Annotated in this window: 51 protein-coding genes (2 of these 51 running past the window's edge); 15 read left to right on the top strand and 36 right to left on the bottom strand. The window is 40.2% G+C overall.

All coding sequences use genetic code 11. The annotated features are described in order from the left end of the window. Positions 1-887 carry the 3' portion of a 1,4-dihydroxy-2-naphthoate polyprenyltransferase gene (locus tag R7F64_RS07445; RefSeq protein WP_005383178.1) on the top strand. 31 nt of this gene lie to the left of the window's left edge, so 887 of the gene's 918 nt are visible here — the last part of the coding sequence; its start codon lies off the left edge, out of view; its stop codon occupies positions 885-887. Positions 888-963: 76 nt separating this feature from the next. Next, on the top strand, positions 964-1,470 hold the full coding sequence (rraA, locus tag R7F64_RS07440) for a ribonuclease E activity regulator RraA (RefSeq protein WP_005379537.1): 507 nt from the start codon (positions 964-966) through the stop codon (positions 1,468-1,470). A gap of 135 nt (positions 1,471-1,605) precedes the next feature. Here the strand turns inward: rraA and zapB are convergent, their stop codons facing one another. Beyond that, on the bottom strand, positions 1,606-1,848 hold the full coding sequence (gene zapB / locus R7F64_RS07435; RefSeq protein WP_005379536.1) for a cell division protein ZapB: 243 nt from the start codon (positions 1,846-1,848) through the stop codon (positions 1,606-1,608). Positions 1,849-2,196: 348 nt separating this feature from the next. Between zapB and glpX the strand changes: the two genes are divergently transcribed. The 3 genes from glpX (at position 2,197) to R7F64_RS07420 (ending at position 5,053) form a co-directional block, all read left to right on the top strand. Beyond that, a complete protein-coding gene (glpX, locus tag R7F64_RS07430; RefSeq protein ID WP_047101877.1) occupies positions 2,197-3,204 on the top strand; it encodes a class II fructose-bisphosphatase in 1,008 nt (335 codons plus the stop codon). 717 nt (positions 3,205-3,921) lie between these two features. Further along, on the top strand, positions 3,922-4,542 hold the full coding sequence (locus tag R7F64_RS07425) for a helix-turn-helix transcriptional regulator (protein ID WP_005379532.1): 621 nt from the start codon (positions 3,922-3,924) through the stop codon (positions 4,540-4,542). A gap of 160 nt (positions 4,543-4,702) precedes the next feature. Then, complete coding sequence (locus R7F64_RS07420) at positions 4,703-5,053, top strand: DUF3135 domain-containing protein (RefSeq protein WP_042522458.1); 351 nt, start codon at positions 4,703-4,705, stop codon at positions 5,051-5,053. A gap of 71 nt (positions 5,054-5,124) precedes the next feature. Here the strand turns inward: R7F64_RS07420 and R7F64_RS24505 are convergent, their stop codons facing one another. From R7F64_RS24505 to R7F64_RS07405, 3 genes are all read right to left on the bottom strand, one after another. After that, the gene (locus R7F64_RS24505; protein WP_412034462.1) at positions 5,125-5,313 is read right to left on the bottom strand and encodes a GIY-YIG nuclease family protein; all 189 of its coding nucleotides are present in this window, start codon (positions 5,311-5,313) and stop codon (positions 5,125-5,127) included. Between the two features lie 920 nt (positions 5,314-6,233). Then, a complete protein-coding gene (locus R7F64_RS07410) occupies positions 6,234-6,656 on the bottom strand; it encodes a DUF805 domain-containing protein (protein ID WP_005384868.1) in 423 nt (140 codons plus the stop codon). A gap of 162 nt (positions 6,657-6,818) precedes the next feature. Then, entirely contained in the window at positions 6,819-7,166 is a 348-nt protein-coding gene (locus R7F64_RS07405; protein ID WP_017820736.1) for a 5-carboxymethyl-2-hydroxymuconate Delta-isomerase, read from the bottom strand. Positions 7,167-7,435: 269 nt separating this feature from the next. Here R7F64_RS07405 and tpiA point away from each other — a divergent pair, with 269 nt between their 5' ends. After that, complete coding sequence (gene tpiA / locus R7F64_RS07400) at positions 7,436-8,206, top strand: triose-phosphate isomerase (RefSeq protein WP_005384863.1); 771 nt, start codon at positions 7,436-7,438, stop codon at positions 8,204-8,206. 95 nt (positions 8,207-8,301) lie between these two features. Here tpiA and R7F64_RS07395 read toward each other — a convergent pair whose 3' ends face one another. From R7F64_RS07395 to wecB (R7F64_RS07325), 15 genes are all read right to left on the bottom strand, one after another. Further along, positions 8,302-9,468: a nucleotide sugar dehydrogenase gene (locus tag R7F64_RS07395; protein WP_047101868.1), complete on the bottom strand. Its 1,167-nt coding sequence runs from the start codon at positions 9,466-9,468 to the stop codon at positions 8,302-8,304. A 151-nt stretch (positions 9,469-9,619) separates the two neighbouring features. Then, positions 9,620-11,719 carry a YjbH domain-containing protein gene (locus tag R7F64_RS07390; protein ID WP_318071573.1) on the bottom strand — a complete coding sequence of 700 codons (2,100 nt, stop codon included), beginning with the start codon at positions 11,717-11,719 and terminating at the stop codon, positions 9,620-9,622. A gap of 168 nt (positions 11,720-11,887) precedes the next feature. Further along, positions 11,888-13,876 carry a nucleoside-diphosphate sugar epimerase/dehydratase gene (locus R7F64_RS07385; RefSeq protein WP_318071572.1) on the bottom strand — a complete coding sequence of 663 codons (1,989 nt, stop codon included), beginning with the start codon at positions 13,874-13,876 and terminating at the stop codon, positions 11,888-11,890. 275 nt (positions 13,877-14,151) lie between these two features. Then, positions 14,152-15,327: a DegT/DnrJ/EryC1/StrS family aminotransferase gene (locus R7F64_RS07380; RefSeq protein WP_047103864.1), complete on the bottom strand. Its 1,176-nt coding sequence runs from the start codon at positions 15,325-15,327 to the stop codon at positions 14,152-14,154. 33 nt (positions 15,328-15,360) lie between these two features. After that, the gene (locus R7F64_RS07375) at positions 15,361-15,990 is read right to left on the bottom strand and encodes an acetyltransferase (protein WP_047103861.1); all 630 of its coding nucleotides are present in this window, start codon (positions 15,988-15,990) and stop codon (positions 15,361-15,363) included. After that, complete coding sequence (locus tag R7F64_RS07370) at positions 15,983-16,594, bottom strand: sugar transferase (protein ID WP_047103859.1); 612 nt, start codon at positions 16,592-16,594, stop codon at positions 15,983-15,985. The genes R7F64_RS07375 and R7F64_RS07370 overlap by 8 nt, the downstream gene beginning before the upstream one ends. After that, entirely contained in the window at positions 16,578-17,837 is a 1,260-nt protein-coding gene (locus tag R7F64_RS07365; RefSeq protein WP_047103857.1) for a glycosyltransferase family 4 protein, read from the bottom strand. The genes R7F64_RS07370 and R7F64_RS07365 overlap by 17 nt, the downstream gene beginning before the upstream one ends. Next, complete coding sequence (locus R7F64_RS07360; protein ID WP_213903668.1) at positions 17,837-19,645, bottom strand: heparinase II/III-family protein; 1,809 nt, start codon at positions 19,643-19,645, stop codon at positions 17,837-17,839. Before R7F64_RS07360 ends, R7F64_RS07365 begins: the two co-directional genes overlap by 1 nt. Positions 19,646-19,649: 4 nt before the next feature. Then, positions 19,650-20,756: a glycosyltransferase gene (locus R7F64_RS07355; RefSeq protein WP_213903669.1), complete on the bottom strand. Its 1,107-nt coding sequence runs from the start codon at positions 20,754-20,756 to the stop codon at positions 19,650-19,652. Then, complete coding sequence (locus tag R7F64_RS07350; RefSeq protein ID WP_318071570.1) at positions 20,753-21,892, bottom strand: hypothetical protein; 1,140 nt, start codon at positions 21,890-21,892, stop codon at positions 20,753-20,755. The genes R7F64_RS07355 and R7F64_RS07350 overlap by 4 nt, the downstream gene beginning before the upstream one ends. After that, positions 21,864-23,006: a hypothetical protein gene (locus tag R7F64_RS07345; RefSeq protein WP_213903671.1), complete on the bottom strand. Its 1,143-nt coding sequence runs from the start codon at positions 23,004-23,006 to the stop codon at positions 21,864-21,866. The genes R7F64_RS07350 and R7F64_RS07345 overlap by 29 nt, the downstream gene beginning before the upstream one ends. Next, entirely contained in the window at positions 22,999-24,087 is a 1,089-nt protein-coding gene (locus R7F64_RS07340) for a polysaccharide pyruvyl transferase family protein (protein WP_213903672.1), read from the bottom strand. Before R7F64_RS07340 ends, R7F64_RS07345 begins: the two co-directional genes overlap by 8 nt. Then, complete coding sequence (locus tag R7F64_RS07335; RefSeq protein ID WP_213903673.1) at positions 24,084-25,424, bottom strand: oligosaccharide flippase family protein; 1,341 nt, start codon at positions 25,422-25,424, stop codon at positions 24,084-24,086. The genes R7F64_RS07340 and R7F64_RS07335 overlap by 4 nt, the downstream gene beginning before the upstream one ends. Continuing rightward, a complete protein-coding gene (gene wecC, locus R7F64_RS07330) occupies positions 25,424-26,689 on the bottom strand; it encodes a UDP-N-acetyl-D-mannosamine dehydrogenase (protein ID WP_213903674.1) in 1,266 nt (421 codons plus the stop codon). The genes R7F64_RS07335 and wecC (R7F64_RS07330) overlap by 1 nt, the downstream gene beginning before the upstream one ends. Before the next feature lie 21 nt (positions 26,690-26,710). Next, positions 26,711-27,835 (bottom strand): non-hydrolyzing UDP-N-acetylglucosamine 2-epimerase, encoded by a 1,125-nt coding sequence (wecB, locus tag R7F64_RS07325; RefSeq protein WP_047103843.1) that lies wholly within the window; start codon positions 27,833-27,835, stop codon positions 26,711-26,713. Between the two features lie 867 nt (positions 27,836-28,702). Between wecB (R7F64_RS07325) and R7F64_RS07320 the strand changes: the two genes are divergently transcribed. Both R7F64_RS07320 and wecA read left to right on the top strand, forming a co-directional pair. Further along, on the top strand, positions 28,703-30,028 hold the full coding sequence (locus R7F64_RS07320) for an MBL fold metallo-hydrolase RNA specificity domain-containing protein (RefSeq protein ID WP_054574222.1): 1,326 nt from the start codon (positions 28,703-28,705) through the stop codon (positions 30,026-30,028). 137 nt (positions 30,029-30,165) lie between these two features. After that, on the top strand, positions 30,166-31,239 hold the full coding sequence (gene wecA, locus R7F64_RS07315; protein WP_047103840.1) for a UDP-N-acetylglucosamine--undecaprenyl-phosphate N-acetylglucosaminephosphotransferase: 1,074 nt from the start codon (positions 30,166-30,168) through the stop codon (positions 31,237-31,239). Positions 31,240-31,276: 37 nt separating this feature from the next. On the opposite strand, the gene R7F64_RS07310 is transcribed toward wecA, so the two are convergent. From R7F64_RS07310 to R7F64_RS07230, 17 genes are all read right to left on the bottom strand, one after another. Beyond that, positions 31,277-31,999 (bottom strand): WecB/TagA/CpsF family glycosyltransferase, encoded by a 723-nt coding sequence (locus tag R7F64_RS07310; RefSeq protein WP_047103838.1) that lies wholly within the window; start codon positions 31,997-31,999, stop codon positions 31,277-31,279. Then, positions 31,980-33,017: a glycosyltransferase family 4 protein gene (locus tag R7F64_RS07305; protein ID WP_047103836.1), complete on the bottom strand. Its 1,038-nt coding sequence runs from the start codon at positions 33,015-33,017 to the stop codon at positions 31,980-31,982. The genes R7F64_RS07310 and R7F64_RS07305 overlap by 20 nt, the downstream gene beginning before the upstream one ends. Positions 33,018-33,035: 18 nt before the next feature. Beyond that, the gene (locus R7F64_RS07300; protein ID WP_047103834.1) at positions 33,036-34,163 is read right to left on the bottom strand and encodes an EpsG family protein; all 1,128 of its coding nucleotides are present in this window, start codon (positions 34,161-34,163) and stop codon (positions 33,036-33,038) included. A 2-nt stretch (positions 34,164-34,165) separates the two neighbouring features. Next, positions 34,166-35,179 (bottom strand): hypothetical protein, encoded by a 1,014-nt coding sequence (locus R7F64_RS07295; protein WP_047103832.1) that lies wholly within the window; start codon positions 35,177-35,179, stop codon positions 34,166-34,168. Beyond that, positions 35,169-36,881, bottom strand: a complete 1,713-nt coding sequence (locus tag R7F64_RS07290) for a hypothetical protein (protein WP_052767714.1) — start codon at positions 36,879-36,881, stop codon at positions 35,169-35,171. The genes R7F64_RS07295 and R7F64_RS07290 overlap by 11 nt, the downstream gene beginning before the upstream one ends. Before the next feature lies 1 nt (position 36,882). Continuing rightward, the gene (locus R7F64_RS07285; protein ID WP_047103830.1) at positions 36,883-38,316 is read right to left on the bottom strand and encodes an MOP flippase family protein; all 1,434 of its coding nucleotides are present in this window, start codon (positions 38,314-38,316) and stop codon (positions 36,883-36,885) included. Beyond that, the gene (gene rffA, locus R7F64_RS07280; RefSeq protein WP_047103892.1) at positions 38,313-39,437 is read right to left on the bottom strand and encodes a dTDP-4-amino-4,6-dideoxygalactose transaminase; all 1,125 of its coding nucleotides are present in this window, start codon (positions 39,435-39,437) and stop codon (positions 38,313-38,315) included. The genes R7F64_RS07285 and rffA overlap by 4 nt, the downstream gene beginning before the upstream one ends. Positions 39,438-39,444: 7 nt before the next feature. Further along, entirely contained in the window at positions 39,445-40,140 is a 696-nt protein-coding gene (locus R7F64_RS07275) for a WbqC family protein (protein ID WP_318071569.1), read from the bottom strand. 10 nt (positions 40,141-40,150) lie between these two features. Then, a complete protein-coding gene (locus R7F64_RS07270) occupies positions 40,151-40,819 on the bottom strand; it encodes a hypothetical protein (RefSeq protein WP_256900472.1) in 669 nt (222 codons plus the stop codon). Further along, positions 40,812-41,858: a TDP-N-acetylfucosamine:lipid II N-acetylfucosaminyltransferase gene (locus tag R7F64_RS07265; RefSeq protein WP_256900473.1), complete on the bottom strand. Its 1,047-nt coding sequence runs from the start codon at positions 41,856-41,858 to the stop codon at positions 40,812-40,814. The genes R7F64_RS07270 and R7F64_RS07265 overlap by 8 nt, the downstream gene beginning before the upstream one ends. Before the next feature lie 3 nt (positions 41,859-41,861). Beyond that, positions 41,862-42,725, bottom strand: a complete 864-nt coding sequence (rfbA, locus tag R7F64_RS07260) for a glucose-1-phosphate thymidylyltransferase RfbA (RefSeq protein ID WP_256900474.1) — start codon at positions 42,723-42,725, stop codon at positions 41,862-41,864. Beyond that, complete coding sequence (gene rfbB, locus R7F64_RS07255; protein ID WP_256900475.1) at positions 42,722-43,789, bottom strand: dTDP-glucose 4,6-dehydratase; 1,068 nt, start codon at positions 43,787-43,789, stop codon at positions 42,722-42,724. Before rfbB ends, rfbA begins: the two co-directional genes overlap by 4 nt. Continuing rightward, a complete protein-coding gene (gene wecC, locus R7F64_RS07250) occupies positions 43,789-45,054 on the bottom strand; it encodes a UDP-N-acetyl-D-mannosamine dehydrogenase (protein WP_171344428.1) in 1,266 nt (421 codons plus the stop codon). Before wecC (R7F64_RS07250) ends, rfbB begins: the two co-directional genes overlap by 1 nt. Positions 45,055-45,076: 22 nt before the next feature. Then, positions 45,077-46,198 carry a non-hydrolyzing UDP-N-acetylglucosamine 2-epimerase gene (gene wecB / locus R7F64_RS07245; RefSeq protein ID WP_256900476.1) on the bottom strand — a complete coding sequence of 374 codons (1,122 nt, stop codon included), beginning with the start codon at positions 46,196-46,198 and terminating at the stop codon, positions 45,077-45,079. A gap of 41 nt (positions 46,199-46,239) precedes the next feature. Beyond that, positions 46,240-47,193: a Wzz/FepE/Etk N-terminal domain-containing protein gene (locus R7F64_RS07240; protein WP_256900477.1), complete on the bottom strand. Its 954-nt coding sequence runs from the start codon at positions 47,191-47,193 to the stop codon at positions 46,240-46,242. Between the two features lie 35 nt (positions 47,194-47,228). Continuing rightward, complete coding sequence (locus R7F64_RS07235) at positions 47,229-49,931, bottom strand: SLBB domain-containing protein (protein WP_256900478.1); 2,703 nt, start codon at positions 49,929-49,931, stop codon at positions 47,229-47,231. Positions 49,932-49,995: 64 nt separating this feature from the next. Next, positions 49,996-50,514 (bottom strand): outer membrane beta-barrel protein, encoded by a 519-nt coding sequence (locus R7F64_RS07230; RefSeq protein ID WP_047103814.1) that lies wholly within the window; start codon positions 50,512-50,514, stop codon positions 49,996-49,998. A 405-nt stretch (positions 50,515-50,919) separates the two neighbouring features. Between R7F64_RS07230 and R7F64_RS07225 the strand changes: the two genes are divergently transcribed. The 7 genes from R7F64_RS07225 to waaF form a co-directional block, all read left to right on the top strand. Next, positions 50,920-51,147 carry a hypothetical protein gene (locus tag R7F64_RS07225; RefSeq protein WP_025499292.1) on the top strand — a complete coding sequence of 76 codons (228 nt, stop codon included), beginning with the start codon at positions 50,920-50,922 and terminating at the stop codon, positions 51,145-51,147. A 68-nt stretch (positions 51,148-51,215) separates the two neighbouring features. Next, complete coding sequence (locus R7F64_RS07220) at positions 51,216-51,896, top strand: YjbF family lipoprotein (RefSeq protein WP_047103810.1); 681 nt, start codon at positions 51,216-51,218, stop codon at positions 51,894-51,896. Further along, positions 51,893-52,651, top strand: a complete 759-nt coding sequence (locus tag R7F64_RS07215; RefSeq protein ID WP_318071568.1) for a YjbG polysaccharide synthesis-related protein — start codon at positions 51,893-51,895, stop codon at positions 52,649-52,651. The genes R7F64_RS07220 and R7F64_RS07215 overlap by 4 nt, the downstream gene beginning before the upstream one ends. Then, positions 52,648-54,843 (top strand): YjbH domain-containing protein, encoded by a 2,196-nt coding sequence (locus R7F64_RS07210; protein WP_318071567.1) that lies wholly within the window; start codon positions 52,648-52,650, stop codon positions 54,841-54,843. Before R7F64_RS07215 ends, R7F64_RS07210 begins: the two co-directional genes overlap by 4 nt. Before the next feature lie 148 nt (positions 54,844-54,991). Then, positions 54,992-55,933, top strand: a complete 942-nt coding sequence (gene rfaD / locus R7F64_RS07205; protein WP_318071566.1) for an ADP-glyceromanno-heptose 6-epimerase — start codon at positions 54,992-54,994, stop codon at positions 55,931-55,933. 126 nt (positions 55,934-56,059) lie between these two features. Further along, complete coding sequence (gene lpxM, locus R7F64_RS07200) at positions 56,060-57,049, top strand: lauroyl-Kdo(2)-lipid IV(A) myristoyltransferase (protein ID WP_318071565.1); 990 nt, start codon at positions 56,060-56,062, stop codon at positions 57,047-57,049. Then, positions 57,046-57,671 carry the 5' portion of a lipopolysaccharide heptosyltransferase II gene (gene waaF, locus R7F64_RS07195; protein ID WP_047103801.1) on the top strand. Its footprint extends 433 nt past the window's final position, so the window shows 626 of its 1,059 coding nt (coding positions 1-626); its start codon is at positions 57,046-57,048; its stop codon lies off the right edge, out of view. Before lpxM ends, waaF begins: the two co-directional genes overlap by 4 nt.

Below are 57,671 nucleotides of genomic sequence, written 5' to 3'. Positions count from 1 at the left end.
CCGCTCGCCCAAAAACATTACCTCTGGCATTGGTCTCTATCTTAACAGGTAGCGTACTCGCCTACTCGGCGGGTCATTTCTCACTGACGATTGCCATCATGGCTTTCGTAACCGCGACATTGCTGCAAATTCTGTCCAACCTGGCAAACGACTATGGCGATGCCGTTCAAGGTACAGATAACGACAAACGCCTCGGCCCATTACGAGCGATGCAGTCTGGCGCGGTAAGTGCTAAACAGATGAAACAAGCGATTATCTTTAACATCGTTCTGACCGCCATTTCAGGCTTGGTGTTAGTTTTCTATTCACTAAGTTCACTGGAAAGCATTGTCACTTTTATCGGGCTGGGAATTTTGGCCATTCTCGCCGCCATTGCTTATACCATGGGTAGCAAACCATACGGTTACGTGGGGCTTGGCGATATATCAGTGTTCTTGTTTTTTGGTTTACTCGGCGTATCCGGTACCTACTTCTTGCATACCGGTCACGTAGACACCACGCTATTCTTACCTGCTTTAGGCTGCGGTTTACTCGCCGTTGCAGTCCTCAACATCAACAATATGCGTGATATAGAGAACGACCGAGAGTGTGGTAAACGTACGGTGGCGGTACGCTTAGGTCAACGTAAAGCCAAACAGTACCACTTTATTTTACTTGGCGGAGCTATCCTTGCCTTTGCGGCTTACTTGTTAATTCAAGACAAACCCGTTTGGATTAGCTTGCCATTCTTACTTAGTATTTATTTCGTGGCCGATCATGGTAAAGCGGTTTGGCATACACAAAAGCCCGCTCAGATAGCACCAATGATGCCAGTCATTGTGAAATGTTCTCTAGTCACCAACGTTTTGTTTGCAACAATTGTGGTAGCTCAAACTCTAGTAAGTTAAAAAAGGATTGTCATTGCATTGACTTAATGCCTAGATATACTCAAAGACAACCAATTTCTGTTTAGAAAGGCACGCTATGGAATACAATACCTCAGCACTCTGTGATATCTACCTCGATCAGGTAGATGTGGTTGAACCAATGTTCAGTAACTTTGGAGGTCGCGCTTCATTTGCCGGGCAAATCACCACCATCAAGTGTTTTGAAGATAATTCGTTGATCCGCGAGACATTAGAGCAAGATGGACTTGGTCGCGTTTTGTTAATTGACGGTGGCGGTTCCCTACGTAAAGCCCTTATCGATGCAGAAATCGCAACCATTGCGGAAGAAAACGAGTGGGAAGGCATTGTCGTTTACGGTTGTGTCCGTGAAGTAGATGAACTTGAAGACATGAACCTCGGCATTCAAGCTTTGGCATCGATTCCTGTTGGCGCGACCAGCCAGGGTATTGGCGAATTGGATGTACCAGTCAACTTTGGCGGCGTCAGCTTCTTACCTGAAGATTATATTTATGCCGATAGCACCGGAATTATCCTGTCGCCTGAACCATTGAATATTGATTTAGAGTTGGATGAAGAAGCATAGCGAGTCTTAGACGCCTAAGTTATAGGGCCTTCTCCTAGCTCTTAGCGCCTAGCCTTGTCTCAACATTATCTACTTCCCTAAAACACAAACACCCGCTTAACGCGGGTGTTTTTAATTTGGAATGAAGAAGCCGAATTATTCCACTTCGTCCATTTTGCCAAGTAGTGCACGAATGCGCTCTTGCCATTGTGCGTGCTCTTGCTGTGCTTGTTGTGCTTTTTGCTCTAGCTCTTCACGTTGAGAGCGAAGCTCGTTCGCTTCTTCCGCAAGTTTAGCTTTATCTTCTTTCAGCTCTTCGACTTCCATCTGAAGAAGAGTGATTGTGTCAACTGCAGTTTGAATTTTAGATTCTAGTTGTTCTAGTACTTCAAAAGACATCTTGGCCTACCTATGTTATTCCGTTGGGACGATGTGCGAGATTGATGCACACCTAACCTATATAAGGTTCATTCTACTCAGCGTCGCGATGAGAAACACTCACTATATTCGATATTTTGCATCATTCGGTCAAAAAATCAGCGCAATCTCACTAAACGCTGACTTTTCTTGTCGCCGAAGCATTTTTGAGCAAGGATTTTGCGTCCCGCTACGCTGAAAATCGCCCTAAGTATTGATCAAATTCAAGTTAGATAAAGTAAAAGCCTCGCAAAAAGGCAAACGTTTACTCGACCTTGTGATAGAATCGCCGCGCAAATTCTTCTTCCCTCTTGCTTACTTGGAGACATCATGAAACGCGATTTAGCAATGGCATTTTCCCGTGTGACTGAAGGTGCAGCTCTGGCTGGTTACAAATGGCTTGGCCGTGGCGATAAAAACGCAGCCGATGGCGCTGCTGTTGAAGTTATGCGCACGCTACTGAACAAAACAGATATCAGTGGTGAAATTGTCATTGGTGAGGGTGAAATCGATGATGCGCCAATGCTGTACATTGGTGAGCAAGTGGGTATTGGTGGTGATGAAGTAGATATTGCAGTCGACCCGATTGAAGGAACGCGTATGACGGCAATGGGACAATCGAACGCACTAGCCGTACTTGCCGCAGGTGAGAAAGGCAGCTTTCTTAAAGCGCCAGATATGTACATGGAAAAACTGGTTGTTGGCCCTGGTGCAAAAGGCGTAATTGACTTAGAAAAGCCGTTAAAAGAAAACCTAGAGAACGTAGCAAAAGCCCTGAACAAGCCACTTGATACCCTAGTCGTTATTACCCTTGCGAAACCTCGCCACGATAACGTTATTGCAGAAATGCAAGCAATGGGCGTACGTGTCTTTGCGGTGCCTGATGGTGACGTCGCTGCCTCTATTCTAACTTGTATGCCAGACAGTGAAGTGGACATGATGTACTGTATTGGCGGTGCGCCAGAAGGGGTTGTATCAGCAGCGGTAATTCGAGCGCTAGACGGTGACATGCACGGTCGCCTGCTTCCTCGTCATGAGGTAAAAGGCGATACTGAAGAAAACCGCATTTACGGTGCAGATGAACTAAAACGCTGCGATGAAATGGGCGTAAAAGCGAATGTTGTCCTCAAAATGGAAGACATGGCTCGTAGCGACAATGTGGTATTTTCAGCTACAGGCATCACTAAAGGTGACTTGCTGGAAGGTATCTCTCGTCAAGGCAATATTGCAACCACAGAAACGCTGCTCGTGCGCGGTCGATGCCGAACTATTCGCCGCATTAAGTCGACTCACTACCTAGATCGTAAAGATCCAGAAGTACGCGATATTATTCTTTAAGCATTTCTCGAGGCTCTCGCTCAGTCTGAGCTTGAGCCTTTCTTTCCGCACAACGGGCAATAGATTCTGAATCACACTCGTTCCTCGTTGTTCAGAATGACGGTGACTTTAATAAGCTCTAAATCGAAAGAACTCGTCATTCTAGCGAGCCCCAGCGAGACTAAGAATCTAGTAGTAACAAGCTCCTATTCTTTCCTGGTCACCTTAACCACTGCTCAACCAGAAGATGGATTCTGAATCACCTCGTTCCTCGTTGTTCAGAATGACGGCTACCATAGCAAGCTCTAAATCGAAAAAACTCGTCATTCTAGCGAGCTCCAGCGAGACTAAGAATCTGGTAACAGCAAACTCCGCTTCTTTCCCGCTCAACTTAGCCACTGCACAGCCGGACAGTAGGTTCTGAATTACACTCGTTCCTCGTTGTTCAGAATTACGGTGACTTTAATAAGCTCTAAATCAAAAGAACTCGTCATTCTAGCCAGTTCCAGCGAGACTAAGAATCTAGTGGTAACAAGCTCCTATTCTTTCCTGGTCACCTTAACCACTGCTCAACCAGAAGATGGATTCTGAATCACCTCGTTCCTCGTTGTTCAGAATGACGACATATCTTGGCTCATATGAACATAGCCCCTGTAAATCCACACTCAAATTAAGTCAACACTTTTCTTTACTAACCCTATCGCGCATAATATGTACTGACGTATAAATGGTGGGTATATGAAGACCGTAGATAGGATATTGCAAATCGTTAAGCGTGATGGCTCCGTCACTGCAAAACAACTCTCTTCTGAGCTAGGTATGACAACCATGGGGGCTCGTCAGCACCTACAAAGTTTAGAAGATGATGGCATTCTTTCTATCCATGACGTAAAAGTGAAAGTTGGTCGCCCTGCTCGTCATTGGTCTCTCACTCAAAAAGGTCATGAGCAATTTGCTGACCGTCACGGTGAGTTGACCATTCAGTTTATAGAAGCTGTCGAACATATCTTTGGCAAAGATGGACTGGAAAAAGTCACATCAGAAAGGGAAAAACTCACGTTACAAAGTTATCGTCAGCATCTTGAGCAATGCGACTCTCTGCAAAGCAAACTAGAAACACTTGTCACATTAAGAGAGCAAGAAGGCTATATGGCCGAGCTCGAGAAAGATGAGAACGGATTCATCTTGATCGAAAATCACTGTCCGATTTGTAAAGCCGCAACTCGCTGCCCAAGCTTGTGCCAATCAGAATTAAGTGTCTTTCAGTCTTTACTTGGACGTGACACCAAAGTAGAGCGCACCGAACACATCATTAGTGGCCAAAGACGCTGCGTTTACCGCATCCAACAACTGCAGTAACCACCACAACCAAACATCGACATACCGCACTTATTCAATCTCAAGCTTGAAAGCTTCTCTTATAAGTGAGACGGCTGAAGAATTCATCCTCTCTCCTCTTTCTAGTGGTATAGGCTTTTAGTAACTAAAGGCAATTTCCATAAGGATTTGGAGAGCATCGATGTCTACTCTACGTCATATTCCATCCCAAACGCTTCCTCCATTCGATGAAATGGTTCAAATGGCAGAGCGAGACCCAGAAGCTTTTGAGCAATTTCGTCATGAGATGGCGAAAGAGATGATCGAAAGCGCATCAGAAGATATGAAAGAAAGATTGTGGGCTCAACAAAGCCACATTGATAGAGTCATCAGCACGTGTAAAAACCCTCATCACACCAATGTGGTATTGATGAACGAGTTGCGAAAACAGGTCGTAAAGTTCAAAGCAGCGCTAGAAGGGGAAGCGGCACCGACACAAAAAGCGGATGTGGTTAGCTTAAATGCGTTTAAAGATAGGGATGATTTTTACTGATACTCAATAGATAGATCGAGAAAGTTAGGGTTCGTTTCTCTTACCAAGGCTAACTTCCACTCACGCTTCCACTACTTGAGCTGCTTTTCTCGGTTTATAGCATTAGCCATATCGTCGAATAACTCAAAGTAAACGAGCTTATGAACGTTGTATTTCTTGGTAAACCCTTCCACTACTCCATTTTTATGTTGCCATATTCTTTGGGGCAGCTGCCTGGTAACACCTATGTAGAGAACGGCGTTGTTATTTGACGTTAGGATATAAACGCAAGGTGTCTTATCGATGATTCATTCTCCTTCATTATTCGCTGTTACTTTTCCATTGTAATTCGCGAGCTCAGTCAGTTTATTTCAAACTCGGAGCACTCTGTGCGTAGATTCTGAATCACCCTCGTCCCTCGCTGTTCAGAATGACAGTGACTTTAACAGCCTTTAAACCAGAGAAGTTCGTCATTCTAGCGAGCCTCGGCAAGGCTAAGAACCTGCCAACAGTAAACTCCTATTCTCTCCCGATCACCTTGGCCACTGCTCAACCGGATGATAGATTCTGAATCACGCTCGTCCCTCGCTGTTCAGAATGACGGTGACTTTAATAATCTCTAAACCAAAGGGGAGCGTCATTCTAGCGAGCCCTAGCGAGACTAAAAATCTCGTAACAGCAAGCTCCTATTCTTTCCCGCTCAGCTTAACCACTGCTCAACCGGACGATAGATTCTGAATCACGCTCGTTCCTCGTTGTTCAGAATGACGGTGACTTTAATAAGCTTTATGTCAAAAGAGTTCGTCATTCTAGCGAGCCTTAGCGAGACTAAGAATCTGGTATCAGCAAGCTCCTACTCTTTCACACTCAGCTTAACCACTGCTCAACCGGACGATAGATTCTGGATCACGCTCATTCCTCGCAGCTCAGAATGATGATGGCTTTAACAGTCTCTATATCAAAAGAGTTCGTCATTCTAGCGAGCCTCAGCGAGACTAAGAATCTAGTAACAGCAAGCTCCTATTCTTTCCCGCTCAGCTTAAACACTGCTCAAGCGGACGATAGATTCTGAATCACGCTCGTCCCTCGCAGTTCAGAATGACGGTGAGTTTAACAGCCTCTAAATCAAAAGAATTCGTCATTCTAGCGAGCCTTAGCGAGACTAAGAATCTACTTTCAGCACGCACGATACTTGAAGCAATTACTCCGGCTCAGGGCCATATTGGTTTGGTCCTGATGTTCCCTTTAAGAAACCACATTCAATTAGAATCCATAAACCACAAATCAGAGAAATGGAAGCGACGAACATCTGTGGGGTCGACGGCTCTTGCGCGGCAGGGCTGGTCATTGGCGTGGCAATTCGTCCGATAATCAGCGGAATATTCAGTGCTAGCCAATAGATCGATTTGTTGCGGTCGTGCCAACGTTTGGTGGTGATCGCCAAATCAGGGATCAGCAGAACCACCAAGAAAATAGGAAGAAGCACATAGGAGAGAGTAGGAAGCAGCTGGCTGATACCGGCACCAAAGCCTAGAATGGACACATAGTAAATGACGTTCCAAATCCAGTAGGTTTTACGGTTTATACGTCCTTGAAAAGAAAACAGTAACTCTTTAGTCGACATCAAATTTTACCCCAAAATAGAAAGGTTATAGATTAGCCGAGTCAATATAGTTTGGAAAGGACACCGATAGCTTGGGTGCCCACAACGCCCATATAACAAGCAGAGCCAGGCTGAGAATTCGTAACAATAACCCCTCGCTATTCTCGGGCAATCCAGCACCACCTAGTTCACTACCTTTTGGAAGCTATCTATATCCATGTCTCGGATATTGACCGTTAAACTGTGCACGTGACTAGCTTGCTCTTGAAGAGTCGCCATCAAGGCTCGTGACAGTTCTCGCTTTTGTTCTTGGGAGCGACCAGATAACAAATCAAAGTTGATATGGATAAAATCGAGGCTATCTCCCTCCTCTCCTATTAACCAATTGTGGCACCGGAGCGTTCTAGATTTCACTGACGCGAGTTCAAAAAGGCCACTTTCTAACGCCGTTTTATGTAAATCCTCCAGCAACCCCTGAACATTGACGCGTTCTTCCACCGAGTTTGAATACTCTAAAACGAGATTTGGCATTTTGATTCCTTTCTACAACAATTAATTCCAGCGCGTAGTAATACCAATCTCAGCAGCAATTTCCGAGGAATGAACTATCATTCTGTCTACGCGATCACCAATCGGTTGCTTTTGACAAAAATAACAGGATCGATGCTTGGTCGAATCAACAAAGAAAGCCGGACAAGACATGACGCCAATCATGATCTGTTCACATTATTCTGTTATATTCCTACGTAGATTTTTTACATTAATTGACTATTTACATTAAAGATAAGGGAGATATTCCTATGCGTCGTCCTGTAGTGATGGGTAACTGGAAACTAAACGGCAGCAAAGCAATGGTAACTGAGCTGCTAACTGGTCTTAACGCTGAACTTGAAGGCGTTGAAGGTGTTGACGTAGCAGTCGCTCCACCAGCACTTTACATCGACCTAGCAGAGCGCGTAATCGCTGAAGGCGGTAACAAGATCATCCTGGGTGCTCAAAACACTGACCTAAACAACAGCGGTGCGTTCACTGGCGATATGTCTCCAGAAATGCTGAAAGATTTCGGTGCTACTCACATCATCATCGGTCACTCAGAGCGTCGTGAATACCACAACGAATCTGACGAGTTCATCGCTAAGAAATTCAATTTCCTAAAAGAAAACGGCCTAACACCTGTTTTCTGTATCGGTGAATCTGAAGCGCAAAACGAAGCTGGCGAAACTGAAGCAGTATGTGCACGTCAAATCAACGCAGTTATCGACACTTACGGTGTTGAAGCTCTAAACGGCGCAATCATCGCTTACGAACCAATCTGGGCTATCGGTACTGGTAAAGCAGCAACAGCTGAAGATGCACAACGCATCCACGCTTCTATCCGCGCACTAATCGCAGCGAAAGACGAAGCAGTTGCAGCACAAGTAATCATCCAATACGGCGGTTCTGTTAAGCCAGAAAACGCTGAAGCTTACTTCTCACAACCAGACATCGACGGCGCTCTTGTTGGCGGCGCTTCTCTAGACGCGAAAAGCTTCGCAGCAATCGCTAAAGCAGCGGCTAAAGCAAAAGCTTAATCTCGTTTTTACTGAGAGTAGAAATAACAAAGGGATGCATCATGCATCCCTTTTTGTTTGTGTATTAAATTACACACGATCATCGTAACTAAAGTCTAATCACTACCAAATAGGTCTCGCGTGTACACCTTATCAGCCACATCAGTAAGTTCTTCAACCATACGGTTAGAGACAATCACATCAGCGCTTTGTTTAAACTCATTCAGGTCGTTGATTACACGTGAGTTAAAGAACTCGTCTTCCTGAAGTACTGGTTCATACACCACCACTTCAATACCCTTTGCCTTGATACGCTTCATAATACCTTGAATAGACGAAGCGCGGAAATTATCTGAGCCAGCTTTCATTATCAAACGGTATATCCCAACCACTTTAGGTTCTCGTTTGAGAATAGACTCAGCAATAAAGTCTTTACGAGTTCGATTGGCTTCCACTATGGCCCCAATAATACTGTTTGGGACATCTTGATAGTTTGCACGAAGTTGCTTGGTATCTTTTGGTAAACAATAACCACCATATCCAAATGAAGGATTGTTGTAGTGGTTACCAATACGGGGGTCCAAACCAACACCTTCGATAATTTGGCGAGAATCAAGATTATGCGCCTCAGCGTAAGAATCTAACTCATTGAAATAAGCTACGCGCATTGCAAGGTAAGTATTTGAGAACAACTTAACCGCTTCAGCTTCTGTAGAATCAGTAAACAAAACTGGGATGTCTTCTTTTACCGCCCCTTCAACTAGAAGATTGGCGAATGTCTCAGCACGTGCACTGCGCTCACCAACAATGATGCGAGATGGGTGAAGGTTATCGTAAAGTGCTTTGCCTTCGCGAAGAAACTCTGGCGAGAAAATAATATTTTCACAACCTAACTCTTGCTTAATGCGTGCAGTATAACCCACAGGCACTGTAGACTTAATTACCATTACAGCATTTGGATTAATCGCCATTACATCTTTTATCACCGCTTCGACGGAAGCCGTATTAAAGTAATTGGTTTGTGGGTCATAATCCGTTGGCGTTGCTATAACAACAAAATCAGCACCTTTGTAGGCGAGCTCTTTGTCCGTGGTAGCAGTAAAGTCTAGTTCTCGATTAGACAGAAAATCTTCAATTTCTTTATCTACAATGGGTGAACACTTGTTGTTAAGCAACTCAACTTTTTTTTCTACAATATCAAGTGCAACAACTTGGTGGTTTTGGGCTAACAACATCGCATTAGAGAGCCCGACATACCCCGTACCGGCAACCGCTATTTTCATTCCAATACCCTAATCTTTAGTTCTTATATCAGAATATCAATAGTTTTAATTTTTGGATAGTGAAACAATATTGTGCAACCTAAGCTTCATACATTAGAAAATAAAAAAGCGGCACATTGGCCGCTTTTATACATCGTACTGTTCTATGGGTTTAGTCTAACTGAGTTGATAAGTAACGCAGGTAGGCGTTACGTAAGCGAATCTTATTCTCTTCAAAGTAATCGCTACCATAACGACCACGGTTGAAGTAACGACGTAGCATGCTGTTGTCCATGATAAGCTCATCACCTTGTCCATCACTTAAGAAATTGACGTCATTGCCTACTCGCGTCATCACATTAAAGTCATAAGCTTCGTTACCTCGAACCTGCAATAAGCCAGGAGACATATCACGCCAAGGTGTTAGTGGTAGCTTGACTGACACAGCGACAAACTGCTCTTCATCAGTATCTTTGTACTTAGTAACCTGATAAGTAGCAGAAACCTCAATATCCTCAAACCAATGCGATGTTGTTAGCTTAGCGCCAACATCGCCCCGCCAAAACTCACCCGCTGTCGCGTTAAACTGCCAATCCCATTCGGGCATTGAAAAAGTATAGCGAGCTAGCGAAGTTTGACGATCGAGAGTTTCATAGCCATTTTCATCTTTCTCATCGACGTGCTGGAAGTAGCTCATTTCCAAACTCAAAGCGTGCGCACCAGACTGAGAAAACCATGTAGACTCACTTCTCGCGCCAATATAATCTGTTTTCGCTAAACCGATGGATACTTGGTTCGCAATATCGACATAAGGTAAACGGAAGAATTGGTGCAGCATTGCGCGTTCGATATCATTTTCGTAAGCACTATCCTCAAAGTATCCCCATTTTTCATAATCGTCAGTTTCCGCTAACGGCAAAATATGGCGAACATCGACAGCCGCGCCAGACCAAAGGTAGGTATATAAGTTGCTCGACATCGCAAAAGAGTAGTCATAAACACCGAACTCGGTCGCAACGGCATGGCGAACCATTGGTGAAAAGACAATTTGAGAGTCTAGTGCGCCGCTATTTACGCGCTCTGTTTTCCAGTTAACCAACTCAAGTTTTTCGGCTAAATCTCGTGTCGTGAACTTAATATCCTCGCACGCAGCAGAATCATTGATAAAACTCTGATAGCACGTTGAATTCGCTTGCACACTAACAACGGGCTTTTGGTTTACGAGCATAAATAGCTCAATTCGCTCTGAATCACCACCCACTTCTGATACCGCGTTTTGACCTAGGTGGCTAGAGATGATCCCCATAGCAACACCTAAACCATCTACTTGGTTATGGTTATAACGACGGTTTTCTAGCGCCACTACTGTTGTTTGATTCAGCAAACCGATTTGAATATTCACAAAGCCTTCATTACGAAGCGCGCTCACTAAAGCAGAGATAGAAGCCTCTTTAGCTTTATTCTGCTCCAAAGACAGCTTTTCCATTAACGTGAGATTATTGCGCGAGTAATCGCGAGAACGTGTATACCCAGTAACTAGAGGTACTGAAAGTGCCGCGTTCCAAATATTTTGTTCATCAGTATTGTGGCCAGAGTAAAGCTGATAACTGAGCGAGGCTGTCACATCATAAGGCAATGTGCCTTGTGGGGTAAAAAGCTTGACCGAGGAGTTAAACTCCACAGCATCGTATTCTCCGCTAACCTGCAAAAAGCTCAATGGTTGATATTCAATACCACCGAACGGGCCATCCATCACACCCAATCCGATATCAGAAAGCCCATAACCTGCAGAAATGCGAACCGGAGCAAAGTCGAACGAGTAATCTGCAACCGCATATTTCGTACTGAACTGATTGGCTGAGCCACCTAAGTCCTGAATACCTAGAGCAAAGTCGAGATTCTCCGATCCCCAAAAGTTAGGGACCTGATACTTGAAAGACATAGATAAATCACGGGTATCACCACAATCGTAAAAACAATTTGAGGTATAGTCATCCGTTACAATTCTTCCGTGAGCTTCCAAGCCATCAAACATACCGAACGAGAATTTTAGAGAATCTAAATCTTGAACTGCCGTCCTAAATGGTAAGCCTTGAGCGTACGTAAAAGAAAAATCGCCGTAATTTAAAGACTGTGCATTGGGCGTAAAAGTCAATCCGGTAAAGCTTTGGTTCGAAGGTAGCGTCGCCAACTCCTGAGCGGTAAGAGAAGTACTTACCAATAGCGGCAGCGATAATGCTGCTATCCCTGTTTTTATCGTTTTCTGTGCCATCAGTTTTAGCCACTGTTAATGTATTGAATACAGAAAAAGGCACTCAGAAGTGCCTTTTTGAGATTACGACATGTTCACGTTACGCTCGTAGTAAACAAACCACCACTGCGAGCACCAAGACAACATATCTTATTAATTTTTCTATTATTTACCAACCAGACAAAAGCATCAAGTTTCACTTGCATTACTTTGCTTTGGTTCAAAAGTATATAACTCCGCAGTGCGAGTATTTTGCTTCCATACGAGATCTTCAATGCCGTCCACCGGATTAAAGCCTGTAGGAGCATCGAGTAACAAGCGACGAATCACTTCGTGTTGGAAGTTGTGACAGGCGACATCGAGCTTGTCGATTAAGATTTCATACTCTTTTAGTGGTAGGTAACTTTCTTGCGCTGTCATAATACGTGCGTGTGCCGTTTCGGAAACATTGTCATCTCCAATCAACAGCTCTTCATATAACTTCTCTCCCGGTCTCAAACCTGTGAAGAGAATCTCTATATCGCCATGAGGATTGTTTTCATCTTTAACTTCAAGCCCTGACAGGTAAACCAAGTTCTTCGCTAGATCGATAATCTTAACGGGCTCCCCCATATCGAGAACAAATACATCGCCACCTTTACCCATCGCCCCAGCTTGAATAACCAACTGGGCAGCTTCTGGAATTGTCATAAAGTATCGAGTAATGTCTTTGTGGGTGACCGTAATAGGTTCTCGCTTCTCAATCTGTTTTTTGAATACAGGAATTACCGAGCCAGACGAACCCAAAACATTACCAAAGCGCACCATACAGAAACGCGTACCCAGATTAGGGTTGCTCTCACGAATTCGGTTTTGTTGCTCCGCCAACGCCTGTAGCCCTAACTCAGCCATACGTTTAGTCGCACCCATCACGTTCGTTGGTCTAACAGCCTTATCAGTAGAAATAAGAACAAAATTCTTCACACCTGCATCAATCGCCGCTTGCGCTGTATAGTAAGTGCCAAACACATTGTTTCTTACACCTTCAACAACGTTGTACTCCACCAGCGGAACATGTTTGTACGCCGCAGCATGGTAAACCGTGTCCACTTCAAAGGCTTTCATGGTAGTTTCTAAGCGATTTTGTCTCTGCACAGAGCCAACCAATGGAACGACGACAATGCTCAGATTGTTAGCTTTAATGATTTGACTCAATTCACTGTGCACCTGATACAACGCAAATTCAGACAGTTCAAATAAGATCAATGATTTTGGCGAGTAGTTTAAAATCTGACGACATAACTCAGAGCCAATTGAACCACCAGCTCCCGTCACCATCACCACTTGATTCTTGATGTTCGCTTCCATTAATACTTGTTGCGGCTGAACAGGGTCTCGACCTAACAAATCACCAATCGGAACCTCTTTCAGTTCATCAATTTTCGCCTTACCCGTAAGGATATCTTTCATATCTGGAACGGTTTGGATTTCAACAGGCAGTTTAGAAATTCTATCTAAGACTTCCTTACGGCGTTTGTTTGAAGCGCTAGGAATAGCAAGTAAGATTTTTTTTACTTCATACTTTCTAATCGCCTTCATCGCGTTATCCGCTGTATAGACTCGGTAACCCATTAGCATTGTGTTTTGAAGCGTTTTGTCTTCGTCGACAAAGCCAATAACTCGGTAGGTTTCTGATTGTCGCAGCGCAAACGCAAGCTCACGACCGGCACTACCAGCACCATAAATAAGAACTGGCGCTCCGGCTTTGTGTACCGATTGAGCAACCAAACTCCTTACCAGCAGACGGCTAGTCCCTACACCGATCGCAAGAAAAGCGGCATAAATAAAAGGAATCGAGCGTGGTAGTTGGGCATCAAATGCGAAAGCAAAGCTGGCCACACAAAGCGCAGATAGAATCGTACCCAACCCGACGACTGCCAGAACATGAAAGCCTAAATAGCGTAGCACCGCTCGGTAGAGGCCAAACGAGACAAAAACAGCAAGAGTACAGACAATGGTTGCCAACAATACATAGTTACTGCTTATATCTGGAAGTGGGCGGAATTCACCAATGCGAGACCAATAAGCAAACATAAAAGCAGCAGAGATAATAAAGAAATCCACTCCGATACTAATAAGGCGCTTTTGATATCTCGGTAAAGACCAAATGACGTTAAGTTTGGAATTATTTTCAATCATGACAGTATGTAAGCCTCATTACCCCAAGTTTATTTTTAGAGTTTGGTGGTAATGCTAGTTAATATTATGAGATAGCCTGAGCAAAGATTATACAACCTGATGATTATGTATAGAACCATTAATTGCATATTCTCTCACTGCATCGCATCTTTTAAGCAATCTGCGTAGCAGACATTTTACATTTTCATCAAGTGGTGGGACGCTGTTACAGGAAAACATAAATAACGACATATTAAAGCACTATTATTTATGCGTCCCACTTAGACTGAACTGGTTTACTTCTGCGCTTCTAACAACACTTCACGGATCACACCGCACGTTTTAGCGACTTCTTCTGACGATAATGTTGGATGAACCAAAAACATTAAACTGGTTTCACCTAACTGCACTGCATTCGGCAAACGTTTTTCTGGTCGCCATGGCGTATTATCAAATGCTTTTTCTAAATACACCTCAGAGCAGCTACCTTGATAAGCCGGAACACCACGTTCCACAATGGTTTCAACAATGCGATCTCTCGTCCAGCCCTCTGCCAAATGTTTAGGCTCAACAAAAAGGTAATGTTTGTATTCAGCGTGCTGCGAATGCTCAGGCACGTGAACGCGTCGAACGATATTGAGATCTGCAACAGCCTCATCGATTTGTGCCGCATTAGCTTGGCGTTTTGCCGTCCACTCTGACATGCGAGTCAATTGAATACGACCAACCACAGCTTGTAGCTCAGTCATACGCCAGTTGGTTCCAAAGCTGTCGTGCAACCAGCGAAAGCCTGGTGGATGCTGACGGTTATAAATCGCGTCATAGTTTTTACCATGATCTTTGTAAGACCACATTTTTGACCACAAATCTTTATCATTCGTGGTCACCATGCCGCCTTCACCACCTGTCGTCATGATCTTATCTTGACAGAATGACCAAGCACCAATGTGACCAATTGTGCCGACACTGCGGCCTTTATATTTCGCGCCATGTGCTTGAGCACAATCTTCAATAACATAAAAACCATGTCTTTCTGCAAGCGCCATAATGGCATCCATTTCTGCCGGCATACCAGCCAAATGAACAACGATGACCGCTTTAGTCTTAGGAGTTAGGACCGCTTCAATCGACGCTGCCGTAATGGCTTGGCTATTGAGGTCTACATCCGCAAAAACAGGATTAGCACCAGCCGTAACAATAGAGGACGCAGAAGCAAGAAACGTTCTAGGCGTCGTAATAACCTCATCCCCTTCACCAATCGCTAACGCTTTAAGCGCGACATCGAGTGCAAGGGTACCATTGCTTAGTGCAACAGCATGATCACATCCAACCCAAGCTGCGAATTCTTTTTCGAACTCACGGCACTCACTACCCGTCCAGTAGTTTACTTTGTTTGACAGTAGTACACGACTAACTGCGTCGGCTTCTTCTTGAGTAAAAGAAGGCCATGGAGAAAATGGAGTATTAAGCACGATGTCACCTAAATAAAAATTATTCTGAGAATGTTATTTTGAATTTACGAGCTGTGCAGGCGTACCCACAACAGTTTGCAAATCTGGTACATGGTTCAGGACAGTCGCGCCAGCTCCTACCATTACGCCCGTACCAATGGAAATAAGTTGTTTAACTTGGCTTCCGATACCGAGCCAAGAACCTTCCCCGACAGTTACCCCGCCCGCAAGATTACAACCAGGGCTAACATGAACGCCATCCGCTAAATGGCAGTCATGATCTATCGTTGAGGCCGTGTTAATAATGCATGCTTTACCAACTTTGACAAAAGGATTGATGACAGCACCAGCCATGACCACCGTACCTTTATCAAGCTGACTATGCCGACTAATTGTGGCCCTAGGGTGCTCTAGTACAGAGAACTTAGCGCCAGCTGTACTGAGCTGATTCTGCTTTTCTAACCTGATTTTATTATTGCCGATGGCTATCACCGTTAGATCAAACTGCGCCGCTATCTTTAACAAGGTTTCGGAATTCCCTTTGACTGGCCAATGCTCCACATTTTGCAACCCTGGCCAGCGATCATCAAAAAACTCAATGTTTGTATAACCATTTAGCTCCGCAATTTCAGCAACGACTTTCCCGTGACCACTAGCGCCTAAAATTGCGCAAGTTCTATTCATGGACTTCGCTCTGCTTTGATTGACCAGTAAAAGGTTCTATCGTGACATGGCCATCTGCCGATATTCCTTCCTTCACAAACACTTTTTTAACGGTTAGGAACAGAATTTTGATATCTAGCCATAGGTTACGATTATCGACATACCAGACATCGAGCTTAAACTTATCTTCCCAACTAATCGCATTACGCCCATTAATTTGAGCCCAGCCCGTTACGCCAGGCCTGACTTCGTGACGTCTTGCTTGCTCTTTACTATAAAGCGGTAAGTACTGCATTAATAAAGGACGTGGCCCCACTAAACTCATCTCACCTTTCAATACGTTCCACAACTCCGGAAGCTCATCGAGACTTGAATTTCTCAATTTGTCTCCGAACGGAGTCATTCGCTCGGAATCAGGAAGTGGATTTCCTTGTGAATCGACTGCATCTTTCATGGTACGGAACTTAACCATTTCAAATGGTTTGCCATGCAAACCAGGACGTGTTTGACGAAACAACACGGGCGAGCCTAAGTTCTTGCGTATTTTCCAAGCTACGAGCGCGATAATCGGTGAAAGTAAAATAAGGGCAAATAAAGAAGCCGTGAAATCAAATGATCTTTTCATTATTTACCTCTGCAGATTTCACATCTGTTTGAGCCGTTCCTACTACCCACTGAACCCATTTATCAGCTAACAACTGACGGTCAAACTGACTTTCAGCAAGCTGTCGAGCGGATGCCCCCATGTTAACAAGCGCCCCTCGATTATCTGCCGCCTGCTCTAAGGCATTTGCAAATGCCTGCGGATTTTCCGGAGCCACAGTAAAGCCACACTGAGAATCTTCTATCATCCCTGCTAACCAACCTGGGTAGTTATTAATCACAGGGAGGCCCGCAGAAATATAATCGAAAAATTTATTCGGAGATGTTCCGTAATAAAAAGCAGGGATATTTGCCAACACTTGCATTCCAACATCAGCGCTTGCCATCAAACCCGCCAACTTCTGCTTATTTACAGGAGGGTGAAATACAACGTTATTCAGCTGCATCTCTTTAGCTTTCGCCTCCAATTGTGGTTTTAGCTTACCTTGCCCCACCAAAACTAACTTAATATCGTTTCGGCCACGGCTTTGTAACTCTGTCGCTGCATCTAAGACAGCATCCAAACCGTTCGCCATACCATGAGTGCCAGTGAAAACCGCCATCAAATCTTCTTGCGCGACACCTTCTGGTCGCCATGGCTCGCTTGGTTGAGTAAAGATGGAGAGATCACAGCCATTGGGCACCATCGCGATTTTGTCTTTAGGTACTCCACGCTTCTTGATTCCCTCGACAATGCCAGGAGAAAGGCCAATACAGCGATTCGCACTGCGATAAGACGCCCATTCTAATAGAGACATCAAACCCAAAATGATAGGGTTTGTAATTACCCCCATTTCTTTTGGTAATTCAGGCCACAAATCCCTTACTTCAAATACAAACGGCTTTCCACGTAACCAACGTGCAAAAATACCTGGAATACCCGCTGTTAATGGTGTTGTTGTTGCAAACAATACATCGTATTTCTCTGTAAAAGCTAAGCCGATACTTTTGAGTGCAAACTTAACAAATGTCATGCTTCTTTTAAGAAAGCCATCTGAGTTGGAATACGCCAAATCAAACTCAATGATGCGGATACCATCGACGACGCCCTCACGTTTGCCACCAATAAACTCTGACTCTAACCCTGTCTCTCCTCCACCATATGTGCCACATACCATAGTGACATTATGCCCATGGTGAATTAGGCGCTTTGACATCTCGTAGGAACGTATTCCTGTGGAACCTTTAGGTGTTGAAAAATGTTGATGAAAATAAAGAATATTCATTATCTGTAATTATACTCTGTCGTTATTTTGCCATCTGACGTTACTTCGATTTCCAAAACAGGAATGGAAGTTTCTTGGTAGTAATAGCGAGACTCTTTTCCTTCGACTAACTCAAGTCGTTTGATGTCGGTATTACTATTTATCGTTATAGAATGAATATGGTTGGTGATGCGATTGCCTTCTATCATCCATTCCCCTGGACTCAGGCGCCAACGTAGTATCGCTTTGTTCTGTACACCGTGGATATCATCGACAACTCGCAGCGCACTGTTCGAAAGAGAAATCTCTCTTTTATGACTGCACCCCAAATAGTCACGGTAACTAGCGCTACAATATTGGCGATCTTCATCCCAATGGACATTTTCAGCCTTAAGCCAAGCACCTAAGAGAAATCTGCTCAAGCGTGGCATTTGTTCATGCTCATCAAACTGAACCGTATTATGACTTTGCGTTCCACCATAGTAATCGATATATGCTTGACCAGCATTGTAACTAAAGGTGCCACCGTCTCTTAACAGGTTTACACCATCAAGCCAAAAGTCCACATGTAGAGCATCGTTTTGAGCAGGTCGAAAACGAAATATAGGGTAATTGAATAGTGCAAACGCTCCAGTTTGGCTTCTTAATCCGGCGTATCCGCCTTGCGCGAAATGGAATGCGCTCGGTTGATTGAGTACTCGCTGAGGTTTACTTAATCCCAGAAGTTTAAGTGGCTCATCATAGCTACCTGCTTTTTCCCAAGCAGATGACTGCAAGAACAGGACTGAGGCGAGCTGAACCGTTGGGCGAAAATCTCGATAATCCGAGTCACTTAAAGGTAACAACCTTGCTCCATCGTTATGTCCTAAATTAGGCGCATCTCCATTAACCTCTTGAGTTAATTGAAACAACCATTGAGTTGCTAAACCAATTTTTGTATATAGTGATTGGCTAAAAGGCTTGAGTTCGAGTTCCCGCCTCCATAGCTCAGCCATTGAGTATGTATCTAACATAACTCGGTGATAGTTGACTGAATACTGGCTGAATGTTCCATCACAATCGATTAAATGCTTTGCTCGATTCTCTAACCACTTACGCCCCATATTTTGCCAGCGCATAGCGCTTTCATCGCCACTGGAAACAAGCCAACTTCCACCGATAAATAGGGCTGCAGCTTCCGAAGTGCCATGGTTGTTATCTTGAGCTACGGCATAAGAGATGGTCGGTGCAATGCGTTTTAAGTGGGCTTTAACAAATGCCAACAGTGCAGGTTCAGGACTTTCAACTTGATTCAGTAATTTAGCAGCCATAGCCAAATGCATGACTCTTATTGACGCTTCTTGACCACACTTCCAGTTCGGCCCCAAATAAGGAGAATTGTGTTTTAGCCAATCTTTCGTAGTTGCATTCAGCTCATCAAGCGCTTGCTCTCTTCCAGAAAGATAATCCTTCGCTAAGCCTAGCACCCAGTCAAATCTAGATGCTTCCCAAACCCCTTTAATATCACCAACATTAGAATCAAAGTCAGACAAACAAAACCAAGGTTTATTCATGTTGGAGTAGCATTTTCCAGTTAATACACTGCGCATCCACACGATATCTTTTACAGGTTCTCCTTTCATCCACCCAAAAGGTTTGAAAACGAAAGAATTAGAAGAACTATGATGAACATTGCATTTGATCGCTCTAAACACACAACCATCTATCTGCTCTGGCTGCAAGCGCTTTACTGGGTTTAGTTTAGAACGAACTCCGACTTGGTATAGGAAGACTCTAACCAAATTAGGTAAACCTAGTTGCATCAAAGTATTAATTTTATAAAGTAACATTTTATTACTTAGAAAGATGTTTTCGAATCATTTTGAGATAGTCTGAACAACGGCTTTTCCAAGTGTGTTCATTCATGTACTTATTCTTTAGTTTCTCTCTATCCACCCGAAGATCTGTATGAACCATTGTATCTAACATCTCGTTTATATTAGAACTATCGTAAAAGAAAACTGAGTTAGGAATTGTCTTTTCAATGTCTTTTAAAATGTCATATGGCTGACTTACTCTTGTTGACATAACAGGCAAAGCTAAGGACAAGTACTCAAACAACTTTGTTGGAGAGCCATAGTCAGCGACTGTTCCTTCTTTATAAGGTAAGACTAAGACTGTCCTACCATTTAGTTTCCCTGATTTTACAATATCTTCTAGATCATAGCGGCCCATTAAGTGAATATTATCAACAGAAAGAGATTCGTTCTTCAAATAATCACACTGCTTACCAGAACCATATAGGTATAAACTAACATCATTACGTTCTGATATTGACTTAACTAAAGGGTCAAAGTCATAATAATCATGAAACATACCTAAATAAATAATCTTTAACTTATCAACATCGCTGTAATCGTTATCTATACAGTCTTGTTCTTCAACTTCATAGCCAGCATTTGGTAAAACATATACTGAGTTATTTATATTGGAAATTTCATTTTTTATGTTTTCTGACACACAGTTGATAAATGGAGTTTTTGATATAACAAACCTTTCAAAGTAACGTAGTATGTTCGTTAGATTACTGCGCTTCCCATTAAGTTGATGATATCCTAGACCATTGAGCTCAAAACCCCACTTATTCTTCGCAAAAGCATTTAAAATAAGACAGTAGAGCCACCCCATTAAAGTTGAATATCTAACAATGATGAAATCTGCATGTTTTTTGTTTTTGAGCAGAGAGGAAATTAAATCTAAATACCAAAAAGCACCAACTCCAGATAACTTATAGAAACTAGCTTTTTCACTACAGTAATTACGTGCAGAAACACTCGAAAAAACAGTAACACTTATATTATTTTCTACTAAGCCATCAACTATCCCAGCAGCATGTGCCACTCGGCCGTTTTTCCCTAATTCAAAGAAATCCTTTCGTGATAAGATATAAAATACGTTCATTTATAAAATAACTTTTCTAATTTGCTTTCCATTGCTTGCCAAGAATAACTCTCATTAAATAACTTAACTGTTTTTAATCTTTTCTTTCTGTTACGATCAACCTCTTGATAAATAAAAGTATCATCGAAATCATATATACTTTCGACATCATGGACTACAATACATTCTACCTTGCCATTCTTATTCAACTTCCTAACAAGAGGATAGGAGGAGGTTAAAATAAGAACTCCAGAAGCCATTGCATCAAAAAGTTTATTTGGACTAGCAAGTCTATTATTTAATGATACATTTGAATAATAAGAAAATGTTATATCCTCTTTTGAGAGTATCTCATCAACCTTCTTGTTATCATACTTCCCCTTAAAATAGACATTGTCCATCCCTAAACATTCTAAATTCAACTGCATTTCATTTATATACTTGCAGTCACCTGAGCCGTATATATTATATTCTGCTCCAGGAATAACCTTCTCCAAAGCGAGTACAGTTTCAAGAATATTTCTACCTCTCATAACGCCACCACAATAACATATCCTTACACTATCAGAGTCATGAAACTCTATGCTACCAACAGAATCTCGTGTATTATATATATATTCACAACTAACTTTAGATGGGTCTATTTTATAATATCTCCTAAGGAACTTCAGTCTAAATTCATCAGTTGCAATAAAAAAATCAGAACCTTTTATCACCCAATTTTCTATATATCTCCAAAAACTTCTAAATCGACCAGAGTATATACTTCTAGTCATACCCACATTAATTTCAAAAGCTTCATAGCAAAGCAAATATCGCTTGTTAAATAATTTAGCTAAACGACCTAATATTGCAGCTGGAAGATTAACCGCATACAACAATTCCTTTTTTTCATTTATGTCAGTTCGCTTTAAGCACATGGAAAAAAGTGATGTTATAAAGTAATACATAAGCCTAACATATGACATATACTTATATTTTGACTTATAAGTAAAGTTATTAAAATCATCTTCACTTTCGCTTAAGATAAATATATATTTTACTGATGATCGAGATTTAAAAAAATCATATATTCGCTTTACTTTTGGAGCACTGTTTATGCTTTTACCAATAAACAATACTTTAACTTCATTCAATTCCCTTCTCTTCATTTTCATGATTAACCTTAAAAAATAAAATTATAAATATAATAAAAACTGCTATCTGAAATGGCACTTTCAGACGCTGATGCGTTATACCAGACAAGTGTATAGCGTAAATTGGAGCATATAATATAAAGGTCAATATAAGTGCTTTTAACTCTACGGGCACTAATTTAATTTTTTCTATAGACTTTTTAGGTTTAATTGCGGTAATAAAAACTATGCTAGCAATCATTATATAATATAAAACTTGCCCTATGGCTCTAAATACATCATCTGTGATACCCCAAATTTCACTACCACCATCAACGATACGTTCTATTAAAGAGTGAGGCATTGGTGTAGCTATATATGTAAGTAACGCATAAGAAAAGTCTTTAATATTAAACCCACTAGCAACAACTCCTCTAGCATCTACATCGCCAGAATTATCATACAAGTATGTGTAATAGTTAAAATATGACGCTATATAATCCTTTATAAGGATATACGCAAAAATAAAAAACAACAAAGAAACAATAAAATATAAAAATTTATTCCGAAATTTCAAATTAGACATGAAAAACAAAACAAGCAATAATGAACTAATAGATAAAATAGCCATTAAAGGGCGAAGAAAAAGCAATAAAAAAAAGAAAACCACTGAAATAGAATAAGCTCTTTTCTTTAAAAAATAAAAAAATGACACTATTGAAAATAATATCAAAAGATCTCTTAAATTTGAAACAGACATAACAAATAAATAAGGGACGAAAACTATTAATAGTAAAGCATGTTTCTTTGAGTCTAGAAACAAGTAGAAGTAATAAGAAAATATCATCAAGATAGGAATATTAACCATCTTCATTATATAGTAATTGCTAGTTGGCTCAATATAAAAGAAGTATTTATTAATAAGTATCCATAGAGACCTAGCTAAATCATCTATATCTTTTGATGCTAAATCTATATAAGTTTGTTCGTCAGTTTTATATAAAAGCGTACTAAATGTTTGATATTCATAGATCTGAAAAACAAGACATAGTAGGCCAAAAAACAAAACCATTGCAACTAAGAAAAAACCATTTTTTCTATCATCAAATAGTATATGAGAAATTATATACATCTGAAAAATAAATAAACTAAGCATTAGTTTTCTTTATCCAATCACATAAAGAGTCGAAAGACATATCGGCTATTTTTTTATTATATTCAATTTCTTCGTTTCTTTTTTCCACTGAGTAGCTATTATTTATTTTATCTTCAATATCCTGAGGAAGGATTTTTAGAAAAGATTTTTTTTCTATGTAATGAGTGCTATTAGGAAAAAATAGATGAAAGTTTTTTAGTTTAGATTCTAAAGGAGCAACTATAACATTACAGCCTGCTAACGCTCCGATTAAAACCCCATGCGCGCGAGTAGTGATGATTGTATTATATCTTTCGCACCAATTTTCTACTATGCCTTCAGGGTTTTCATCAGCATTCCAAACCCAAACAGGAAAAGAACTTAGTTCTTGAGAAAGCATATCTTTATCATGCTCTGATAATAGAACAATCTCTATTGAATGATTGCGCTCACGCAATTTTATTGCCAATGATTCCAATTTCCCTATTACATTTTTACCATCAGAATCTTTCTTCCAATCTCTTAATATAATACCGATACGATCTCCTTTTGATTTTATTTTCATTGCATCTAAAGAAAATACAGGATCTGTAAAGTAAAAAGGAGATATACCATGACTCTGCAACAACTTTTCACTCTCACTATCTCTAACAGAGAAATAGTCAAATTTCCTAATTGACTCCACTACTTTCATTTTATCATTTTTGTTATGAAAAGGTCCGACTCCAACACAAAACCCAACTTTAAAGCTAAATTTGTCTCTTAAGACCTTACGCAATAATAAATGATGTATTTTAAGATTAAATATAGAATTTATATAAAATTTAATTTTTGATAAGTAACTTCTATCTGTGTTGTTGAAAGAATAAAACTGACCTCCGCCACCAAGAACAAGATAATCACACTGAACTCTTTGACATGAATCCTTATATTTAATCTTTTCATTTACTCTCTTTGCTTTATTTATATTGTCAACACCAACAACAACCTCAAACTTTGAACCTAGTCGTGAGGAAATATTACGATGAATCAAAGTATAAAGAAGGTCATCTCCTAAGTTATGAGGGCCATACGCACCTTTTATCCAGACAATTTTCTTCATAATAAAAACCTTAACAAAAACAATAAAAGAAAAAAAATAGAAATTATAAAAAACTTATTTAATAGGAACTCTTTGAAAAGAACCCTTGAGTAAGACACTCTAAACAAGAAATAAATGAGAGAAATAATATGAGAAAGTAAAAATGAAAGAGAAATCCCTAAAACACCTAGATTAACAAACAAAAAGTATAAACTTATAAATGAAACAGACCAAATAAAGTTACTTATTGCTGATATCCAATAATTTTCTTTAAATACAACCTCACGGCCAATAGCTGTTTTTACAGCCACAATCAAACAAGCAAGAACAACAGTGTAGAGTGAAATAACAAAGTCAGAACCAATAAACGAATCACCATATACGGACAGTACAATTTCAGGAAAAAGCAAAATAGGAAAAATAATAGAGTAAACACAAAAATAAGGAACAATTATGTTGTACATTCTATATTTTTGATCTTCTTTATATTTTGAAAAATAGCTAATAAAAACAACACCTAGAACACTAGGTATAAATATCAAAAGATTTCTCCATTGGTTTATCGCACCAAACTGTCCAACAATCTCCAGTCCAGAGTCATTGTATTCTATTGCGATTTGATAAATTACTAGAAGAGTGGGTGTGACGGTCAAACCTACTAGTAAAGCAGGTAGGCTATCTTTTAAAATTATATTTTTAAACTCTAGATAGTTGAGTTTTATATTTTCACGAAAATTTCCATGATTACTGCCACACGTTTTGTAAAAATAACACAAATAGAAACTTGCGATGATAGCCTGATTGATAAGTAAAGAAACCACCCCCCCAACCAATTCATACTCCAACACTAAATATATTGATATCGGAATTGATGTAAGTCCAGTAATCAGTGCAGAATTTTGATTAAACTTAAAATCCTTTTTTCCATTAACATAGCCAGTAATTACAACTTGAAAACAAGAAAATAAAGGGATGAAAGATGAAAATATTACAAGGTAGTATAAGTTTGCGTTATTCAATAGAGCTTTCGCTATTTCAGTGCTATAAATCACACTTAAAATTATAATCAAAATAGAAATTGATATTGACATAATTAAATTTAATGAAGTAAAACCTATTGCTTTATCATTCCCTCCATTTTCCAGATATAAAGCGACATGCTTTGTGATTACAACACCAGAGCCTACGGATATAAAGATCAGCAGTGTAGAAGCTGCTGCTTGAATAATAGAAAAGTAGCCAAAAGACTCAGAACCTAGAGTTCTAGCAAAAATAATACTAATAATTATTGCACTACCTTTGCTAAAAATCGCAGACATGACATTAAAAAAGCTGCTTTTCAGCAGCTCTTTTTTCATTACCAAATACCTTTTGTATCAATAATTAAACCAGTTTTTATAGAAGCTTCTTTAAACTCTTTATGATCAACCAATATAACTTGAATATCCGCTTCTTTCGGTGCGATTTCAAAATCCATTAGTTCAACATGTTTAAGTTTTTCCGGAACAGCATCAATGTTTGGTTCTACTGCAATAACACGACCTGCATGCATCTCTGCGATTTTTTGTGTAATTGCCATTGCAGGGCTTTCACGCAAATCATCAATATCAGGTTTAAAGGCCAGACCGTAACAAGCAACCGTGACGTCACGAGCTGTTTTATCTGGGTTTGCTTGTAAAAACTCGGCAATGGCCAGTTTTACTTTATTAATCACCCAGTCCGGTTTGCCGTCGTTCACTTTACGTGCCGTATGGATAATTTGTGCTTCTTCTGGTGTTTTTGACACAATGAACCAAGGGTCAACCGCAATGCAGTGGCCACCAACACCAGGGCCAGGCTGAAGGATGTTTACGCGAGGGTGACGGTTCGCGAGTGCAATCAATTCCCATACATTGATGTCTAACTTGTCGCAAATGATTGAAAGTTCGTTAGCAAAAGCGATTTGAACATCACGCGAGCTGTTTTCTGTCAGTTTTGCCATTTCCGCTGTGCGCGCATTTGTCACGACACAATCACCTTGCACAAAAGTACGGTACAACTCCACTGAGCGCTCAGAGCAGCGAGTAGACATACCACCAATAACGCGGTCATTTTCTACCAATTCACGAACAACGTGACCAGGCAATACACGCTCCGGACAGTGAGCGATATTAACATCCGCTTGTGCACCATGCGTTTGTGGGAAAGTCAGATCACCACGAGCTTCAGCTAACCAAGAGGCCATTTGCTCTGTGGCACCCACAGGTGACGTGGATTCAAGAATAACGAGGTCACCTTTTTTAAGAACGGGGGCTATGGCTTTACTTGCCGCTTCAATGTAAGACAAATCAGGCGCTGGTACTTCACCTTCTTTACATGGCAAAAATGGCGTTGGAACCGCAATCAGAAATGCATCTGCCGGCTCTGGCGCTGTGGTTGCTTTCAAGTAACCTTCAGACACTGCTGCACTTACGATCATATCGAGATCCGGCTCAACAATATGGATTTTTCCTTGGTTGATGGTATCAACTGCGTGCTGGTTTACATCAACACCTACTACCTTTTTCTTACGTGATGCAAACATGGCTGCGGTTGGCAAGCCGATGTAACCTAAGCCAATAACTGAGATTGTTTCAAAAGACATAATTATTTCCTAACTAAATGATTATTTTGCTAATTCTTCTAAAATACGCTGACATGCTAGACCATCACCATAAGGGTTGTGTGCAAAGCTCATCGCTTGGTAAGCCTCTTTGTCATTCAGTAATACATCTAAACCAGTGACAATCTTATCTACATCTGTACCCACTAGCTTTACTGTGCCCGCGGCAACGGCTTCCGGTCTTTCTGTTGTGTCACGCATAACTAATACAGGTTTGCCTAGGGAAGGCGCTTCTTCTTGGATGCCGCCAGAGTCGGTAAGAATGATATGTGCTCGACTCATTAGGTAGATAAATGGCAGATATTGTTGAGGCTCGATAAGATGCACATTATCTACGTTTGACAGAATGCGATTTACTGGCTCTCTTACATTCGGGTTTAGATGTACTGGGTATAAGATCTGTGCTTCAGGGTGGTCTTGCGCGGTTTTAGCTAAAGCTTCACAAATGCGTTCAAAACCGCCACCAAAACTTTCGCGACGGTGACCAGTAACCAAAATCAGTTTTTTGCTTTCATCAAGCATTGGAAACTGGCTTGCCAATTGTTGGTTAAGCGCACTGTCGTTATCAATTTTGTCTTTAACCATCAATAGAGCATCGATAACGGTATTACCTGTGATGCTGATATTGTCTGAATTGATGTTTTCTTGTAGCAGATTGTGTTGCGAGGTTTCTGTAGGAGCAAAGTGATAAGTAGTTAACGCACCGGTTAGTTTTCGGTTTGCCTCTTCTGGCCATGGCGAGTAAATATTGCCAGTGCGCAGACCTGCCTCTACATGGCCCACAGCAATTTGCTCATAGTAAGCTGCAAGGCTTGCAGCAAAGGTAGTTGCAGTATCACCGTGTACAAGCACTACATCTGGCTTAAACTCCTGAAGTACTGGTTTAAGTTCCAGTAAGATACGGGCCGTTACATCGTTCAGTGATTGACCAGCCTTCATCAGGTTAAGATCGTAATCAGGCTTAATTTCAAATAACTCTAAAACCTGATCCAGCATTTCTCGATGTTGAGCGGTAACGCAGCACTTAGCGTCAAATCGCTCATCATTTGCAAGCGCATGAACTAGAGGAGCCATTTTTATGGCTTCTGGACGTGTACCGAATACGGTGAGAATTTTCTTTTTAGACATTGTAAATAACCTAGGCCAAAGAATAGGACGTTGATGTGAATAATCGCGAGTGGTGGACACAACACTTCTTCTTACATTAAAAAGCAACAAAGCATTGTTTCCGGACAGCACAATAACCCCAGAGGAAAATACGCAAACGAACGCGCCATACCTTTGAGGAGCAGAAATCTAGGTAGACAATTTAGGCAAGTCAGTCATTTTCGCAAAGAAGAAGCTCTTGTGAAGACTGTGGTTGATAGGTATTGGTTGATAAACCTGATGCCTAGCCATTATCTTTTTAAAACAGTGTTCATTACTGTTTTGTCCTCCTCTGACGTAATAGGAGGTGCTTTAAGTGTTTGTTTGAAGTCTCTATTTTACTTATAGAGCCTTGCCAGAAATGCAACAGTGTGCTTAATTGTATTTATTGTCTGGCGACATTTTTATGTCACTCGGAGAAATTTTTTTGCTTTTTGGCACGCTACCGCCCTTAGGTCTGGCTCCTAAAGGCAATGCATTTGTTTTTTTATCATTTGTGCTCAAGGCAAAGGAGTGTATAGCAAACAGGTTGCAACGAAAAGCACAACACTGACAAAAAAATGGCTTTCTTATGACAACTGGCCAAAATGCAAACTGTCAGTTTGACAAGAAGATCGTAAATTCTGCCTACCTAAAACGCGTTTTATAATACGCATTTATTCATTTTTATTTATTACAAAATGCAAAAAGTTGACTATGTGGAATATGCGTCACAATTTAGTGCAACTAAAAATACCATTTGACACTCTCCTAGCATTTTGACTCCTACTTTTGTGTTTATCTGGCTGGTTGCCTCTCCCTCTTCTTTCTTGAATTCATTACATTGATGCTCATGAAAAGGAGATCGTTATGAAAGTACTTCATCATGGTGGGAAGAATACGGTGACAGGCTCTTGTCACGAACTGCAACTCGAGCACGGGAGCATTTTTATCGATTGTGGGCTATTTCAGGGTAAAGATGCATTGGTAGGCCGTCATGACCGTTCGATGGCGATAGAGTTTTCCTTAGCCAAGGTAAAAGCACTGGTGCTGACTCATGCTCATATTGACCACATAGGCCGATTACCGTGGTTACTCGCTGCGGGTTTTAAAGGTAAAATCTACTGCACACAAGCTACTGCTGAGTTGGTCCCTCTTATGCTAGAGGATGGATTAAAGCTACAACTGGGTTTAGGCAAGCATCAAAGACAGCACATCTTAAATCTAATTAAGCAGCGATTGGTGCCGTGCCAGTACAACACATGGCTTCCTCTTAAGGGGTTGGCTTATTTACGCTTTCAGCCTGCAGGCCATATTTTAGGCTCTGCTTATTTGGAATTTAAACTCTCAAATAATGACGTAGTTGTATTCTCCGGCGATCTCGGCCCAAGTGATACGCCTTTACTTCCTGATCCTAAGCCGCCAGAAAAAGCGGACTATTTGTTTATTGAATCGACCTATGGTGATAAGCACCATGAAAGTGTGAAAAGTAGAAGTGCTCGGCTGCTTTCTATTGTCGAACATGCACTGGAAGATGGTGGTGTGATTGTTATTCCTGCTTTTAGTGTAGGTAGAGCACAAGAACTGTTATTCGATATTGAACAGCTTTTGTACCAGGAGTCTTTACATAGAGCCCTACCGATTATTCTTGATTCGCCTTTAGCAAGAAAGGTGACAAAAACTTATCGGCGCTTTAAAAAGCTTTGGGGTAAAGAAGCGAAGCAGCGTTTGGAGCAGCAACGTCACCCTTTAGCGTTTGAACAATGTATTACGATTGAGACTCATGCTGAACATATGAGATTGGTGAATCGTCTGGCGAGCACGTCTGAGCCAGCTATTGTGGTTGCGGCTTCTGGGATGTGCGAAGGTGGTCGAGTGGTAAATTATCTTAATGCGTTGTTACCAGATAGTCGTAATGATGTGCTGTTTGCTGGCTATCAAGCAGAGGGAACGCTAGGCAGAGAAATTCAAGAAGGGGCGAGTGAGGTTGATATCGAAGGAAAGAAAATTAAAGTGAAAGCTCAAATACATACGATGTCTGGCTATTCTGCTCATGCAGATCAATCTGATCTAATTCGATTTGTAGAAGGAATTAATCCGCCGCCAAAAGAAGTGCATTTGATTCATGGTGAAAGAATGGCAAAAGCGGAGCTGTATCAACATTTTGCCAGGAAAAAAACGAACATTGTGCTTTAATTTACTGATAAGTAAATCAGGAGAAATAGTGTAAAAGTAACGTTTTGCTACCATTTCGTTGCTTATTTTCTCCTTGAGATAGTTACCTTGTCGGTTAAAATAGCCGTCGAATAATTACAATGGCAGTTGGCACTATTATGTTTCTGGAACTTCTATTTATCTTCTTTTCTTCGTTTGCCACTTTGTTTCTCATGCGTAAGGTTGCTAAGTCGGTTGGCTTAGTCGATAAACCAAACGAAAGGAAGTTACATGAAGGTGCTGTTCCACTTATCGGTGGGATTTCTATCTGCATTGTTCTTATCCAGTTTCTCACCTTTAAACCACAAGTTATCGAATACAGTTGGCTGTATGTATGTTCTATCGCACTCTTAACGCTTATCGGAGCCATCGACGATAAGGTCGACTTGAGTTTCAAGATACGCATGGGGGTTCAGGCTGGCTTGTCTTTAGTGATGATTCATATTGCCGGTATTGAACTGCACAGTTTAGGAAACATGTTCGGTTTTGGTGAAATCAACTTAGGTTGGACTGGCATTGTGATTACAGTGTTAGCGGTGATAGGTGCAATCAATGCTTTTAATATGGTAGACGGCATTGATGGTCTTCTGGGTGGGCTTTCTATTGTAACCTTTGGCGCTCTTGCCTATTTATTGAGGGTAGACGCCCAACACGGCTTAGCTTACCTCTGTGTGGTAATTATTGTTGCCATGCTGCCGTATATTTTCATGAACTTGGGTATTTTAGGGCGCGCTCGAAAAGTATTTATGGGTGACGCAGGCAGCATGATGATTGGCTTTACAGTTATTTGGCTGTTGCTCGGTGTCAGCCAAGCAGAAAGCAAACCTTTGATGCGTCCAGTAACAGCATTGTGGTTAATTGCGGTTCCGTTGATGGACATGGCGGCCATCATGATTCGCCGCGTTCGCCGCGGGGATTCGCCATTCAAACCTGACAGAGAACACTTGCATCATATTTTCCAACGTATGGGTTTAAGCCCTAAGCAAACCCTAGTAGCAATCTGCGGTATCGCGACTCTTTATGCTGCTTTTGGTATTTACGGTGAGCTGGCGGGTATTTCTGAACCAGTGATGTTCTATACCTTCATTGCTTGTTTTATTGTGTATTCAATTTTACTTGCTTATGTGTGGCGAATTACGAGTTACTTTCGTAGTAAGTTAAATAGTAACGAAGCGACAGCAACCGAGCTTTGATACAAAAAGGGCTCTCAGGCCCCTTTTCAAACTCGACCTACAGTTTGTTTGCTAAAGCTAAGTAAACATATTTTGTAAGCTTTATTTGTCTAAATATTCTTGATGGCTCAGAGAGTAGTCGATATAGCCATTCTAAGTTCAGACGACACCAAAAATCAGGCGCTCTCTTAACCTCACCGACAAAAACATTATAAGTTCCGCCAACCCCCATCATAAAGCAAGTTAAACCACTATCTTTTGCTTTCTTCATAAATAGCTCCTGCTTTGGAGAACCAAGAGCCACAGAAAGGATTTTAGCTCCAGAGCGCCGAATCTCATTAATAAGTAACTCTTCATCAGAGAAGTAACCATCCTGAGACCCAACTACGTTAACACCTTGCTGCTTGAGCTTATCCACAGTTCTGAGCAACACTCTTTCTTTGGCTCCTAAAATAAAAACTGGGGTATCGTCTTTAGCCGCTGCAATCATAAGCTGCTCCCAAAGCTCACAGCCGGGGATTCTACTAATCTTTTGGCTAAGTTTCTTAGATGCGACCCAAGCCGCCCCCATTCCATCTAAGTAACGAAAATTTGCAACTTCAATGGCACTTTTTGTTTCTGAACTTGTTCTAGACGCGAGAATTTTTTCAGGGTTGATTGCAACTGCGATTGTTGCGTTATCAAGGTTATGGTTCATGATAGTGCTCACAGCAGATTCCATTTTATCGAAGCAATGAACCTCAAAATTATCAATATTAGTCTTAAGCACTGTATTCGACATTCTTTAAAAACCTCTTTGTAACTGGCTCGGGAGAATATTTACTAAGTACATATTCGTCTCCTTTTATATCTCTCATTTCTGCTGCTACTTTTATGGCACAAGCCAAAGAGACTGGGTCATCATTGTCAATCAAAACTCCCATGCCTTCAGGCACTACGTCTGGTATCGCTTGGAAATTGAGAGCTACAACGGGAATATTAGCTGATAAAGCTTCCAGATAAACCATACCAAAGGAGTCGAATCGAGAGGGTAGGCAAAACAGTTCAGTTTTGGAAAACAATTCAAGCTTGGCTTCATAATCAACCCAACCAAGAAAGTGGACGCGATCTTGCAGACCAAAGTTGTTTACTTGCTGTCTGAGTTCATTCTCTAAAGGGCCGGTGCCTCCAATATGTAAATGGTAGTGAGGAGGTAAATGCTGGAAAGCTGAAATTGTCTCTCTTAAACCTTTATCTTCTACGAGTCTCGCCATGCTAAGGACATCAATTGTTGGTTTTTCGGGAAAGAACTTCTTTATCTGAGGGGACGCCTGATTCCTCTTTATGAACTGCAATATTTGTTGATCAATTGGATTTGGCGAAACTACTACTTTGTGAGTAAAACCTTTAGATGAAAATTGACTCTTCCACCATTTAGTTAGCACAACAAAGTTATCTGCAATTGAATATAAAAACGACAAATAACACCTACCAACAACATTATTAAGGTAAGAGTGTGTTTTTCTAGAGTGAAAGTGAATAACTATTTTAGCACCTTGGGTTTTACACAATAATATAAGTAAAGTTTTCCTTAACATTGAAAACCATGGACCACAATGAAACCAACAAACATCTCCTTTCTTTACGCTAAGAGCAGATTTACAGGAAGAAATTAAATCTCTAATTTTATTTCCTTCAGAATGTGTCGTTGTCAATTCAAACTCTATATTGTTCGCACGTAGACTTTCTACATAACCGACTAGCGCTGTGCTAATACCACCTTTACCATTTTTTAATTCCGTACTAAAAATATGAATCATGTTCTCCCTCATCAATAATTAAACGGGAACACCGCTAGGTAAAAGATACATCAAAAAAATCGCAACCAGATTAATACCAAGCATACCAATAGTAGCGAAATGGAATAGAATATTATATTTTCTTCCTTTAACATAGTGGATTGTAAAAACAAGAAGGTAGATAACTAGAAGATAACTAAGCTCTACTATTCTGGCCGCTATAACAAACTGATTAGAAATAATCATTGATAGAGACAAGAAAACCATTATATTGGTTAAATTTAATGGTAACCTAAAAGATTTTCTCTTTTCTTTCTGAGCTAGCAAACTAGTATTAGCATTAATAAAAAATACTAATAGATATAGCATTAAACATCTTCCTATCATCAATAGATACTTTAACATTTCCGTACTATTTGCAAAACTTTCTTTCCCTTCTCTTGTCAATATCGCATGAATAGACACTAATATGGGTTGGGAAAAACCAGCCTTTTCTACAACAAGCGTTAGTAACAGTATTGATAACGGAAACGCTCCAAGAGTAACTATTAGAATCAGTTTGTTAGTTATTCTGAAAAATCTTCCAACACTATATAAAAAGTATAATACTGGAAAGATTAAAACAGTTTTATGAAAATAAAATGAAACAATAAATAATACTAAAGCCGCAACGTAAGATCTCTTTGAGAAAAACATTATTGCTGAAAAAGAAACTAAAATTGCGACAGACGATCTTATCGATTCATAGGGACCGGGTAAAAAAGCAATTAAAAAATACGCAGAAAAGAACAACGTTAATGGTAGACCAGTCAAAAAACCTGCAAAGACTAACGCTACTATAGAGACTAAGATATAAAGAAATAGTACCCCACGAAACCCAAAACCAAAGTAGTCAGACATGTGAGAAAAGATATGAAAGGTTGCTTCATAGTGTTTATTTAGAACACCAACGCGATGTTCAAAAGAACTTATCGAGAAATCTAACCCTACAATCTCATTGTAAATCGTGTAATAGTTATTTAAATCATAACCAAACTGCCTTAGTGTAACCAAGATTAAGATAGGTATAAAAAACAAAAATATTAGAGATTTAAATTCGTGTTTGTATGCTGTATTTATATACGAATATATAAAAAACAGTGATAATATAGAAAGCTCGAAAAGCATTGTTAGTCTTCCAATCGCAACATTATCTTTCTATAGCTTTTTTCTATGGATACATCATTGTATATTTCTTTAATTTCAGCAAGTACGTCAAAATATTCATCATAAGAAAACTCTGATATATCACCGTAGAAAAGTGGATAATCCTCACTTAAAAGTTCAATTATCGGCTCATGTTTAAGGGTAATTATTGGTAACTTCCAAGAAATATAATCCAATATTTTAATTGGATATGTAATAGCATCATAATTATTAATAGGTCTAGAATGTACAGCTGCTATTATATCACCTTGACGCAATCTTTCTATCACACCATCTCGATTCAAACTTAGTATTTCAATATTATCTTTTACATTCGGGTACATCGAATGCTCGAAGACTATTTTCTCATCTCGTGTAACTAAAAGGAGCTTTAGACCCTTATCTAGATTATAAGCGAAATCTATTAATTCATTCACACCAGAATATCGATACTGCAAACCTCCAACGTGAATAATATATTTCGTCCTTTCATCATTTACTTTAGGGAAAGAAAAAGATTTATATTCATCCTCTACAATACCGGGAGGAAGTGCCCCTATATCTTTTTTTACATTATAGTAAGTACAGTAAACATCTCCCATACCTAAGGTTGGAAAATATAATGTCTTAGAAAGAGATATATAGAATTTATTTGTTAGATCAAGCAGAATCTTAGTAATCTTTTTTCTAAACGAGCTATATTCGCCAGGAAAAAGGATTGTGTAGCAATCTCGGATATATACGTGAATATCACAAGCCTTGATATACTTAAGAAAAATCAAACAAAATAGGTCTACAACATTAAGCCTGTTTGTAGAAGACTCAACATAAATTAGACTCTTAGACTCAACTTTCAATGAATCGGAAAGTTTACTTCGACCCGAGCCAGAAATGACACTTCCGAAGAATTTAGATTGAATAATATTACTTACACGAACAGCTGGACCACTGTTTTTTTTCTCTATACTAGGAACGACATATAATACTTTATTTTTCATATATAAATTTTGCAATTGACAACAATGATATAACTTGGTTTCTTTCTAAGCTAGTACCATTATCAAATAGATTTGATACTTCCGACTTAAGTTTATGATGAACTTCTAGAAATAAAATGTTATTTTCAAAATACTGCTGATAGAAATCTCTCAACTCTTCATTATTTTTTAACCAGAAGTCTATCGGGTTCATATTACTTCTTGTGTTCAGGCTTGGAAAAATATTTACCTTTTTTAACAACTTTTTAATCACGTACTTTAAAGGCAAAGAACGACCTTTAACTGAGATATATTGCGTATTGATTTTACTCCCAGTCTTCTCCCAAACATAATCACCAGATTGAGGGTATTTCTTTTGTAACCATTTTCGATAGATATAATGATCGAATCTCATATCTAAAGGAATCGATAAACAAAAGTTTAACAGGTCAACATCATAAAAAGGAGAGTATGTCTCCGTCTCTTGTTGAGCTAGAACCAAACCTTGATTTATGCCAGAGAATCCTCGTGTATTCAGTTTAAACATTTCTTCGTTAGGATATTCATAACGAGGTTGGTTTAAGTCAATGTTATTGGCAAGCACTCTCGAATACGCACCTGAAAGCCTATCAAAATCGACAACGTGTGTGGATTTTGATGAATAAGTACCAATGACCACATCACCTAATTGACCCGAATGAATCATACCAAAGCGCTCTTGGTCAATTAAATCCAAACAACTTTTCCCGTGAGAAAGTCCAAAGTATAGAGCGTTACCGCCAGTAATCTTTGTAATTTCATCCACGTTGTTTAAAAAGAGGCCGTTATCTAAGGATTTAAATATCCATTCATGTTTTAAATCACGAGCGATCTCTTTAGGAATAGTCTCATCTAAATAATCGGACTCAGAGAAAGTATAATTGACTATGTTCTTGCCAAAGCCCATTTGATTAGCAACCCAAGTCGTCATCCTTGAATCTAACCCGCCACTGAGTGCAACCAAATGTTTATAATTGTGCTCACGATCCTTACTAAATGCACGATGGATAGCCTGTCTGAAAAGTTCATCAAGTCTATCTATGATTTTCTCCTCATTTAGTGAGGTTATATGCTTATTATCCGGTTTGTAGAATTGCTCTATTGATAACTCGTTTGGTGTAATCTTAACAAAACGACCCGGTTCAATTCGATTAATAGTCTTGACTAAAGTTTTTCCGCCGAAGACAAAACCGTAAGTTAATAAATCGTAGGCAGAATCCTCTTCTAAGTCGATTGTACACCCTAGTTCTTTTAAGTTCGCAAGTACGTCTACAAAGCAACTTCCCGCAATAAAGCCCTTTTCTGTTTTAGTGTAATAAATCGGCTTAGAACCGATGTGATCAGAGAAAACTATCGTCTTATCATTTTCTTTACTTAAAATTACACCTTGAAAAGACCCCCTAAATAAGCTAAAAAAATCATCTCCAAAATCTTTATAAAGATTTATTACAACATTTTCCCAAGAGAGGGCATCATCATATCGTTCGGATAGTTCACTTTTGTTTAAAACAACACCGTCTATAAATAACAACATTGTTTCATTATCAATTAAGACAGCATCTTTATAGAATTTGCTTTTCCTATCTTTTGATATTTGAATATCATTATCTATGTTCGAAGCAAGACAATGATTAAAATCATAGTGTTTAATCTTTTCATTTATAGAGAATAAAAAGTTCGACATGTCATTTACCACGTTTAATTAATTTACTTCGTACATCCGGATAGAATGAAATATAAAATACAAATAATAACAACAACAATAATGCTGATTTAACTATCACTAAGTAATAAACTTCAATATCCATATTTCCGAAAGAGAAATACAACAAAAGAACCAAACCGACATTAACTGCAAGTGCAGAAATGAGTGGCGAAACATATTTACTAAAACGGATCCCTGATAGCGGTAAGATAACAAATCTCCATATAGGAAGAATTGAAATTAGCTTTATAAAAATTATCGTTATAACAACTAAGATTAAGCTATAATGAGAAGAAATATACAATGAAGGCAATAATATCAAACTCATTAATAAATTCATGTAAAAGCCTAAATCAGCTCTACCTTTAGCTAATTGTAACGAACCAACTGGGTTACCAAAGACATTTAGTGCATTTACTACACACAGTCCAACAAGCAAAGACTTATGCTCCCCCCATCCGGGACCAAGATATATCTCTAGTATTTCATAAGAAGACAGAGCCAAAATTGAGTAAACAGGAATTATTGATATTGTGACCAATCTTATAACTTTTATGAATATATCAGAGAGTTGACGTTTATCATCTTGAAATTTGGCTAAAACAGGAAACGAGACTCTATTGATTACCGGATTTAGTATTTGAAATGGTTTTTGACAGAGTTGTTTTACAACACTATATACACCTAGGACTTCAGCTCCAAGTAACTTACCGATGATAATGGTATCAAACTGGGAAGAAAAATAGTTAATACTTCTTTCTCCCAACTGAAACATCCCAAAAGAAAGAAAATCTCTAACTTCATGAAAAGAAAACTTTATCTCAGGCTTAAATAATGCTCTTTCTTTAAAGAAGATAATAACATTTTGTAATAAAACCTTAAGGATTGCACCATAAACTATACTATAGATATCGTAATTAAGAAGAACCAAAACTATCGTAAGAATAAATGATGATACAGTAGAGAATATTTCTATTTTAGCTAGCGTGTTGAAACGTAATTCTTTTTGTAGAATAGCTCTATGCAAGTTTCCGACTGAAGATATAAAAAACGTTATTGCAAGTATGCCTAGTATGTTTGATAGAGCAGGTTCATTAAAAAACAAACTTATTATGTTTGAAGAGAAATAAACCAATAACGTTAAGAAAACACCAAATATAATGTTTAATGTAAATAAACAAGAAAACTGCTCTTTTGTAACTTCTCTTTTATGTATAACTGCATTAGAAATTCCCATATCCATGAATAGATTGCAAAACCCAATCACAACCGTTGATATGGCTATTAACCCCAACCCTTGTGGTTCTATGTAGCGAGCCAAAATTGCAAGCTGAACTATTTGACACAAAGCTACAGTAATTGATGACAGTGAGGTCCATTTGACCCCACGAATAGCCTTATCCTTTATATTCATTTAGCAAAAAATTCTTGAACGAGTTTAATAACCTTGTTTTGCTCATTTTCAGATAAATCCAAATACAATGGTAACCTCAATAAACGTTCACTCTCTATAGTAGTAAACTGATCTATACCTTGAAATTCACCACAGTTTTTACCGGCAGGAGAAGAATGGAGAGGTATATAGTGAAATGCAGCTTGCACACCATGAATTTTAAGAAAGTCTATTAGCGAATCTCTCGTCTGTAGGTCTTGCGTTTTTAAGTAATACATATGTGCATTATGAACTGCACCTTGAGGGATAGAAGGGCGTTCCACTTCTTTCAAATGCTCAAAACTGTTATGGTAAACGTCCCACAACTTTAAACGAGTTGAATTTATTGATTCTGCACTTTCTAACTGTGCATATAGGTAAGCTGCTTGTAGTTCACTTGGTAAAAAGCTACTCCCAACATCTACCCATGTGTATTTATCAACAACCCCTTTAAAGAATAGGCTACGATTTGTCCCTTTTTCTCTGATTATCTCGGCGCGTTCAAAAAAGTTTCGGTCGTTGACAATCAGTAGACCGCCTTCACCTCCACTGGTATAGTTTTTAGTTTCATGAAAACTAAAAGCACCGAAATGACCAATTGTACCAAGAGGTTTACCTTTGTAGTTGGACATAACGCCTTGTGCTGCATCTTCTATAACAAATAGATTATGTCGTTCAGCAATAGCCATTATTGTATCCATTTCACACGCAACTCCTGCGTAGTGAACAGGAACAATAGCTTTAGTTTTATCGGTAATAGCACCTTCAATCAATGATTCATCGATATTCATCGTATCAGGTTTTATATCAACGAAGACAATCTTTGCACCTCGAAGCACAAATGCATTCGCTGTACTCACAAATGTGTAACTTGGCATTATAACTTCGTCGCCAGGTTGTATATCTATTAGGATCGCCGCCATTTCTAAAGCTTGAGTGCAGTTATTAACTAACAACGTTCTCGAGCTAACAAATCGCTTGTCAAACCAAGATGTACATTTTTTTGTGAACTCTCCATCGCCACAAAGTTTTTTATTAAGCATAGCTTGCTCGAGATAGGTAAACTCCGTGCCAAGAACTGGTGGGCGATTGAAAGGAATCATTTTAATATCATCCATTTTTTCTTATAAACTCTAATGCGTTGGGTCCGCAGTTAAAAATAAGGTCAAGTACAGAAAGATGGTGATCAAATTCACCAAAACTTTGAGGGTATTCCGGATAAGAATAATCAATATAATCCAATTTTATATTAGCGTCCTCAAACTCTTTTTCTACTATATAATCTCTAGCAGCAGGTCCGGAAAGGTAATAATCTCCTTCTAACTGCTTACAGATATTAATCAGCCTCATCCCTTTTAGACCTTCATTACGGAGATCTGATGATTTTACAAAGTTAGCGTTAATCCCAAGAGCTTCAGATAATAAAATAGTTGTATTTATATTGAATTCAGACAAATTATCACTATCAATTTCATTATAAATTTTCTCGATTAGATAACTGTATTCATCAAAATAAGGAGCCTTCTTATATGATTGAGTAATTGTTTGATAGTGTTTTTTCTTCCAGTTTTTAGAGTTATCGATTTTTATATCATTAATCTTAGTTCCTAATGGCGCCTTTTTTACTGGAATTGTAAGCCAGACACTACCATTAGCAGTTTTAACCTTATTTCTGGTTCTCCAATCTTGCTTTGTATAATCAACGTCATCATAAAATACGAAAGTATTGACTCTGTCGATGAGATCGAATACACCTTTCCAAGGAATATAATTTGGCTGAAGGATTGCAACTTTATTTTTATACACTGAGATTACCTTAATCTATTACGATCCCATCCTCTTCATGATAGCTAATCACTTGAGCTGGAATGCCTATCAGTTTTTCATATTTTTTTGAGTTATTTTGAACTAAGGACTTAGCTCCTACTAACGTTTCATCTTCAATAATTAAATCTTGTAATAACGTAGAGCTAAAACCAAAAAAACAATTAGATTTAATCTCCGTTCTCCCCCCTACAATAACACCTGACGCTATAAAGTTATGATCACCAACTATGGAATCATGGCATAGTGTGGCTCTACTCCAAATGATGTTATTAGATCCGATATGACAATGTTGCTCTAATATAACGCTGTTCAGTATTAAATTGTTATCGCCAAGGAGCACACTTCGTGAAACATCAGAATTTTCAGAAATGTAGTTAATTAACTGGTACTGCTTTTCTTTTGCTTTTTTATACATGATTACTCTATTTCTCATTTTAGAGTAACCTACCGCGACAAACATTTTATACGTTTCAGGAGGGAAATGAGCTTGAATATCCTCGAAAGCATACACTTTTTTATTACAGAACTCATTTTCTTTAATGAATGAGTGATCAGCAGTGAAAGCAATAACCTCATAAAGCCCACTACCTTCAAATTCCTCTAAACAAAATTTTGCAAAATCACCGAGACCGTAGATAATAACTTTAATCTTAGCCATTAAATATTTCTTCCAATTGAGAATTTAAATTAGTAATCGAAAAGTTCCTCACCGCTTTATCTTTATTTTCTTTCGCTTCTTCATCACTAAGTTTTGATATTTCCATGTCTTCTATGGAATAGATATTAAAACCAATGCTTTTTAACGTTTTATAATGAGTGGTCTTATTCTTTAAATAGACTTTCTTACCCATTTCTAGCAAAACAATTATGTTACCGAAAGCCTGCTGCCGGTCATGTGCAAAAATTGCCACATCTACTTTTGCTAAAACCTCTTCATACTCAACCTTAGACAAAAATGTTGTTAAAGGATGAAATTTATCCCCAAAAGCTGCTTTTCCAGCATTGATAACTGACTGTGCATATGTTGTATCACCATATGAAAGAGGACAAATAACTTCTACTTCTCTATTTTTTATAAAGCTAATTTTTTCAATCATTTCTAAATGATTGTTATTTTTACACGCTGAATTCCCCAAGAGGATAGTCAATTTATCGCAATACGCTTTAGATTTAATGTCAGTTTTTTTCACCACATTCGAAGGATAGAAGAATGAGCTGTAATGCTTTAGCTTACAATTGAACGTTTTTTCAACAAGTAACTTGTCGCCCCCTATTTGAGTTATACACCCATTTAGATTGGACACCGCTATTGAGAAAACCTTGTTATTAATGCTATTAGAACTTTTATCTATCTGTTGATATAAGTCTCCTCCCCAAACGACCCATATTTTTTCAAGACTTTCTTTCTTTAATAAAAATAAAAGCTGGATATACTGGACTTTAAAGAGACTATGGAAAATAACTTTGTCAAAGTTATTAATAATTTTTATAAGTTTTATAATCAAGAAAAGCCTATTGCTTAGTTTCTGCTCTCTTTCCTCAACATAAGTGACATTTGAGAATTCACCTATATCGAAACCATTCCCTTGCTTCATGACCACAAAATGGTGCTGTTCATTTGGAAAATTGCTCCGAACAAGCTCAATAAAAGCGGGAAGAAACTTTTCTTCATGACATAGGTGAATAATTTTCTTCATATCTTAACTAATAATATCTAATAAATAACGGCCATAACCATTTTTCTTCATGGATGTGGCAATTTCGCGAACTTCATTTTCACTCAGCCATCCGTTATAAAAAGCAATCTCTTCCAAACATGCTATTTTATAACCTTGTCTTTTTTCTACTGTTTCCACAAAATGAGAAGCTTCTAATAAACTATCGTGTGTACCAGTGTCTAACCAAGCAAATCCTCGCCCTAGCAACTCAACCTGTAGTTCATTGTTTTCTAGATACTTCTGATTAATAGACGTAATTTCTAGTTCACCTCTCTCCGATGGCTGAATTGATTTTGCAAACTCTATAACCCTGTTGTCATAAAAATATAATCCAGTCACTGCATAGTTTGACTTAGGGTTCTTTGGTTTTTCTTCTATTGATTTAGCATTAAAGTCTTCATCAAACTCAACAACACCAAAACGTTCAGGGTCTTTAACTTGGTACCCAAAAACAGTCGCTCCCATCTTTTTATTGACAGAGTCTTTTAGTTTTTTTGAAAAACCTGGGCCGTAAAAGATGTTATCACCTAAGACAAGGCAAACCGAGTCTTTACCTATAAAATCTTCCCCAATAATAAATGCTTGGGCTAAACCGTCAGGACTTGGCTGTACTGCATAACTAAGATTAATTCCAAATGCAGAGCCATTACCAAGTAGGCGTTCAAAGTTTGGTAAGTCTTCAGGTGTAGTTATCACCAAAATATCTTTGATACCAGCGAGCATTAAAACTGATAATGGATAATATATCATCGGTTTGTCATACACTGGAATCAACTGCTTAGAAATACCTTTCGTAATTGGGTAAAGACGTGTGCCAGAACCTCCAGCTAAGATTATTCCTTTCATTGTTTTCCTACACCTAAACGTTCTAGATTATAAGAACCATCTAAAACACGTTGCCACCAGTTTGTATTTTCTAAGTACCACTCAACAGTTTTCTTAATCCCACTCTCAAATGATTCATTTGGTGTCCAACCTAACTCTTTCTCAATTTTACTCGCATCAATTGCATACCTCTGGTCATGCCCAGGACGATCGGCAACGAATGTAATGAGATCTTCATAATTTTTGATATTTTGGAGTTTATTTGGTTTTAATTTGTCGAGTATTCGACAAATCGTCGTCACTACTTCAAGATTCGTTTTCTCGTTGTGTCCACCGATATTGTATGTTTCTCCAAGAACCCCTTTTGTTGCCACAAGATACAAAGCACGTGCATGATCCTCTACAAACAGCCAGTCTCTTATTTGTTGACCATCGCCATAAATAGGTAGAGCTTTTCCTTCCAGTGCATTTAATATAACTAAAGGTATAAGCTTTTCAGGAAAGTGATATGGCCCATAGTTATTGGAACAGTTTGTAACGACTGTAGGAAATTGATAAGTTCGAGCCCATGCTCTTACTAGATGGTCACTCGAAGCCTTTGAAGCAGAATAAGGGCTACTTGGAGAATAAGAAGTCGTTTCTGTGAATAAATCGGAAGTACCTTCTAAATCCCCATAAACTTCGTCAGTTGATATATGATGGAAACGAAAAATTTTTTTTCTCTCTTCATCAAGCTGTTCCCAATAATTTCTACTCACTTCCAACATGGTATAGGTACCAATGATATTCGTCTCTATGAACGCGGATGGACCATCAATGGAACGATCTACATGGGACTCTGCAGCAAGATGCATTACTAAATCAGGGTTATGTTGCTTGAAAACCCTTTCTAGCTCTTCTCTGTCACAAATATCGACTCTTTCAAATGAATAGCGATCGCTACTTGAGACTTCCGTTAGCGACTCTAAATTGCCTGCGTATGTCAGTTTATCAATATTAACAACGCTATCATTAGTATTAGTAATTATATGCCTAATTACAGCGGAACCGATAAAACCGGCTCCACCTGTCACAAGAATTCGCATTACCAGATACCCTTAGTATCAATTAAAAAGTCTGAACTAATAGATTGTTCTTTAAATTCTGTGTGATCAACGAGCATTATATGAATATCAGCAGTCGACTTTGCAAAGTCAAAACTCTGAAGTTCAACGTGCTCCAATGAACTTGGTAACTGGTGAATATTAGGTTCAACAGCAATTACGTTCCCAGTGTGAAAAGAAGCTATTTCTTTTACGATCTGCATTGCAGGGCTTTCACGTAAATCATCGATATCAGGTTTAAAGGCTAAACCATAACATGCAATTGTAATCTCTTTGGCTGTTTTATCAGCATTCTCTTGCAAGAAATCCGCAATTGCCATTTTTGTTTTATTGACAACCCAACTAGGCTTGCTGTCATTCACTTTACGTGCAGTATGAATAATCTGAGCTTCTTCCGGCGTTTTTGAAACGATAAACCAAGGGTCTACGGCGATACAATGTCCACCAACACCCGGACCAGGTTGAAGGATGTTCACGCGTGGATGACGGTTTGCTAGTGCAATTAGCTCCCAGACATTAATTTCTAACTTGTCACAAATAACAGAAAGCTCATTTGCAAATGCAATCTGAACGTCACGAGAGCTGTTTTCAGTCAACTTTGCCATTTCAGCAGTGCGCGCATTAGTAATAACACATTCGCCTTGAACAAATGTTTGGTACAACTCAACTGATCGTTGCGAACATTTAGGTGTAAGGCCGCCAATTACACGATCATTTTCAACCAGTTCTCGAACGACATGACCTGGCAACACACGCTCCGGGCAATGTGCAATGTTAATGTCCGCGTTTTCGCCATGAGTTTGAGGGAAAGTAAGGTCTGAACGTGCCTGAGCTAGCCAATCTGCCATCTGCTCAGTAGCTCCTACTGGTGAAGTCGATTCTAGGATAACTAGATCTCCCTTCTTTAAGACAGGAGCAATTGCTTTACTCGCAGCTTCAATGTAAGAAAGGTCAGGAGCTGGGACTTCACCTACTTTGCAAGGTAAGAAGGGGGTTGGAACAGCTATAAGAAAAGCATCAGCCGCTTCTGGAGTTATCACCGCTTTTAGGTAACCTTCTTTAACTGCGGCATTTACGATCATATCAAGCTCAGGCTCAACGATATGGATTTTACCTTGATTGATAGTGTCAACAGCATGTTGGTTAACATCAACACCAATAACTTTTTTTTTGCGTGATGCGAACATTGCTGCTGTTGGCAAACCAATGTAGCCCAAACCTACAACTGATACTGTTTCAAAAGACATATATACTTCTCGTTAAATTAAATTATTTTGCTAGAACATCTAGAATTCGTTGACATGCTTTTCCATCCCCATAAGGGTTATGTGCAAAGCTCATTTCTTTGTATGCTTGTTCATCCTGAAGCAGCGTCGTTAAACCAACAACGATTCGGTCTATGTCAGTACCAACCAACTTAACGGTGCCAGCTTCTATAGCTTCTGGGCGCTCTGTAGTGTCTCTCATTACTAATACCGGTTTACCTAGAGAAGGCGCTTCTTCTTGAATGCCACCCGAATCAGTAAGTATGATGTGCGCTCTATTCATTAAGTAGATAAACGGTAAGTATTGTTGAGGCTCGATCAAATGCACATTGTTGATGCCCGCAAGAATTCGATTAACGGGCTCTCGTACATTCGGATTCAAATGCATAGGATAAACAATTTGAACTTCTGGATGTTTTTGCGCTGTCAAAGCTAGAGCCTCGCAAATACGCTCAAAGCCGCCACCAAAACTCTCTCTTCTGTGACCTGTAACGAGTACTAACTTTTTATCTTCACAAAGGAATGGGAATTGCTCCGATAACTGCTGATGAAGAGACTTATCATGATCAATTTTATCTTTAATCATCAATAGTGCATCGATAACCGTGTTCCCCGTCACAGAGATATTCTTTTTATCGAAATTCTCTTGTAACAAGTTATTTTGGGATGTTTCTGTTGGCGCAAAGTGATATTGCGTTAATGCTCCCGTCAACTTTCTATTTGCTTCCTCAGGCCAAGGAGAGTAGATGTTGCCTGTCCTTAAACCTGCTTCTACATGACCAACTGAAATTTGTTCGTAATATGCAGCAAGGCTAGCTGCAAATGTAGTTGCAGTATCACCATGGACTAAAACAACATCAGGTTTAAACTCATGTAATACTGGTTTTAATTCCAATAAGATCCGTGCAGTCACGTCATTAAGTGACTGACCTACTCTCATTAAGTTAAGGTCATAATCTGGTTTTATCTCAAATAGCTCAAGGACTTGGTCCAGCATCTCTCGATGTTGGGCTGTCACACAGCACTTTGCTTCAAATCGTTCGTCGGAAGCTAAAGCATGAACTAGAGGCGCCATCTTTATTGCTTCTGGTCGAGTACCAAATACCGTAAGAACCTTTTTTTTCATGGTCAAGATCAATAATCCCTAAGTTATAAAATTCAATGAGCTTAAGACTCAATCGACTTATTCTTCTTAAAAAATGACAACCTTATTAATACAATAGCCACACCAAGCATTCCTCCCAGTAAAGTACCTAAAACACACATAATTGCTCTTTTAGGTCCAGATTTAAGCTCTGGCGCGACAGCAGGATCAACAACTTTAAAGACAAACTCGTCTTGTGCCTGAGCAAGCATTAAACTTTTAGTCTGTTCTTCAATTAAGCTATAGAAGGTTGTCTGCATTTCTGAAATAGAAGTTTTCTCTAACTGAGCATGTAAATAATTAAGATTATTTGTCGCATCAGATATCGCTCTATCTCTCATGACGTCATTAATGTCTTCTATCAACCAGTCTACCCATTGCTTAGCAATAAAAGGAGAAAAGTGGCTTACTGATAAGTTGTAAAGCCCAGTATCTTCATTTAGTGAAACGCTTAGTACCCTTTTAATGAACACTTCATATGCTTCTTGGGCAGTAGGCTCAGCTCCTCGCATTCCGTCCGCTGGTCGCAGCCATGTTTGCGATTGGATGTCATAAACTTCAGGATCGATAACAAGCTCATTATCTCCTAAGTTCCAGCCTGTACTCGCCATTAAAGGAACGAGTAATCCATGCTTAGTAATGAACATATTTACGAAATTTCGGGACTGTATAACTTGAACAGCCAAACCACTTTGACTAGATTCACCAGCACCTAAATTTACCCCTGCTAAAGCCGCAATACTTCCCAATTGTCCGGAAACATTGCCAAACCCAGATGCGGAACTCATCTCGGATGGAGCCAATAGGGCATCTGCTCTGTATATGTTTGGTAAAGATAAGGAGTAAGCAACTGAGGCTATCGCAAAAATAACTAAAAAGCCGATAATAGTCACTTTGCCTTTCCACAGTACCGACAATAACTCTTTCAGTGAAACTTCATCATTATTGAAGTTAACCTGCGGTTCTTGCATAGACATAAAAATCACCTTAAGACCAATTAAAAGAGCACAAATTATCTAAGTGCATTAATCGCAACACCCGTTTGGTAAAGGATCTGTGTAGCAGCAGTCCAGGTGCTTAATGCATCACGGTAGTCTGTATCAATTGGGACTACGATCGTATCACCAGCTTTTAGTTCTTCTGTGTTATTTCCAAACCAATAACCAGAGGATGGTTTGTAAACTGAACCATCAGCTCGTACTACAAAGATACGGTCTTCGTCCGCTTGCTTCTTGGCACCACCGGCTTTGTTAAGATAGTCATCGACATCAAGTTTGTTGTCCAACAAGTAAGTAATTGGAACCTGAACTTCACCCATAATTGAGACTGTGTTGCGGAAGGTCGGCACAAAGAGGAAGTCTCCATCTTCTAGCATAAAGTCTGCTGAACGCTCACCTTTTAAGATACGGTTTAACTGTACCACCATACGGCCAAGTGCTTTGCTGCGACTTGCTTCCTCTACAAACGCTAACGTTTTCTCTGGGTCTGAAATTACAGAACCTATATTACTATCTGCTCGAAACGTCTTCTTCGCTGTTTCTTTTCGCATATCTGCGGCGTATTGATTTAAGAGCTTCTGCTCTTGTAAGCGTAATGCTTCACGCGTAAATATTGCTCCTTGAGGGTGAGCAAATTCGGTTAGGCCGCCCGCTCGGTCCAATAACTCACTTAAGGTTTCACCTTGGCGCACGGTATAGGTTCCAGGGAAGCGAACTTCACCTTGTAAAGTGACTGTGCTTTGTAGCTTCACATTTGGCTTTTCGAGGATGTTCAAACGATCTCGGCCTACGATAATTGCATCGTCTGAAGCACTGCCTTGTATTGCTTTACGTAAATCAATGCGTTCAACATCAATATACGCACGCTCATCCGCACTATTAATCGCGGTTCGCGCTAGTTCTGCATTAATTGTGAATGCGTTGTAAGTCAAACCACCAGCAGCTTCAATAAGCGTTGATACCGTCATTCTTGGAGTGATCGGGTAGCGTCCTGGGTGCTTCACTTCACCAAAGACTTCAGCAATTTGAGGGGCTAGTCCCAAACGAGACTGTTGCTGAAGTTGTAACAACACTGGGGCAAGTAAAGTGCGACGAGTATTTTGCTTCAGCTTTTCAAAATCTTCCTCTGTAATCTCTTTACCACGGAAAATGATTTTAGCAGGTTTCGCCTGCTCTGTGGCGTTCTGGTTGTTCAGCATACCGTTTTCTGAATGCGAAACGGCAACAGAAGAGCTCATCACTTCTTGCTCTTTCTGTTGTTCCAGCTCAGCTTGCTCTTGCGCTTGCTCCAATGTTTTTGCTTTTGAAACAGCCTCTTGTGTTGCCAATGTATCCAAATCTTCGTTATTAAAGCGGTTGAAAACCAATATACGATCTCGTGAGTGTAACTTAAGGTTGTCTTGGCTACCTGGTGATAGAATCGCGTTGGCTAAGCTTAGTTGGAACACCTCAATATCACGCTGTGGATTAATCTCTCTTACCACAACCGCATAGTTAACATCAGCTGTAGAATTAAAAGCTGAGTCAACAGATTTGAAAAGATCGGCAACACGAAGGCCATTGCGCCATTCCACATAGCCAGGATGACGAACATCTCCCTCTATCTGCACGTAACGAGTAAGCTCTTCGCTTTTTTTCAAGATCTTGATGGCGTCTCCATTTTTAACTTTACTCTGTCGATCTTGCGTTTTATTGAAATCAAGCGTCAAAGCCTCACGAGCGCCATGTGAAGCGTAGCGTTTTATCTCCAACTGCTCGGCATGAGCATTCGCAGTAAAACCACCAGCCATCTGAATAAGTTGCTGGTAAGTTTCACCTGCCTTGACTTCATAAATTGCCGGACGGTTGATCTCGCCTTCGATAGACACTGTATCGTTAACAGAACCAATTAAAACAACATCATCCGGTAGTAAGCGCACATCATTACTTGCATCACCTTTTAATAACAGGTCATACATATCCAACTTACGAATGATTTTACCATCACGCTTTAGCTGGATATCTCTCAGCGCCCCACTTTCACCAAAACCGCCGCTGTAATAAATAGCTTGTGAAATTGTCGTTAATGCGCTAACCGTGTAGGCACCTGGCTTATATGCATCACCCATTACAAACACTTGCATTGTGCGCAATTCACCCAATGAAATATCACTGCGCACACCAATCATTTGTTCTTTTACACGTTGTGTAAGAGAGTCTCGAACATCAGAAAAGTGCATGCCAGCAACATTTACCGGCCCAAGTGAGGGGAAGTTGATTGTGCCTGCGCGATTTACACGTAAGCGATGTGTCTCGTTCTCCTTACCAAACAACTGCACAATGATTTCATCACCAGCCCCCACAGTGTAATTTGCCGGTACAGGAACATCACTGATCGGAGCAAACGTGCTTGGAGAACCAGCAAAAAGATCTAAACCAAAGCGTTTAAGCTCTTCCTTCTCGTCTTTTTTGAGCCATTGTTCCTCTATATTGGAAGATACAGCACCACTAGATTCAGCCCTAGGTTTGATTACTTGCGGGTTTTCGTAAGGAGACTTGTTTGAAGATGAACTAGAAGGAATGGAGAAACCATATTTACTCGCCAAGGCCTGTTGTTGGTCGGCGGGTAGATTTTGAAACATTTTTATTTGTTCTGGAGTGGGTGTTTGTGCCATCGAATAAGACGCAAACGTACTTGCCAATATAAAAGCGGCAATAGAGAAATATCCTTTAAACATGGTATGTCACTATAATAATTGAATAAAAGACCCTAGCCCCAAGTTTGAGCTCTAGGTATTTAAATTAGAATCGGTGCTGAAAACCCAGTGTAATCGAGTTAAGGCGAACTTGGTCTTCAGAGACGTTATCAACGAACTCAAATATCACCGCGCTTTGGTTGTTTAAAGCGTAGTGCATACCTAACCCAAAACTAAATCCTTGTTCTTTGTGAGAACCTACATTTTGTAGATCGAGCTGAACGCTTGAATACCCAGCTAAACCATAAAGTGCAACTCGCTCTGAAACTGGCATATTCAACTTAACAAAGCCGCTCAAAACGCTATCAACGGCAAGACCGCTGTCACGTTGAACTGATGTCCCATAACGCCCTTCTAAGCCAATATAGTCATTAAAGAAATAACCAGCTTGCGCACTAAGAAGAAAAGGACTCCCCTCTTTTACGGACTCAGAAGACGAGCTTTTCAGTTCTGCATTTGAGTAGCTCACTAACGCACCAGCATAAAAATCGGCTGACGCTGAAAAAGAACTCAGGCTTAAGCCCAGTGCACTAAGTATTCCTAAACAATGCTGCTTTCTTATCACGTAAAAAGTTCCTAGTACTGGTAATAATATGGACTGCCAAAGCAAAGTTAAGCGTGCTATGCAGGCCATTAAATACTGAAGAGTTGGTACGCTACCGCCCTGAGGCGTTGAGCGTAAGCCACTGTATCGCTTTCTATATGGTGTAAGTAAAAACGACCTATTGACTCCAAACCTCTAGTCCTGGAGGAAATAGGCCGACAAATTATGCACTCTTGATAGTTTATCAGCAAGCAAGGGAGCAAGATAACCGCACAATGTCACGCTGGTGTTAGAAATGAGATCGTAAGCCATAGCAAAATAAGAAACTATTTACATGCTAAGGCTTTTTTATCTAGAATATAATTTGGAGCATTTTTTATGCTACCAAACATCGATGTTTTTATACCGGATATACAAGGATTAATAATGAAGAATACAGCTCTAGCTATTCTTATGGCTCTAAGCGCATCAACTGCATTTGCAGCAGAAGAAGCAGGTTCAGCAGGCGCAGCTTCTGCATCTGCAACAGGCACAACAGCTGTAGCAGTAGGTGCGGCAGCAGCAGTAACTGTAGTAGCAGTTGCAGCGTCAGATAGCGATTCAACATCTACTTCAACATCTACTTCTACTTCTACTTCTACTTCTACTAACTAATTTCGTTTTGTAGACAGAAGATAATCGCCCTGAATGATTCAGGGCGATTTTATTTGCAAGAGGGATCAATGAACATCTTCAGAACGTCCAAATGGATACAACCACTCCTCACTCTTCCGCTACTAGGTTTGCTCTTTGGCTGCACACAGAAATTCAATGATGTTTCAGCAACCGTCCAAGAAGCTTACGGTAACTACATCGATGTAGAGATGACCCCAGAAGAAATAAATGCCGTTCCTTATGCCAGTGCCTATTTGAGACTTGGGAATCAAAAACAGGTCTTTGTTGTTTTAGCTTTTGCAGAGAAAAACCCTCTCAATGGAAAAACACAACTAAAATGGGTAAGTGCTGACAAAGCTATGATCGTTACGGAGAATGGGCATATCGTCAAAACGATAGGTCTACAGAATGGGGACTTAGCGGGTGTTTATGGTGATGTGCCAGATTTTTCTTCTGATTCAGCCTCTGTCAACTACGCACTTTCATACGACTGGGCGACACAATATCGTTATGGCTTTCCAGCAAGTGTGACTCGTTCTTACTCTGGTCAAGAAACGTTGACGACACCAATGTCTAGCGCGACGACCAATGTATATAAAGAAACTGTTGAGTTTAGTAGTCTTTCCCACAGTGTCGAGAATATTTATTGGGTTGATGAACTAGGTCAGGTTGTTAAAACCTTACAATATTTAGGACCTAATATGATTCCGGTTGAGTTGACCATTTTGAAGGGGTATCGCAAATCATGAGCAAGCGACTAATCACATTATTCTGTTTGGTCATGCCACTTTTGAGCTCATATAGTTTAGCTCAAACAGAAACCTCTACTACACAGCCATTAAATGTTGAGTTGCTGGACGTAGGCAAACAGCTACAATTCCAAAGTTCAGCTCGTTTAGAAAGTGTGTTAGAACTTGCTAAGGAGCAAAGCGCCTCTCTGCAATACTCTCTTGGTACGACTTTGTTTGACAAATCGGATCGTGCCGAGAAAACCTCTACCGCTTTAAAGAACTCGGTACTCAATCAAATGATTCAACACAATTTGGTTGCACACCCATTCTACAAATTCATTAAGAAGCAAAGCTTTGCTCCACGCTTACTGTCCGCGATCGATGTTGATAAAATTCGACTAAATAAATTCGACAACCCACTGTTGCGCGGCAATTACGTGCTCGCAAGCCCTCTACGCGAGGAGAAAGTGTATTACTTGGGAAACCTAAATAGCGTGTATTCCGTTAAGGACCAGGCAGGCATCCCTTTGCAGAGACAAATAGAGAGTTTGAAAAGTAACATTGGTACGTTATCAACACCGCCAGTGTTGATCTACCCAGATGGTCATGTAGTTAAACCGCATCACGGAGCTTGGTTAACAACACAATATTATTTACCACCTCTGACATTGGTATATGTCCCGTTTGGTGATCTTGAATACTCCGAAATGGACCAAGATATTGTCCGCCTACTCACTCAACTGATACCAAATTCCGCAAAGAGACCACAATGATGCCAATTAGAAAAAGCTTAACTCTTGCTTTAATGGGCCCAGCATTGGTTTGGGCTCAAGAGATGCCGTTTGAGGCTCCTCCTTTACGACCATCCCAAACAGACTTCGGTGGCGTTGGTTTAATGCAAATGCCAACAGGACGTATGGCTCCTGAAGGGGAATTCAACTTTTCTGTTACCGGTAGTGATGAGTACCTTTTTTACAACATCACTCTACAACTCATGCCTTGGCTAGAAACAACCATTCGTTATACTTCTGTTCGAGATTTACTTTATAGTAGTGACCCGAGTTTCTCCGATGATACTAACTATACTGATAAAGGCATTGACTTCAAAATTCGTTTACTGAACGAATCAGAATACCTTCCCGAACTTTCGCTTGGAGTGAGAGATTTTGCGGGCACTGGCTTGTTCGATGGAGAATACATAGCGGCAACCAAGCGATACTCCAATCGAAAGTTAGGTACCTTTGATCTTACCTTAGGTATGGGCTGGGGTTCGCTAGGCACTCGTGACAATATTTCTAATCCGGCTTGTAAGCTATCAGAGCGATTTTGTGAACGTCCTGCCGATTTTTTAGAAACGGGTGGGACAACCAACTTTGACCGTGTGTTCAAGGGAGCAGCAGCATTGTTTGGTGGTGTTGAATATCAGACATTACACGCCCCTCTTCGCTTTAAGCTTGAGTACGACAGTAACGATTACAGCGAAGAATTCCCTGTGGTGAGCGGTGGCGTAGACATGACTCCACATACACCATGGAACTTTGGTGTCCTCTACCGTCTAGGCATGGCCGATTTTCGTTTAAGTTACGAACGCGGAGACACGTTGGTCGCGGGCTTAACGCTAAACACTAATTTCAATGACATGCCATCATTCTGGCGAGACACACCAACACCAGAATTCGAAGATAGCCAGCCTGAAGAACTGTCTGATGTTGATTGGGAACATGTAACAGAAGATTTAGACAAAATTGCTGGTTACCGAAACACGCGTGTTTATGTTGATAACAATACAGTAACTGTCGTTGGTGAGCAGAAAAAATATCGTGACCGTACAGAGGCACACGAAAAAGCGGCAGCTGTACTCCATAATGAAATGCCTGACGATATTGATACCTATGCGATCAATGAACGTAGCCGAGGCTTAGTCGGCGAACAAACGATTATTTCCAAGGAGAAATATCGCGACTTTGCCCAAGTTAATTACATCAACCCCAAAATAGAAGACGCAACCGCAAAAGCTAGCAATAAGCCAAGTGGAGAATCTGTCTATGATGGTTTTGAACGTTTTGATTGGGGTTTTGCACCGAAGCTTGTTCAAACTCTCGGTAACGCAGAAGACTTCTACCTCTTTAGTGTAGGACTAAGCGGTAATGCCTCATACTGGCTGACGGACAACCTTGAAATTGGCGGCTCGTTATACTGGGATTGGTATAACAACTACGATAAGTTTAACTATGTCACTCCACCTGATGGTACTACCGTTCCTCGTGTTCGCACCATGTTCCGCGCTTACCAAAATGAACATGCTGTAACCATGTCAAACTTACAATTGACTTGGTTCCAAGAGTATTCCGATACGATGGATCAGCAATTCTACGCGGGCTATCTGGAGAGTATGTTTGCTGGAGTCGGTACCGAGTTTCTTTACCGTCCACAAGGAGCTAACTGGGCGATTGGCGCTGACGTCAACGTAATTTCTCAACGTGATCCACAAAGTTACTTCGGTGTTTACGATGAGAAATGGCAAAACGTGCCAGAATATGGACGTCCGTTCCAAGTTATTGATAAAGGCTTCACTGGTTTTGTATCTGGTTACTACTACCCTCAATGGGAATTCCTACAAGATTTGATGATCCAAGTCGATGTTGGTCAGTTCCTAGCTGGTGATGTTGGTACACAAATCAATGTTTCTAAGCAGTTCAAGAGTGGCGTAATTGCTGGTGCCTTTGCGTCATTTACAGACTTGTCTGCGGATGAATTTGGTGAAGGTAGCTTTACCAAAGGTTTCTACTTGTCGATTCCATTTGACATCATGACCGTTAAGCCAAGCAACAATCGTGCGAACTTTAGTTGGCAGCCTCTTACTCGTGACGGAGGACAGAAACTCGGACGTAAATACAGCTTGATTGAGTTGACCGACGAGCGAAATCCTTGGTATCAAAGGCCTAACCGTTCGGATGTGGAATAATAAAGTAATCAAGGGAGCTGCGGCTCCCTTTTTCATATCTAGATACTGAGTCATAGAAGACTCAAACCTATCTTCCTGCTTCCAATAGCGCTACTTTTCGTTTCTTGCTAGAATTCCTGAGAAAATTTTAATCTATGGTGGAAGTTCTATGATCATCGTAACTGGTGGCGCTGGCATGATCGGCAGCAACATTGTTAAAACACTAAACGAAGCTGGTATTAACGATATCCTGGTTGTCGACAACCTAAAAAATGGCAAAAAGTTTAAGAACTTAGTTGATCTGGACATCACAGATTACATGGATCGTGACGACTTTCTGACCCAAATTATGGCGGGCGATGATTTTGGTCCGATTGAGGCAATTTTCCACGAAGGTGCTTGCTCTGCAACGACTGAGTGGGATGGTAAGTACATGATGCTAAACAACTACGAGTACTCTAAAGAGCTGCTTCATTACTGTTTAGATCGCGAGATTCCATTCCTATACGCTTCTTCAGCAGCCACTTACGGCGATACAGATACTTTCGTTGAAGAACGCGAATACGAAGGTGCACTGAATGTATACGGTTACTCGAAACAGCAGTTTGATAACTACGTTCGTCGCCTATGGCAAGACGCTGAAGAACATGGTGAGACCCTTTCTCAAATCACCGGCTTTCGCTACTTCAACGTATATGGCCCACGTGAAGACCATAAAGGTAGCATGGCATCAGTTGCGTTCCACCTAAACAACCAACTTAACGCAGGTGAAAATCCTAAATTGTTCACGGGCAGCGAATCATTCAAACGCGACTTCGTTTACGTTGGTGATGTATGTAAAGTAAACCTGTGGTTCTTAGAAAACGGCGTATCAGGCATTTTTAACTGTGGTACTGGCCGTGCTGAATCTTTTGAAGAGGTAGCAAAAGCAGTTATCAAGCATCATGGCAAAGGCCAAATTGAAACCATCCCATTCCCTGAGCACCTAAAAGGCGCTTACCAAGAATTCACACAAGCGGATCTGACCAAACTGCGCACCGCAGGTTGTGATGTTGAATTCAAGACAGTTGCAGAAGGCGTTGCTGAATACTTAACTATCCAAAACAGTTAAGCACCACAAGGTGGTAGAACCATAACCTGCCACCTTTACTCAAGTGCAATAGCCTGTATCATTCCTAACTATCTTTTTCTCATTTAAACCACTTCGCCCGTACACGAATAGGTAACTAGACACGCCATGACCATAAAACGTGATGACTTCGACCCCAAAGCATATAACCCTGAGTTTAAGCGCCACTTTTTGTCGCCTAAGTACTGGGGCACGTGGTTAGGTGTTATCTTATTTTTACCGTTATCATTAATGCCACTGGGTTTACAAAAGTGGTTGGCGAAAACCATAGCCAAAAAACTGTCTAAATCCCACAAAGGTCCAGCTCATCGAGCGAGGGTTAACTTTGAGCTGTGTTTTCCGGAAAAATCGTTCCAAGAACGTGAAGCTTTGATAGAAAAAACACTCTACACAGCGGTCATGTTCTTTTTTCGCTTCGGGTTACTAAGTTTACGCTCACCAAAATGGCTTCAGAACCGTTGCCAAATTCGCGGCCTAGACATTTTACGACAGCACATTGATAGCAACGAAAATGTAATTTTAATGGTTCCCCACTCTTGGGCAATTGATGTGCCTGCTATCTTGCTCGCGTCAATGGGAATGCCAGTTTCTGCAATGGCGAAGAAACAAAAGAATGATGTTGCTGACTGGCTAATGCACAAGCAAAGAGTCCAATACGGTGGCCGTGTTTATGAACGCTCAGGTGGCATTAAGCCTTTCCTGAAATCCATTCGAGATGGCTATGTAGGGTATTACCTACCCGATCAAGATCACGGCCCAGAGCATAGTGTGTTTGTGGATTTTTTTGCAACACGTAAAGCAACGCTACCTGGTTTAGGCAAAATTGCGAAACTATCACGCTCAAAAGTACTACCTCTATTTGCGTCGATGAACACTGAAGATGGTACGTTTGATATTGAGATTTTACCAGTGTTTGAGCTGGATAAAGGCGAAGAGCAAGACGCTCGTACCTGTAATGAAGCCATTGAATATTTTGTCGGTGATAAACCCGAACAATATATGTGGGTACTACAGTTGCTGCACTCTCAAGAAGACGGCAATAACTATTACAATATCTTCAAGCCTAGATATGATACTGATTGGCAAGTAAATAAATGAAAAAGATTTTAATTATTGGCCCTGCGTGGGTCGGCGATATGGTAATGTCGCAATCGTTATATATCGTATTAAAACAACGCCATCCAGATAGCCAAATTGACGTTATCGCTCCAGGATGGTGTAAACCGATTCTTGAGCGTATGCCAGAAATCCATCAAGCGATTGAAATGCCTATCGGTCATGGTGAGTTTAACTTATTAGGCCGCAGGGAAATTGGCAAATCATTACGTGAAAAGCAATATGACCACGCCTATATCTTGCCTAAATCAGCGAAATCGGCACTGATCCCATGGTTTGCCAACATTCCTCTTCGTACTGGCTGGAAGGGAGAAATGCGCTATGGTTTATTGAACGACTTACGCCCTAACATGAAGTCTTTTCAGTACATGGTAGAGCGCTATGTAGCGTTAGCTTATCCAAAAGCAGAAATGGTGGATTCTAACTCTCTCGGCGGGCTTGAAACCTTGCCTCGCCCACGCCTTGCAATCAACGCGGCAGAGCAACAAGCCACGATCAAAAAGTTCAACTTAGCCCAAGACCAACCAATTATCGGACTATGCCCAGGAGCAGAGTTTGGTCCCGCAAAAAAATGGCCCGAAACACACTACGCTGAAGTTGCGAC

It is taken from the genome of Vibrio sp. Vb1980 (genome assembly GCF_033338615.1).
GTDB classification, from domain to species: domain Bacteria; phylum Pseudomonadota; class Gammaproteobacteria; order Enterobacterales; family Vibrionaceae; genus Vibrio; species Vibrio alginolyticus.
This window is presented reverse-complemented; position numbering and strand designations above follow the sequence as displayed.

Excerpts from the sequence above, each read along its gene's own strand:
- rraA (WP_005379537.1), top strand. The coding sequence starts at position 964 with ATGGAATACAATACCTCAGCACTCTGTGATATCTACCTCGATCAGGTA.
- zapB (WP_005379536.1), bottom strand. The coding sequence starts at position 1,848 with ATGTCTTTTGAAGTACTAGAACAACTAGAATCTAAAATTCAAACTGCA.
- glpX (WP_047101877.1), top strand. The coding sequence starts at position 2,197 with ATGAAACGCGATTTAGCAATGGCATTTTCCCGTGTGACTGAAGGTGCA.
- R7F64_RS07425 (WP_005379532.1), top strand. The coding sequence starts at position 3,922 with ATGAAGACCGTAGATAGGATATTGCAAATCGTTAAGCGTGATGGCTCC.
- R7F64_RS07420 (WP_042522458.1), top strand. The coding sequence starts at position 4,703 with ATGTCTACTCTACGTCATATTCCATCCCAAACGCTTCCTCCATTCGAT.
- R7F64_RS07410 (WP_005384868.1), bottom strand. The coding sequence starts at position 6,656 with ATGTCGACTAAAGAGTTACTGTTTTCTTTTCAAGGACGTATAAACCGT.
- R7F64_RS07405 (WP_017820736.1), bottom strand. The coding sequence starts at position 7,166 with ATGCCAAATCTCGTTTTAGAGTATTCAAACTCGGTGGAAGAACGCGTC.
- tpiA (WP_005384863.1), top strand. The coding sequence starts at position 7,436 with ATGCGTCGTCCTGTAGTGATGGGTAACTGGAAACTAAACGGCAGCAAA.
- R7F64_RS07395 (WP_047101868.1), bottom strand. The coding sequence starts at position 9,468 with ATGAAAATAGCGGTTGCCGGTACGGGGTATGTCGGGCTCTCTAATGCG.
- R7F64_RS07390 (WP_318071573.1), bottom strand. The coding sequence starts at position 11,719 with ATGGCACAGAAAACGATAAAAACAGGGATAGCAGCATTATCGCTGCCG.
- R7F64_RS07385 (WP_318071572.1), bottom strand. The coding sequence starts at position 13,876 with ATGATTGAAAATAATTCCAAACTTAACGTCATTTGGTCTTTACCGAGA.
- R7F64_RS07375 (WP_047103861.1), bottom strand. The coding sequence starts at position 15,990 with ATGAATAGAACTTGCGCAATTTTAGGCGCTAGTGGTCACGGGAAAGTC.
- R7F64_RS07370 (WP_047103859.1), bottom strand. The coding sequence starts at position 16,594 with ATGAAAAGATCATTTGATTTCACGGCTTCTTTATTTGCCCTTATTTTA.
- R7F64_RS07365 (WP_047103857.1), bottom strand. The coding sequence starts at position 17,837 with ATGAATATTCTTTATTTTCATCAACATTTTTCAACACCTAAAGGTTCC.
- R7F64_RS07360 (WP_213903668.1), bottom strand. The coding sequence starts at position 19,645 with ATGTTACTTTATAAAATTAATACTTTGATGCAACTAGGTTTACCTAAT.
- R7F64_RS07355 (WP_213903669.1), bottom strand. The coding sequence starts at position 20,756 with ATGAACGTATTTTATATCTTATCACGAAAGGATTTCTTTGAATTAGGG.
- R7F64_RS07350 (WP_318071570.1), bottom strand. The coding sequence starts at position 21,892 with ATGAAAATGAAGAGAAGGGAATTGAATGAAGTTAAAGTATTGTTTATT.
- R7F64_RS07345 (WP_213903671.1), bottom strand. The coding sequence starts at position 23,006 with ATGCTTAGTTTATTTATTTTTCAGATGTATATAATTTCTCATATACTA.
- R7F64_RS07340 (WP_213903672.1), bottom strand. The coding sequence starts at position 24,087 with ATGAAGAAAATTGTCTGGATAAAAGGTGCGTATGGCCCTCATAACTTA.
- R7F64_RS07335 (WP_213903673.1), bottom strand. The coding sequence starts at position 25,424 with ATGAAAAAAGAGCTGCTGAAAAGCAGCTTTTTTAATGTCATGTCTGCG.
- wecC (WP_213903674.1), bottom strand. The coding sequence starts at position 26,689 with ATGTCTTTTGAAACAATCTCAGTTATTGGCTTAGGTTACATCGGCTTG.
- wecB (WP_047103843.1), bottom strand. The coding sequence starts at position 27,835 with ATGTCTAAAAAGAAAATTCTCACCGTATTCGGTACACGTCCAGAAGCC.
- R7F64_RS07320 (WP_054574222.1), top strand. The coding sequence starts at position 28,703 with ATGAAAGTACTTCATCATGGTGGGAAGAATACGGTGACAGGCTCTTGT.
- wecA (WP_047103840.1), top strand. The coding sequence starts at position 30,166 with ATGTTTCTGGAACTTCTATTTATCTTCTTTTCTTCGTTTGCCACTTTG.
- R7F64_RS07310 (WP_047103838.1), bottom strand. The coding sequence starts at position 31,999 with ATGTCGAATACAGTGCTTAAGACTAATATTGATAATTTTGAGGTTCAT.
- R7F64_RS07305 (WP_047103836.1), bottom strand. The coding sequence starts at position 33,017 with ATGATTCATATTTTTAGTACGGAATTAAAAAATGGTAAAGGTGGTATT.
- R7F64_RS07300 (WP_047103834.1), bottom strand. The coding sequence starts at position 34,163 with ATGCTTTTCGAGCTTTCTATATTATCACTGTTTTTTATATATTCGTAT.
- R7F64_RS07295 (WP_047103832.1), bottom strand. The coding sequence starts at position 35,179 with ATGAAAAATAAAGTATTATATGTCGTTCCTAGTATAGAGAAAAAAAAC.
- R7F64_RS07290 (WP_052767714.1), bottom strand. The coding sequence starts at position 36,881 with ATGTCGAACTTTTTATTCTCTATAAATGAAAAGATTAAACACTATGAT.
- R7F64_RS07285 (WP_047103830.1), bottom strand. The coding sequence starts at position 38,316 with ATGAATATAAAGGATAAGGCTATTCGTGGGGTCAAATGGACCTCACTG.
- rffA (WP_047103892.1), bottom strand. The coding sequence starts at position 39,437 with ATGATTCCTTTCAATCGCCCACCAGTTCTTGGCACGGAGTTTACCTAT.
- R7F64_RS07270 (WP_256900472.1), bottom strand. The coding sequence starts at position 40,819 with ATGGCTAAGATTAAAGTTATTATCTACGGTCTCGGTGATTTTGCAAAA.
- R7F64_RS07265 (WP_256900473.1), bottom strand. The coding sequence starts at position 41,858 with ATGAAGAAAATTATTCACCTATGTCATGAAGAAAAGTTTCTTCCCGCT.
- rfbA (WP_256900474.1), bottom strand. The coding sequence starts at position 42,725 with ATGAAAGGAATAATCTTAGCTGGAGGTTCTGGCACACGTCTTTACCCA.
- rfbB (WP_256900475.1), bottom strand. The coding sequence starts at position 43,789 with ATGCGAATTCTTGTGACAGGTGGAGCCGGTTTTATCGGTTCCGCTGTA.
- wecC (WP_171344428.1), bottom strand. The coding sequence starts at position 45,054 with ATGTCTTTTGAAACAGTATCAGTTGTAGGTTTGGGCTACATTGGTTTG.
- wecB (WP_256900476.1), bottom strand. The coding sequence starts at position 46,198 with ATGAAAAAAAAGGTTCTTACGGTATTTGGTACTCGACCAGAAGCAATA.
- R7F64_RS07240 (WP_256900477.1), bottom strand. The coding sequence starts at position 47,193 with ATGTCTATGCAAGAACCGCAGGTTAACTTCAATAATGATGAAGTTTCA.
- R7F64_RS07235 (WP_256900478.1), bottom strand. The coding sequence starts at position 49,931 with ATGTTTAAAGGATATTTCTCTATTGCCGCTTTTATATTGGCAAGTACG.
- R7F64_RS07225 (WP_025499292.1), top strand. The coding sequence starts at position 50,920 with ATGAAGAATACAGCTCTAGCTATTCTTATGGCTCTAAGCGCATCAACT.
- R7F64_RS07220 (WP_047103810.1), top strand. The coding sequence starts at position 51,216 with ATGAACATCTTCAGAACGTCCAAATGGATACAACCACTCCTCACTCTT.
- R7F64_RS07215 (WP_318071568.1), top strand. The coding sequence starts at position 51,893 with ATGAGCAAGCGACTAATCACATTATTCTGTTTGGTCATGCCACTTTTG.
- R7F64_RS07210 (WP_318071567.1), top strand. The coding sequence starts at position 52,648 with ATGATGCCAATTAGAAAAAGCTTAACTCTTGCTTTAATGGGCCCAGCA.
- rfaD (WP_318071566.1), top strand. The coding sequence starts at position 54,992 with ATGATCATCGTAACTGGTGGCGCTGGCATGATCGGCAGCAACATTGTT.
- lpxM (WP_318071565.1), top strand. The coding sequence starts at position 56,060 with ATGACCATAAAACGTGATGACTTCGACCCCAAAGCATATAACCCTGAG.